Annotated in this window: 53 protein-coding genes (1 of these 53 running past the window's edge); 46 read left to right on the top strand and 7 right to left on the bottom strand. The window is 50.4% G+C overall.

Annotated elements, in window-relative coordinates; translation table 11 throughout:
* Positions 1-823, top strand: an 823-nt coding sequence (locus GT003_RS13005; protein ID WP_161698202.1) for a YhgE/Pip family protein, incomplete at its 5' end; no start/stop codon positions are given.
* 99 nt (positions 824-922) lie between these two features.
* Here GT003_RS13005 and GT003_RS13000 read toward each other — a convergent pair.
* Positions 923-2338, bottom strand: coding sequence for an SGNH/GDSL hydrolase family protein (locus GT003_RS13000; RefSeq protein WP_161698200.1), 1416 nt, complete (start codon positions 2336-2338; stop codon positions 923-925).
* A 155-nt stretch (positions 2339-2493) separates the two neighbouring features.
* Positions 2494-2682 carry a hypothetical protein gene (locus GT003_RS12995; protein WP_161698197.1) on the bottom strand — a complete coding sequence of 63 codons (189 nt, stop codon included), beginning with the start codon at positions 2680-2682 and terminating at the stop codon, positions 2494-2496.
* Positions 2683-2837: 155 nt separating this feature from the next.
* On the opposite strand from GT003_RS12995, the gene gltB reads away from it, so the two are divergent.
* Together gltB and GT003_RS12985 are read left to right on the top strand one after the other, a co-directional pair.
* Positions 2838-7442 carry a glutamate synthase large subunit gene (gltB, locus tag GT003_RS12990; RefSeq protein ID WP_161698195.1) on the top strand — a complete coding sequence of 1535 codons (4605 nt, stop codon included), beginning with the start codon at positions 2838-2840 and terminating at the stop codon, positions 7440-7442.
* Positions 7443-8005: 563 nt separating this feature from the next.
* Positions 8006-8143: a hypothetical protein gene (locus GT003_RS12985; RefSeq protein ID WP_161698192.1), complete on the top strand. Its 138-nt coding sequence runs from the start codon at positions 8006-8008 to the stop codon at positions 8141-8143.
* Positions 8144-8250: 107 nt separating this feature from the next.
* On the opposite strand, the gene GT003_RS12980 is transcribed toward GT003_RS12985, so the two are convergent.
* Positions 8251-8619 carry a helix-turn-helix domain-containing protein gene (locus tag GT003_RS12980; RefSeq protein ID WP_161698189.1) on the bottom strand — a complete coding sequence of 123 codons (369 nt, stop codon included), beginning with the start codon at positions 8617-8619 and terminating at the stop codon, positions 8251-8253.
* Between the two features lie 338 nt (positions 8620-8957).
* Between GT003_RS12980 and GT003_RS12975 the strand changes: the two genes are divergently transcribed.
* The 36 genes from GT003_RS12975 (at position 8958) to GT003_RS12805 (ending at position 45038) form a co-directional block, all read left to right on the top strand.
* Entirely contained in the window at positions 8958-10088 is a 1131-nt protein-coding gene (locus GT003_RS12975; protein ID WP_161698186.1) for an RCC1 domain-containing protein, read from the top strand.
* A gap of 275 nt (positions 10089-10363) precedes the next feature.
* Positions 10364-11113 carry a Wzz/FepE/Etk N-terminal domain-containing protein gene (locus GT003_RS12970; protein ID WP_161698182.1) on the top strand — a complete coding sequence of 250 codons (750 nt, stop codon included), beginning with the start codon at positions 10364-10366 and terminating at the stop codon, positions 11111-11113.
* Positions 11094-11783: a CpsD/CapB family tyrosine-protein kinase gene (locus GT003_RS12965; protein ID WP_161698179.1), complete on the top strand. Its 690-nt coding sequence runs from the start codon at positions 11094-11096 to the stop codon at positions 11781-11783. Before GT003_RS12970 ends, GT003_RS12965 begins: the two co-directional genes overlap by 20 nt.
* Before the next feature lie 233 nt (positions 11784-12016).
* Positions 12017-12919 (top strand): UTP--glucose-1-phosphate uridylyltransferase GalU, encoded by a 903-nt coding sequence (gene galU / locus GT003_RS12960; RefSeq protein WP_161698330.1) that lies wholly within the window; start codon positions 12017-12019, stop codon positions 12917-12919.
* A gap of 10 nt (positions 12920-12929) precedes the next feature.
* The gene (locus tag GT003_RS12955; RefSeq protein ID WP_161698177.1) at positions 12930-13631 is read left to right on the top strand and encodes a sugar transferase; all 702 of its coding nucleotides are present in this window, start codon (positions 12930-12932) and stop codon (positions 13629-13631) included.
* Positions 13632-13660: 29 nt separating this feature from the next.
* A complete protein-coding gene (locus tag GT003_RS12950) occupies positions 13661-14602 on the top strand; it encodes a GDP-L-fucose synthase family protein (protein WP_161698328.1) in 942 nt (313 codons plus the stop codon).
* A gap of 23 nt (positions 14603-14625) precedes the next feature.
* Positions 14626-15615, top strand: coding sequence for a GDP-mannose 4,6-dehydratase (gmd, locus tag GT003_RS12945; RefSeq protein ID WP_161698174.1), 990 nt, complete (start codon positions 14626-14628; stop codon positions 15613-15615).
* Between the two features lie 29 nt (positions 15616-15644).
* Positions 15645-17003 (top strand): hypothetical protein, encoded by a 1359-nt coding sequence (locus GT003_RS12940; RefSeq protein WP_161698171.1) that lies wholly within the window; start codon positions 15645-15647, stop codon positions 17001-17003.
* Between the two features lie 37 nt (positions 17004-17040).
* Entirely contained in the window at positions 17041-18312 is a 1272-nt protein-coding gene (locus GT003_RS12935; RefSeq protein ID WP_161698170.1) for an oligosaccharide flippase family protein, read from the top strand.
* 35 nt (positions 18313-18347) lie between these two features.
* On the top strand, positions 18348-19289 hold the full coding sequence (locus tag GT003_RS12930; protein ID WP_161698168.1) for a glycosyltransferase: 942 nt from the start codon (positions 18348-18350) through the stop codon (positions 19287-19289).
* A gap of 26 nt (positions 19290-19315) precedes the next feature.
* Positions 19316-20293 (top strand): GDP-mannose 4,6-dehydratase, encoded by a 978-nt coding sequence (locus GT003_RS12925; RefSeq protein ID WP_161698166.1) that lies wholly within the window; start codon positions 19316-19318, stop codon positions 20291-20293.
* A 30-nt stretch (positions 20294-20323) separates the two neighbouring features.
* Positions 20324-20866: a hypothetical protein gene (locus GT003_RS12920; RefSeq protein WP_161698164.1), complete on the top strand. Its 543-nt coding sequence runs from the start codon at positions 20324-20326 to the stop codon at positions 20864-20866.
* A complete protein-coding gene (locus GT003_RS12915; protein ID WP_161698162.1) occupies positions 20838-22316 on the top strand; it encodes an oligosaccharide flippase family protein in 1479 nt (492 codons plus the stop codon). The genes GT003_RS12920 and GT003_RS12915 overlap by 29 nt, the downstream gene beginning before the upstream one ends.
* Before the next feature lie 6 nt (positions 22317-22322).
* Positions 22323-23384 carry a glycosyltransferase family 4 protein gene (locus GT003_RS12910; protein ID WP_161698160.1) on the top strand — a complete coding sequence of 354 codons (1062 nt, stop codon included), beginning with the start codon at positions 22323-22325 and terminating at the stop codon, positions 23382-23384.
* Between the two features lie 16 nt (positions 23385-23400).
* The gene (locus GT003_RS12905; protein ID WP_161698158.1) at positions 23401-24636 is read left to right on the top strand and encodes a glycosyltransferase family 4 protein; all 1236 of its coding nucleotides are present in this window, start codon (positions 23401-23403) and stop codon (positions 24634-24636) included.
* Between the two features lie 34 nt (positions 24637-24670).
* Positions 24671-26038 (top strand): sugar phosphate nucleotidyltransferase, encoded by a 1368-nt coding sequence (locus tag GT003_RS12900; RefSeq protein ID WP_161698156.1) that lies wholly within the window; start codon positions 24671-24673, stop codon positions 26036-26038.
* Positions 26039-26062: 24 nt separating this feature from the next.
* On the top strand, positions 26063-27406 hold the full coding sequence (locus GT003_RS12895; RefSeq protein ID WP_161698154.1) for a UDP-glucose dehydrogenase family protein: 1344 nt from the start codon (positions 26063-26065) through the stop codon (positions 27404-27406).
* Positions 27407-27501: 95 nt separating this feature from the next.
* Positions 27502-28743: a sulfotransferase gene (locus GT003_RS12890; RefSeq protein WP_161698152.1), complete on the top strand. Its 1242-nt coding sequence runs from the start codon at positions 27502-27504 to the stop codon at positions 28741-28743.
* On the top strand, positions 28740-30692 hold the full coding sequence (locus GT003_RS12885) for an asparagine synthase-related protein (protein ID WP_161698150.1): 1953 nt from the start codon (positions 28740-28742) through the stop codon (positions 30690-30692). The genes GT003_RS12890 and GT003_RS12885 overlap by 4 nt, the downstream gene beginning before the upstream one ends.
* Positions 30693-30722: 30 nt before the next feature.
* On the top strand, positions 30723-30866 hold the full coding sequence (locus GT003_RS12880) for a paeninodin family lasso peptide (protein ID WP_161698148.1): 144 nt from the start codon (positions 30723-30725) through the stop codon (positions 30864-30866).
* Between the two features lie 107 nt (positions 30867-30973).
* The gene (locus tag GT003_RS12875; RefSeq protein WP_161698146.1) at positions 30974-31906 is read left to right on the top strand and encodes a phosphoenolpyruvate carboxykinase (ATP); all 933 of its coding nucleotides are present in this window, start codon (positions 30974-30976) and stop codon (positions 31904-31906) included.
* Between the two features lie 3 nt (positions 31907-31909).
* Entirely contained in the window at positions 31910-32179 is a 270-nt protein-coding gene (locus GT003_RS12870) for a lasso peptide biosynthesis PqqD family chaperone (RefSeq protein WP_338045982.1), read from the top strand.
* 86 nt (positions 32180-32265) lie between these two features.
* Positions 32266-32697, top strand: a complete 432-nt coding sequence (locus tag GT003_RS12865; protein ID WP_161698323.1) for a lasso peptide biosynthesis B2 protein — start codon at positions 32266-32268, stop codon at positions 32695-32697.
* On the top strand, positions 32694-33884 hold the full coding sequence (locus tag GT003_RS12860) for a nucleotidyltransferase domain-containing protein (RefSeq protein ID WP_161698144.1): 1191 nt from the start codon (positions 32694-32696) through the stop codon (positions 33882-33884). The genes GT003_RS12865 and GT003_RS12860 overlap by 4 nt, the downstream gene beginning before the upstream one ends.
* A 12-nt stretch (positions 33885-33896) precedes the next feature.
* Positions 33897-35705 carry an ABC transporter ATP-binding protein gene (locus GT003_RS12855; protein WP_161698142.1) on the top strand — a complete coding sequence of 603 codons (1809 nt, stop codon included), beginning with the start codon at positions 33897-33899 and terminating at the stop codon, positions 35703-35705.
* A gap of 112 nt (positions 35706-35817) precedes the next feature.
* Entirely contained in the window at positions 35818-37563 is a 1746-nt protein-coding gene (locus GT003_RS12850; RefSeq protein ID WP_161698140.1) for a right-handed parallel beta-helix repeat-containing protein, read from the top strand.
* Positions 37564-37716: 153 nt separating this feature from the next.
* Positions 37717-39057, top strand: a complete 1341-nt coding sequence (locus GT003_RS12845) for a UDP-glucose dehydrogenase family protein (RefSeq protein ID WP_161698138.1) — start codon at positions 37717-37719, stop codon at positions 39055-39057.
* Between the two features lie 48 nt (positions 39058-39105).
* A complete protein-coding gene (locus GT003_RS12840; RefSeq protein WP_161698136.1) occupies positions 39106-40053 on the top strand; it encodes an LCP family glycopolymer transferase in 948 nt (315 codons plus the stop codon).
* A gap of 2 nt (positions 40054-40055) precedes the next feature.
* Positions 40056-40418, top strand: a complete 363-nt coding sequence (locus GT003_RS12835) for a VanZ family protein (protein ID WP_161698134.1) — start codon at positions 40056-40058, stop codon at positions 40416-40418.
* Positions 40336-40530, top strand: coding sequence for a VanZ family protein (locus GT003_RS33135; RefSeq protein WP_170312211.1), 195 nt, complete (start codon positions 40336-40338; stop codon positions 40528-40530). Before GT003_RS12835 ends, GT003_RS33135 begins: the two co-directional genes overlap by 83 nt.
* A gap of 64 nt (positions 40531-40594) precedes the next feature.
* Positions 40595-41086, top strand: coding sequence for a hypothetical protein (locus GT003_RS12830; protein ID WP_161698132.1), 492 nt, complete (start codon positions 40595-40597; stop codon positions 41084-41086).
* 51 nt (positions 41087-41137) lie between these two features.
* Positions 41138-41632, top strand: coding sequence for a DUF1854 domain-containing protein (locus GT003_RS12825; RefSeq protein ID WP_161698130.1), 495 nt, complete (start codon positions 41138-41140; stop codon positions 41630-41632).
* A 100-nt stretch (positions 41633-41732) separates the two neighbouring features.
* Complete coding sequence (locus GT003_RS12820; protein ID WP_161698128.1) at positions 41733-42191, top strand: PilZ domain-containing protein; 459 nt, start codon at positions 41733-41735, stop codon at positions 42189-42191.
* Positions 42192-42950: 759 nt separating this feature from the next.
* Complete coding sequence (locus GT003_RS12815) at positions 42951-43205, top strand: hypothetical protein (RefSeq protein WP_161698126.1); 255 nt, start codon at positions 42951-42953, stop codon at positions 43203-43205.
* A 107-nt stretch (positions 43206-43312) separates the two neighbouring features.
* On the top strand, positions 43313-44248 hold the full coding sequence (locus GT003_RS12810; RefSeq protein ID WP_161698124.1) for an ABC transporter ATP-binding protein: 936 nt from the start codon (positions 43313-43315) through the stop codon (positions 44246-44248).
* Entirely contained in the window at positions 44241-45038 is a 798-nt protein-coding gene (locus tag GT003_RS12805) for an ABC transporter permease (protein WP_161698122.1), read from the top strand. The genes GT003_RS12810 and GT003_RS12805 overlap by 8 nt, the downstream gene beginning before the upstream one ends.
* A gap of 113 nt (positions 45039-45151) precedes the next feature.
* Here GT003_RS12805 and GT003_RS12800 read toward each other — a convergent pair whose 3' ends face one another.
* On the bottom strand, positions 45152-45610 hold the full coding sequence (locus tag GT003_RS12800; RefSeq protein ID WP_239565971.1) for a bactofilin family protein: 459 nt from the start codon (positions 45608-45610) through the stop codon (positions 45152-45154).
* Positions 45611-45746: 136 nt separating this feature from the next.
* Between GT003_RS12800 and cls the strand changes: the two genes are divergently transcribed.
* Entirely contained in the window at positions 45747-47174 is a 1428-nt protein-coding gene (gene cls, locus GT003_RS12795) for a cardiolipin synthase (RefSeq protein ID WP_161698119.1), read from the top strand.
* Between the two features lie 398 nt (positions 47175-47572).
* On the opposite strand, the gene GT003_RS12790 is transcribed toward cls, so the two are convergent.
* Positions 47573-48805, bottom strand: coding sequence for an NAD(P)/FAD-dependent oxidoreductase (locus tag GT003_RS12790; RefSeq protein ID WP_161698117.1), 1233 nt, complete (start codon positions 48803-48805; stop codon positions 47573-47575).
* 88 nt (positions 48806-48893) lie between these two features.
* Positions 48894-49106, bottom strand: coding sequence for a hypothetical protein (locus tag GT003_RS12785; RefSeq protein ID WP_161698115.1), 213 nt, complete (start codon positions 49104-49106; stop codon positions 48894-48896).
* Positions 49107-49389: 283 nt separating this feature from the next.
* Here GT003_RS12785 and GT003_RS12780 point away from each other — a divergent pair, with 283 nt between their 5' ends.
* Complete coding sequence (locus tag GT003_RS12780) at positions 49390-50454, top strand: asparaginase (protein WP_161698113.1); 1065 nt, start codon at positions 49390-49392, stop codon at positions 50452-50454.
* A gap of 209 nt (positions 50455-50663) precedes the next feature.
* The gene (locus GT003_RS12775) at positions 50664-50825 is read left to right on the top strand and encodes a DUF1328 domain-containing protein (RefSeq protein ID WP_161698111.1); all 162 of its coding nucleotides are present in this window, start codon (positions 50664-50666) and stop codon (positions 50823-50825) included.
* Between the two features lie 905 nt (positions 50826-51730).
* On the opposite strand, the gene GT003_RS12770 is transcribed toward GT003_RS12775, so the two are convergent.
* Positions 51731-52588: an AraC family transcriptional regulator gene (locus tag GT003_RS12770; protein ID WP_161698108.1), complete on the bottom strand. Its 858-nt coding sequence runs from the start codon at positions 52586-52588 to the stop codon at positions 51731-51733.
* 190 nt (positions 52589-52778) lie between these two features.
* Here GT003_RS12770 and GT003_RS12765 point away from each other — a divergent pair, with 190 nt between their 5' ends.
* The 4 genes from GT003_RS12765 to GT003_RS12750 all read left to right on the top strand — a co-directional run.
* The gene (locus GT003_RS12765) at positions 52779-53951 is read left to right on the top strand and encodes a galactokinase (protein WP_161698106.1); all 1173 of its coding nucleotides are present in this window, start codon (positions 52779-52781) and stop codon (positions 53949-53951) included.
* 122 nt (positions 53952-54073) lie between these two features.
* Positions 54074-55063, top strand: coding sequence for a UDP-glucose 4-epimerase GalE (gene galE, locus GT003_RS12760; RefSeq protein ID WP_161698104.1), 990 nt, complete (start codon positions 54074-54076; stop codon positions 55061-55063).
* Positions 55064-55189: 126 nt separating this feature from the next.
* Positions 55190-56770, top strand: coding sequence for a UDP-glucose--hexose-1-phosphate uridylyltransferase (locus GT003_RS12755; RefSeq protein WP_161698102.1), 1581 nt, complete (start codon positions 55190-55192; stop codon positions 56768-56770).
* A 185-nt stretch (positions 56771-56955) separates the two neighbouring features.
* Positions 56956-57341, top strand: the 5' portion of a protein-coding gene (locus GT003_RS12750; protein WP_161698100.1) for a hypothetical protein. 76 nt of this gene lie beyond the right edge of the window; 386 of the gene's 462 nt are visible here — the first part of the coding sequence; the start codon lies at positions 56956-56958; its stop codon lies beyond the right edge, outside the window.

The following is a 57341-nucleotide window of genomic DNA, read 5'->3' as shown; positions in this document are numbered from 1 at the left end:
CGGCGCGGCGCAGCTGGCGGGCGGCGCCGGCAAGCTGGCCAGCGGCTCCGCCGAGCTCGCGAGCGGCACGGCCCAGCTCGCCGGCGGCACGGCCGAGCTGTCGGGCAAGCTCGGCGACGCCGCAGCCCAGACCGCGGGCGTCACCGGAACCGACGCCCTCTACGACATGTTCGCGAACCCCGTCCATGTCGAGGAGCACAAGCTGACGAACGTGCCGAACTACGGCACGGGCTTCGCGCCGTACGCCTTATCGCTCGGCCTGTTCGTCGGCGCGCTGCTCTCCACCATGGTCGTGCCGATGCGCGAGACCGGCACGAGGCCGCGCTCCGGCTGGAGCTGGTTCGTCAGCAAGGCGCTGCTTCTCGCAGGCATCGGCATCGTGCAGGCGCTAATCGCCGACGCGATCCTGATCTACGGCATCGGCATGCACGCCAATCATATGGGCGCCTTCATCGGCATGTCCATGCTGACCAGCGTCGCGTTCATGATGATCATTCAATTCCTGGTCACGCTCCTCGACCAGCCGGGCCGATTCGTCGCCGTGATGCTGCTCATCCTGCAGTTGACCGGCAGCGCCGGCACGTACCCGGCGGAGCTCGTGCCCGCTTGGCTGCAGCGCGTCGGCGAATGGCTGCCGATGACGTATACCATTCGGTCGTTCCGTGAAATTCTGACCGGCAACGAGCTGCAGTCAACCGGCAGCAGCGCCGTGTACCTGGCGATCGTAGCGCTCGTATTCGCAGCGCTCACGATGGCCGTATTCCTGGTCATGCATCGCAAGGAACGGAGCAGCAAGTCCGCGCCGGCCGAAATCGTACTTTAATGAAGAAACAAAGGCGGGATTCCAAGGGGCAGCCTAAGCTGCTTCACGGAATCCCGCCTTTTTATTTCTTCATCATCCCGAATCTATACTTTCCTGACCTTACGAATTAACATACACCGTCGCGATCGGTTTCCGATAATCCACCTGATACCCGAGCCCCTTGGATAACGCTGCAAGCGGGAGGTAAGTAAGCGAGCTGCCGTTCGACTGCTGCAGATAAGCCGGCGTCTCGAGCGCAACGCTCTGGCCGTTTACCTTCATCGTGTTCGCGCCGATCGTGAACGCGACCTTCTTGCCGCCGGAGGCGATCGTCGCCGTCCGGGTCTTGTTGTCCCAATTCAGCGTCGCATGCAGCGCGTTCGCTACATCCCGCATCGGCAGGAACGTCGTATTGTTCTTGAGCACCGGATGATTGCCTTTGAGATCCGTGCCGTTCACGACGACGCGCAGGGGGGCGCCGGCAGGCAGGGCAGCGGGATCGCGATAATCGCCCCAGATGCCTTTGGAGAACGCACGGCCCATGACGTCGTAGCCGGATTGCTTCGGATGAATGTCGCCTTTCAAAATGTACGTATAGACAAGTTCATTGTTCTTGAACGGAACCGAGACGTCCACGGTCCGCACGTCATAGCCTTCCTGGGTCAGTTTATCGGCGAGCGCCTCGTCCAAGCCCTTCAGCTTCGTCACGGCCGCGGACAAGATATCGTACTGCTCCTGCGTGATCGCCTTGTTTAACACGGACGGCTTGGGCACCGGCAAATATTGATCCGCGAAAACGACGGTCGCTTTCGGGTTCAAGCCCAGAATCGTGCGCAAGGACGCTTCGAGCTGCGGTACGTAATCCGCCAGCATCGCGTCCATCTTGGCCTGCAGGTCGGCCGCCGACAAGCTGTTCGACTTGATGTCATCGAAGATCGGCGTAAAATCGTTCCCTCCGATCGTCAGCGTGACGAGATCGGCATTTTTCAAATCCGCCGCAAGCGCGGCCGTCTTGGCGACGGTCTCGGAAGCGAGCGGGTACGTCGCCAAATTCGTCTGTACCTCATCCGCGGCGATTCGCGTGCCGTCTGCGGCCGCCTTCAGAAACTTGTTGAGTCCCGGCGTTTTGAGCGCGATGATGCCGTAATTCTTCAGATCCGCGCGTCCGCGGTACAACGCCTGTTCATACACGCGTTCGACATAACCGTATGGAATGGAAGAGACGGTCATGCCGTTCTCGTAGCCGACGGTCAGCGAGTCGCCGACCGCCACGATATGTAAGGGCTCGTTCGCTTCTGCCTTGGGCGCAGCAGGTGCAGCCGCGTACTGACGCGCGGTCGAGGGAATTACAGGCTGGCCAATCGAGCCTGCAAATGCATGGTTCGACGTGGAAATTGATTCCTGAGCAGCAGGCGCAGTGGCCTCGGCCCTATGACTATCCGTCCAAATACTTCCCGTACCTACAGCGGCAATCAGCAGCGCCGCCGTCGTCATTGCTGCTGCCTTGCCCTTGGATTTCCTCGTATTGCTCGTCAAATCGACCACATCCTTTTGGATAATTATGCAGCTTAATGAAAAGAAAAGTACAAAAAGTGCAAATTCAAACTGCTGGTGCAGGGCGTTCCGGTAAAGAAGTCTTATCACTTTTGCTAAAATAATAAATTGATAATTGCTATAGGGTGATGATAAAATCATATAATAACGAAAATCAATCGATCCTGTCCGTTTGTCGCAAGGATGCTGATAAAAACGGCATTTTTACCCAGCCGCTGCTCAGCGTCTTTTTTTGAAGAATGCCATGAAAGCTGGAAGGAAAGGTTTTCATAATCTGCTTTTATTCTACGCCATTCAGGGGAAGAAATGAAGTCGGATTCCTGCAAATAAATCCATTCCTCCATTTTCAGATCGCAAGGTAAGATTTAGCCGCTTGCCCGGATATCCGAAGAGATCCGAGGGCGGGGACTGCCGCCGATGACGGGCGTAGGCCGATTCCGTTGTTTATTCAAAAATTTCTCATAGAAAGGTGACTATCCAAGTGAAAGAGAACCGTTTAGGATTGCCGCCGAAGCAAGGCCTGTATGACCCGCAATATGAGAAAGACGCCTGCGGCATGGGTTTTGTGGCTAACATCAAAGGATACAAATCGCATTCGATCATCCAGCAGGCGCTGACCGTGCTCGAGCAGATGGAGCATCGCGGCGGACAAGGCAGCGAGCCGAACACGGGGGACGGAGCAGGCATCCTGCTTCAAATCCCGCATGCGTTCTTCTCCCGCGAGCTGAAGGGACTCGGCGTCGAACTCCCGGCTAACGGCGACTATGCCGTCGGCATGCTGTTCCTGTCGCAGGACGAGAGCATTCGCAGCAAGCATGAGCGCGAGTTGGAATCGATCATTCGCGAGGAAGGCCAGACGCTGATCGGCTGGCGTACCGTTCCGACGAACGACGAGAAGCTCGGACATTCCGCGAAATCGGTGAAACCGTACGTTCGCCAAGTGTTCATCGGCAGAGATGAATCGCTTCAGGATGAGCTTGCGTTCGAACGCAAGATCTACATCATCCGCAAGCGCGCGGAGCTGGCCATCCGTTATTCCGGCATGGAAGGCGCGGACAGCTTCTATTTCTCCAGCTTTTCGAGCAAGAAAATCGTGTACAAGGGGATGCTGACGACCGAGCAGGTTCGTTCTTTCTACACAGAGTTGAACGACGAAGCGATGGAGACGGCACTGGCCCTCGTCCACTCCCGTTTCTCGACGAATACGTTCCCGAGCTGGGAGCGCGCGCATCCGTACCGCTACCTGATCCACAACGGCGAGATCAACACGCTGCGCGGCAACGTCAACTGGATGCATGCCCGCCAGGCGCTGTTCGCTTCGGAATTGTTCGGCGAAAGTTTGGACAAAATCAAGCCGATCATCAATCCGGACGGATCCGATACGGCGATGTTCGATAACACGCTGGAATTCCTGTACCTCTCGGGACGCTCGCTGCCGCACGCAGCCATGATGATGGTGCCTGAACCGTGGTCCAACCACGAAGGCATGAGCGACGAGAAGAAAGCCTTCTACGAATACCACAGCTGCCTGATGGAGCCGTGGGATGGTCCTGCCGCGATGGCGTTCACCGACGGTACCCAGATCGGCGCGATTCTCGACCGTAACGGCCTTCGTCCCGCACGTTATTATGTAACCAAAGACGACGTCATCATTCTCGGTTCCGAGGCGGGCACGGTCCACGTCGATCCGGAGAATGTCGTATACAAAGACCGCCTGCGTCCGGGCCGCATGCTGCTTGTCGATACCAAAGCAGGCCGCATCGTGTCCGACGAAGAGGTCAAAGCTCAAATCGCGGCGGAGCATCCGTACCGCGAATGGCTTGACGAGCATCTCGTCGGCCTCGACGATCTGCCGGACGCGCCGGAGCTTCCGGAACCGGATCACGATACGGTCGAGCTGCGCCAGCAGGCGTTCGGCTACACGTTCGAGGATCTGCGCAAGGTGCTGGAACCGATGGCGGGCAGCGGCGTAGAGCCGATCGCTTCCATGGGTTACGATGCGCCGCTGGCCATTCTGTCGGAGCGCCCGCAGCGTCTGTTCAATTACTTCAAGCAAATGTTCGCGCAAGTCACGAACCCGCCGATCGATGCGATCCGCGAAGAAATCATCACGGCGACGGGAACGACGCTCGGCCCCGAGCGCAACCTGCTCAATCCGGAACCGGAGAGCGCGCGTCAGATCCGACTGGCATCGCCGGTCCTGTCGAACGAGGAGTTCGCGAAGCTGCGCCACGTGCGCCGTCCGGGCTTCAAGTCGATAACGCTGCCGACGCTGTTCACGGCGGCCGACGGCGTAGAGGGACTGCGTTTCGCTCTGAAGCAAATGTGCGAAGCGGCCGACCGCGTTATCGGCAAGGGCCATAATGTACTGATCCTGTCCGACCGGGGCATCGACCGGGAGAACGCGGCGATTCCGTCGCTGCTCGCCGTATCCGCCCTTCATCATCATCTCATTCGCGAAGGCACGCGTACGAAGGTCAGCATCCTGCTGGAATCCGGCGAGCCGCGCGAGGTGCATCACTTTGCACTGCTGCTCGGCTACGGCGTGAGCGCAGTCAATCCGTACTTGGCATTCGAGACGCTCGACGATATGATCCGCGGCGGCATGCTCAGAGGCGTTACGCACGAGAAGGCCGTGAAGAACTTCATTAAAGCCGCAACGAAAGGCGTCGTGAAGATTTTGTCCAAAATGGGCATCTCCACGATCCAATCGTACCGCGGCGCGCAAATCTTCGAAGCCGTCGGCCTGAACAAGGACGTCGTCGACCAATACTTCACTTGGACGGAGACGCGCATCGGCGGCATCGGCCTCGACGTCATCGCGGATGAAGCGCTGAAGCATCATCACCGTGCGTTCTCCGAACAAGAGGGCCGCGTCAAGGAGCTCGACTCCGGCGGCGAATACCAATGGCGCAAGGACGGCGAAGACCATCTGTTCACGCCGCAGACGATTCATACGCTGCAGATGGCTTCCCGCGCGAACGACTACAAGCTGTACAAGAAATTCTCCGAGCTGGTGCAGGGCGAAGACAAGAAGCATCTGACGCTTCGCTCGCTGCTTGACTTCAATTATTCGGCAGCACCCGTTCCGCTCGACGAAGTCGAGTCGGTCGAGTCCATCGTGAAACGCTTCAAGACGGGCGCCATGTCCTATGGCTCCATCTCCAAAGAAGCGCATGAAGCGCTGGCGATCGCGATGAACCGTATCGGCGGACGCTCCAACACCGGCGAAGGCGGCGAGGATCCGAAGCGCTACATCCCGGATGCCAACGGCGATTCCCGTCGCAGCGCGATCAAGCAGGTCGCTTCCGGACGTTTCGGCGTTACGAGCAACTACTTGGTCAACGCAGACGAGATTCAAATCAAGATGGCGCAAGGCGCGAAGCCGGGAGAAGGCGGCCAGCTGCCAGGACGCAAGGTGTATCCTTGGGTAGCCGAAGTCCGCGGCTCTACGCCGGGCGTAGGTCTCATCTCGCCGCCGCCGCATCACGATATTTATTCGATCGAGGATTTGGCCGAGCTCATTCACGATCTCAAGAACGCCAACCCTCGGGCTCGCATCAACGTAAAGCTGGTATCCGAAGTGGGTGTCGGCACGATCGCGGCAGGCGTTGCCAAAGGCCGCGCGGACGTCATTCTCGTCAGCGGCTATGACGGCGGCACAGGCGCATCGCCGCTCGCATCGCTCCGCCATGCGGGCATGCCTTGGGAGCTTGGCCTCGCGGAGACGCACCAGACGCTTATGCTCAACAACCTGCGCGACCGCGTCGTCGTAGAGACCGACGGCAAAATCATGAACGGCCGCGACCTCGCGATCGCCACGCTGCTCGGCGCCGAAGAATTCGGCTTCTCGACGGCTCCGCTCGTCGTGCTCGGCTGCATCATGATGCGCGTCTGCCAGCTGGATACGTGTCCGGTCGGCGTCGCAACGCAGAATCCGGATCTTCGCAAGAAGTTCATGGGCGATCCGAGCCATGTCGCGAACTACATGCTGTTCGTCGCGCAAGAGTTCCGCGAGTTCATGGCGCTTCTCGGTTTCCGTACCGTGAGCGAAATGGTCGGCCGCGTAGACCGCCTGCAAACCAAAGATCTGATCGATCACTATAAGCTCAAAGGCATCGATCTTCGTCCGCTGCTGCATCAAATGGAGGTACCGCAGGATGCGGCCCGCCACAACACGCAGCAGCAGGATCATAAATTAGAAGAGTCGCTCGACATGCAGCATCTGCTGGCGCTGGCACAACCGGCGATCGAGTCCGGCGAGCAAGTGCGCGCCACGCTGCCGATCACGAACATCAACCGCGTCGTCGGTACGATCGTGGGCAGCGAAGTGACGCGCAAATACGGCGCGGCGGGACTGCCGGAAGATACGATCTCGTTCCGCTTCGTCGGCACGGGCGGCCAGAGCTTCGGCGCGTTCATTCCGAAGGGCATCACGCTTACGCTCGAAGGCGACTCCAATGACTACGTCGGCAAAGGTCTGTCCGGCGGCAAGATCATCGTCGCTCCGTCGCCGAAAGCGACTTTCAAGTCCGAAGAGAACGTCATTATCGGGAATACCGCGTTCTACGGCGGAACGAACGGCGAGGCTTACATCAGCGGTATCGCGGGTGAACGCTTCGCAGTACGGAACTCCGGCGTCAAGATCGTCGTCGAAGGCGTCGGCGACCACGGCTGCGAGTATATGACAGGCGGACGCGTCGCGATTCTCGGCGGAACGGGCCGCAACTTTGCGGCAGGCATGTCCGGCGGCGTCGCGTACGTCCTGGACGAAGCCGGCGACTTCTACAAGCACTGCAACATCGAGATGGTGCTGCTGGAGCGCGTCGAAGAAGCACGCGACCTCGAAGAGCTGCACGGCATGATCAAGCGCCACGTGGAATACACGGGCAGCGCGATCGGCGACCGCCTGTTGTCGGATTGGGAGACGTCCAAGACGAAGTTCGTCAAGGTCATCCCGAAAGACTACAAGCGCATGCTTGAGCAGATCGAACACATGGAACAATCCGGCCTCGAAGGCGAAGCAGCACTGCTTGCTGCATTCGAAGCGAATATGAAAGAGCTGGCCCGCGTAGGCGGGAACTAAGCGACTATACGAAACCGGTCATGGACTTGTCCATGGCCGGTTTTTTTTGTCAAATCTGTCGAAGGAATGAGTCCTTAAAAGTGCAACGCAATGGATAACGGTGTTCATGGCCATTTTTTTGTTAGATAAATTTTGGAAATTGGGCTTGTATGACGACCCTATGAATATGATGAAGGTATCGAAGGATGTAGGGTTGCTCAGCGGGTTGTATTCGTCTTCGTTGGAACATCATCAGACGGGTTAGAACAATATGAGGAACGCAGGCTGATGTGAAGGCATGCTTAATTCTATTTGAAGACGTATCTGGACAAATAGTGGGTTCGAACGGCTATAAATGGCTGCTCGAATATATTTAACGGGGTTATAGAACAATGATCGACAAAAAAACAAAAAACATGTGACTATTGTCCCCTACCCTTCGACATCATTTTTGGAAAGGACTGGATATAATGGTTATAGAAAGTGTTAGACAAGTATGAGAAAAGATAGAGATGGTAAAGGGAGCGGTTCAATTGGCGGAGCTACAGATGAGGAACAGTATGTGGAGGGGTAGGAGCCGGAGTATGACGAAGAGACGCGATCAAGGTAATGAGGGAAATACTGCTGCTTCAACTGCCGTAGAATTGGATGTCCTTGAAATTCTCGAACAGTTGGGGATTGATCGTGCGGAATGGCCGGACCTGCCGAACTTGAACAAGTAAGAGAAATAAGTCTTCTGAACAAGCAATTGAAATTATACATACATGCAAAGCTGCAGTCCATAAGAAAAACCATAGACGGCTAAGCCGACTATGGTTTTATTTTTTCGTTATTTCATGTTACGAGCCGCGCGCACGAATGCGATGAAGTTGCGCGACTCCTCGGGAGATAGTTTGACGCCATCTATAGTCAATTCGAATTTGCTTAGAATCTCTTCCTCAGACAGCTCCAGCTGATCCACGAACTCGCGAACCGGCTCATCCAAGGTGACATGAGGGACGGCGGTTCGCCCGACGAGATAATCGACGGAAACATGAAACAAGTCGGCGAACTTCGACAGAGTCTCGGTATCCGGTTCGCGGCGGTTTTTCTCGTAATGAGATAGAGCAGCGCGAGAAATACCAAGCAGACCGGCGGTTTGTTCCTGCGTCCAGCCCCGATCTTCCCTCAGTTTGAAAATGATGTTTCCTATGTTCATATTTCTCCTCCTAACTAGCTATAACTCCATCTTATAACGAAACGCTTTCAAATGCATTCATTGCTACGAAATGTTACAGAGTGCTGTGAGCTTAGATCGTCTATTGAAAAATTTCATTATTTGTTCGGATATAAACCCGCTTATAGATACAATATGTATCTGGTGGATATTATTATTCATTGACCAATTTGGCTGGGGTTATACGCGTTCAATACGTATCGCCGTTAATTTTTATGGATACGGGCCGGCATCTTAAAAAAGGGCTTAATATTGATGAACCTCTAAAACTAGCCTCGAATATAGCTACAAGAGCTGTTAGTTTATGAGGAGGAATTAGGTTGGCGGTTAATAATCCATTACGTTCATTTTCTGATCAAGGCGTTGGGGGAAGCTTCGGAATGCTGCTTTATCCGAATGGAACGGTATGGACCAGCGGTCATAATGAAGCAGGACAGCTTGGCGACGGAACGAAACAAAATCGTTCCGTATTTAAATCAGTAGCCGATGTCACGGATATCGTTGCCGTTAGTTCAGGGGTCACATTCGCGATCGTTTTGAAGAAGGATGGAACGGTATGGGGATGGGGGGACAATAGTTCGGGCCAGTTGGGCGACGGGACATTAGTAACCAGAACCAGGCCTGTCAAAGTGAAAGAACTATCCAATGTTATCGCCATCAGCAGCAGCAACGCGCATTCGCTCGCACTATTAGCGGATGGAACCGTATGGGGATGGGGGAATAACGGTTCAGGCGAAATCGGGGACGGTACGACCGTTAGGAGAACTGCACCCGTGAAAGTTGCCGGGTTAACGGACGTAATATCCATCAAATGCGGTAACTACCATTCCGTGGCATTGAAAGCGGATCGGACGGTTTGGTCTTGGGGCGGGAATGGGACCAATCAGCAGGGGGACGGATCGAAGGGCAGCAGATTGCTCCCCAAGCAGGTTGCCGGGTTATCCGGAATCGTTTCATTAAAAGCAGGTATTTCACATACGGTTGCACTGAAAGACGATGGGACGATATGGACGTGGGGCGATAATACCTCGGGGCAATTGGGAGACGGGACCTATACGAAACGCACCAAGGTTGTGAAAGTACCGGGATTAACCGGCTTCACAGCCGTAGGGGCAGGAGGTTACTGTTCATTTGCGCTAAGAAACGATGGAACGGTATGGGCGTGGGGGAATAATAATACCGGTCAATTGGGTATCAATACGGCAGGCCAAGGCGTTCTGGACGAAATTAATAGTCACGCGGCGCCAATCAAAGAAACGCCTAGTCCGACTAAGACATTGATTACCGACGTTGTTGCCATCTCGACGGAAGCGAACCACTCATTTGCATTGAAAAGCGATCATAGCGTATGGGCATGGGGTAAAAACAACTATGGTCAACTAGGCGACGGCACCTTAATCGTGAAGCTGATGCCCGTATACGTGTTTACTACTCCGCAGGAATATAGCTAAATTGAAGCAAGGAATAGAAGGCATGGTCGGTAGAGCCAACCATGCCTTTTTGGATGCCTGGTTTTCTACCGATCCGAATGATCGACAGAATGAAAGCGCTATACTTTTAACGCCGTTAAGTTAAAGGAAAGTAATTGTGATTTTTGAAACAAAATGTCGCAATTTTAAGCCGAAACGGTATTGACATGTTACTAAACGTATCGTAAAGTAGGGATGTAATCAGATACAGTTTGTATCATTCTTCATTTGAAACTGGAGCAGTAGGAGGAAAGAAAGTGGAACTAAAACAATATTTTCTTATGATTTGGAAGAAGAGCTGGTTAATAGCGGTGGTGGTCATTATTGCTTGTACCCTCACTTATATTAAAAGTCATTACTATACGACTCCCATCTATCGTGCGGATGCGAAGCTCATTGTAAATCAACGGATGGTTGATAAAGAAAACCTGAATTTAAGCTCCATTCAAATGAATCTCATGCTGATTAACTCCTACAAGGAGATTATTAAATCGGCCGCCATTATGAACAAGGTTGTTGAGAAGTACCCGGATATTAAAGTAAGCCCGCGGGCGCTTGCCGCTAGAATCTCCGTCAGTTCCGCCAATCAATCGCAAGTCATGAATTTAACCTACGTTGATACTTCCTTCGATCGAGCTTCCAAAACGGTAAATGCGATATCGACCGTGTTCAAGGATGAGATCACCTCGATCATGCAAGTAGACAATGTCACGATTCTAAGCGAATCCACTCCCGAGGATTTCTCGGGTCCGATTAATGTGAGCTCTACGATGGATATGCTCATTAGTTTTATGGTTTCGTTCATGTTGTCCGTCGGCTTAATCTTCTTGATCGATTATTTGGATCATACGTTCAAATCCGAAACCGAAGTGAAAGAGACGCTCGATCTTCCGATTCTGGCTATCGTAACCAAAATCAAAAAGAAGGATATGCGACTGCGTAAAACACGGGCATCATCGAAAAAGCAAAAGGTGGGGGAAGAAACATATGCGACGATCAACAGTTGAGAACAACCTGGTTACGCTGCAGAATCCTAAGTCGCCCATATCCGAGGTTTATCGCACGCTTCGAACGAATCTGCAGCTCTCCTCAATCGATTCCCCGATGAAAATCATGATGGTCACATCCGCTCAGCGGCGAGAAGGGAAAACGACCACGGTCAGCAATCTGGCGATTGCGTATGCGCAAGAAGGCAAGAAGGTCCTTCTGATCGATACGGATCTCCGTGAACCTTCTCTTCATGCGGTATTCAATATGTCGAATCGAAATGGGTTAACGAGTATTCTTTCCAATCAAGTGGAGTGGAGAGAGATATTCAAAGAATCGGTTACGGATAATCTCACTGTGTTGACATCGGGGCCGATCCCGCCTAATCCATCTGAGCTGCTAAGCAGCAGAAGGATGCAGGAGTTATTGGAGGAGTTGAAGGAAGAGTTTGATATCATCCTGTTCGATACTCCGCCGATTCTGGTCGTAACGGATGGTTTGGTCGTAAGCAACTATTGCGACGGAGTCATTCTGGTAGTCGTATCAGGCAAAGTAGATAAGGAACTGGTCGTAAAGGCGAAAGCAAACTTGGAGCATGTGAATGCCCGCATCGCAGGCGTTGTTTTGAATAAAATGAATGCCAAGTACGGCAAGCGTTCAACAAACTATTATTACGGCGCAAGAGAATAGAGGCTGTTTTAACGTTTAGGTGATGTCTACTGTACCTTTACCATCGTAGGCACTCGATCATGCTGTGGGTCATTTGACCTTAGACATTATTGTCGATGGTGTGGTGTGAGGACGGGTTGAATGCCCACTCTAAAAATACGAGCTATCGATTACTCTTCAAAGGGAAATCGATAGCTCGTACTTTTAGCTTTTACAGAAGATAGATAGAAAATAGAAGGATAGGGTGAGTGAAAATGAAAAAAGTGCGTAAAGCCATTATCCCAGCTGCAGGCCTTGGTACGCGATTCTTACCCGCAACGAAGGCGATGCCCAAAGAAATGCTGCCGATCGTCGACAAACCAACGATTCAGTACATCGTCGAAGAAGCTATTGCGTCAGGGATCGAGGACATCATCATCGTCACCGGCAAAGGCAAACGAGCGATCGAAGATCATTTCGACATCGCGTTCGAGCTGGAGCAGAACTTGTTCGAGAAAGGGAAATTATCGCTCCTGCATGAAGTGCAAAAATCTTCCAACGTCGATATTCACTACATTAGACAAAAAGAAGCTAAAGGTTTAGGACACGCTGTTTGGTGCGCTAGAAATTTCATCGGCAACGAGCCATTTGCGGTCTTGCTGGGCGATGACATCGTACTCTCCGACGTTCCTTGCACGGAGCAGCTCATGCAGCAGTATGAAGCAACGGGCCATTCGGTTCTAGGTGTCCAAGCCGTATCCTATGAACAGACCGAACGATATGGAATCGTAGATCCGATCGATATCGATCGGCTTGATAGCAAGCTGTATCAGGTGAACCGAGTCGTCGAGAAACCTAAACTTGGGACGGCGCCTTCTAACCTGGCAATTATGGGACGTTATGTCCTGACGCCCGAGATCTTCGATTTCTTGGAAAAGCAGGAGAGAGGCGCCGGTGGAGAGATTCAGTTAACGGATGCGATTCAACGGCTGAACGAATCCCAAAGCGTGTATGCGTACGCCTTTGAGGGGACTCGTTACGATGTGGGCGAGAAGCTGGGATTCATTACGACTACGCTTGATTTTGCTATGCGCAACATTGAACTTAGAGCTCCGCTGCTGATTGCCCTGGAAGAAATAATCGCACGCGAACATCAGAATAACCTTTTCCGGAAATGAGGTGCAAACGATGATACCTAATCCGCAAAGTCAAGACACTGACGTTGCTATACAGGGAGGTCACTCGCTGTATACGAGTTATAGTTTAACCAGAACGTACAGAAGGCCCTATTACTTAATGACAAAACGTGCACTCGACATCATATTGTCCGTAATCGGTATGATCTGTTTGACGCCTCTCTACATAGTTGTAGCTATCATGATCAAATTGGAAGACCCCAAAGGAGCGGTGTTTTTTCGCCAATCCAGGGTAGGGCTAAATGAAAAACTGTTTGATATGTATAAATTCCGTTCGATGGTAAGCAATGCGGAAGACCTGCTGACTGACTTGCTCGATAAGAATGAGGTCAGCGGTGCCATGTTCAAGATGAAGGAAGACCCGAGAATTACGAAAATAGGCAAGTTTATTAGGAAAACCAGTATTGATGAGCTCCCTCAGCTATGGAACGTGATCCGTGGCGATATGTCGCTGGTTGGCCCAAGACCTGCTCTTCAACGTGAAGTGGCGGAATACAACACCATCGATAAGCTGCGGTTGAAGGTAAAGCCCGGCTGTACGGGACTGTGGCAAGTAAGCGGCAGAAACGATTTGGGATTCGAGCAAATGGTCGAGCTGGACTTGAAATACATTAAAGATCGAAGTATCGCTTATGATCTTAAAATCATACTTCGTACGGTAAAAGTTTTATTCGGAGCTAAGGATGCGTTTTAATGATGATTTTCGAGGATAGAGGTGCTTCTATGCATAGCAATTCCAGTATATATGTAGCCGGCCATCGAGGTCTTGTCGGATCGGCGATCGTAAGAGCGTTGGAAAGCAAAGGGTACACGAATTTGCTCTTGAGAACCAGCTCGGAGCTGGATCTAAGAAATCAGGAAGCTGTCAATGATTTCTTTAAGAACCACGCTATTGAGTATGTATTCCTGGCTGCGGCAAAGGTTGGTGGTATCGTAGCCAATAATAATTATCCTGCTGAATACATTCGGGATAATCTGTTGATTCAGACGAATATCATTGATGCCGCCTATCGTACAGGCGTCGAGAAGCTGCTGTTTCTAGGTTCTACCTGCATTTATCCGAAATTCGCGCCGCAGCCGCTTAAAGAAGAGTATCTGCTTACTGGATCGTTGGAGCCGACCAATGAGCCGTATGCCATTGCTAAGATTGCCGGCATTAACATGTGCCAATCCTATAACCGGCAATACAATACCAAATATATTTCGGTTATGCCTACGAACCTCTATGGTCCCAATGATAACTATGACCTCACCACTTCCCATGTGCTCCCGGCGCTCATTCGAAAATTCCATGAGGCCAAGAAGAACGGTCAGCCGGTAGTTGAGGTATGGGGGACCGGACAGCCTAGAAGAGAATTTCTGCATGCAGATGATTTAGCGGATGCTTGTCTCTATTTGATGTTGAATTACGAGGGCAGCGAGATCGTCAATATCGGGGTCGGTGACGATATTCCAATCAGCGAACTAGCGGAACTAATCAAGACCATTGTTGGATTCGAGGGAGATATCGTCTATAACACGTCCGTTCCCGACGGAACGCCGAGGAAATTAGTCGATGTAACCAAGATCAACGGTTTAGGTTGGAAAGCCCGGATTGCCTTGGAGGATGGCCTTCGATCCGTATATGGCATGTTTCTGGAGAACGAGTTAATCGCAAAAAAATAGAGATCATAGTGGAGGAACTGTCTATGAAAACCGCATTAATTACGGGTGTAACCGGTCAAGACGGATCGTATTTAGCCGAGCTGCTGCTCGACAAAGGGTATAAAGTATTCGGCCTTCGCAGACGAACGAGCACGCCGAATTACGAGAATGTCATTCGAATCAAAGACAAAATTCATTGGCTGTCCGGCGATCTGAATGATCTGGCCTCGTTAATCGAAGCCGTTCGGATCTCGAATCCAGATGAGGTTTATAACCTGGCAGCTCAATCTTTCGTGGCTGCTTCCTGGCCGCAGCCCATCGCAACGGCCCAGATGACGGCACTTGCGGTTACGAATATGCTTGAAGCGGTTCGGATTGTAAAGCCGGACGCGCGTTTCTATCAAGCATCGAGCAGCGAGATGTTCGGCAAAGTCGTTGAAACTCCCCAGAAAGAAACGACCCCCTTTTATCCTCGCAGTCCATATGGCGTTGCCAAAGTATACGGCCATTGGATTACGGTAAACTACCGCGAAAGCTTTAATATGTTTGCCTGCTCCGGTATTCTGTTCAACCATGAATCGCCTAGACGGGGCCTGGAATTCGTGACGCGCAAAGTAACCGATGCTGTCGCAAGAATCAAGCTGGGCGTACAGAACGAGATTCGAATGGGGAATTTGGATGCTTTACGCGACTGGGGTTTTGCCGGCGACTACGTCAAAGCCATGTGGCTGATGCTTCAGCAGGATGAGCCCGACGACTTCGTCATCTCGACGGGCGAAATGCACTCCGTAAGAGAGCTTCTCGAGGTTGCATTCTCCTATGTGAATTTGAATTACAAGGACTATGTCGTCATCGATTCGCAGTTCGTTAGGCCGGCTGAGGTTGAACTGCTGCTCGGAGACTGTACCAAAGCAAAAGAAACGCTTGGCTGGAAGCTCGACGTCGACTTCAAACAGCTGATCCATATGATGGTGGATGAAGATCTCAAGCGAGTCAAGTCAGAAATGCGCTATTACGAGCTGATGGGCATTTAATAGCGAACGACACGGAGCAGGAGCTGCCTATGAATCTCCTTATGTATATTGCGGCGTTTTTATTCCCGCTGGATAACTTCCCTCATATGTTCGGAGGGGCTTACAAGCCGCTATCTTTAATATTCATTGCCATCTATCTGGCAATGAATATTAAGGTTGTGTTCACGATCAAGTATCGGGCGCTTGAGATATGGATTGCCGTCATCATCGCATCCGCATTGTTAATATCGGCATTCCAGAATTTGAAGTATCATTATCGATTCACTGGTTGGGAAGATGCCGTTTCTTCGCTTGTTGCGGGCATCGTCATTTATTTGGCCTTTAAAGTATTCGTGCATCAAAACAAGCATGATGAATCCTACATCATGCTTTTTAAATGGATCATTCGCGGATACAGCGTGGCCATCTTCGTAGGTTTGCTGCAGCTTGTCTATATTTACGGTTCAAGCAGTGACGGCCTGGCAGCAGTCATTAAACTTTTCGTGACTCGTGATCCGTTTATAGGCAATCACCGCGTACACTTTTCCTTTTCGGAACCTTCTTTCATTGGCTTGCACACGAACCTGCTTCTGTTCCCGGCTTATATTATTTTGAAAAACAAGAACCGTCTTTCGAAATTCGAAAAGCTGATCGTCTTCTCGTTCGTTCCGCTGACGATTTTCTCGCTTTCAGTTCGGTACTTCCTGGATCTGGTCATCTTTTATGTCATCTATACGTTTGCAACGACGCAGGTTAGAGAGATTTGGTCGGTGGGCATTAAGATGATTCTTACTGCTGCGGTATTTGCATCCTTAATCTATATGGTTTTCGTTCAGAATGTGTTCAAAATTGATTCCGACCACTATTCCCGCATTTCGCATATCTTTGAGAATCCGGAAAATATCGCCACAGATGACTCGTTCGCCATAAGATTTACCTATTCGGTAATCGGTGTTTCGTCATTCTTAGATAAACCCGTCTTGGGGTATGGAATGGGGAATTACAACTATGGCTATGTGAATCATCTGGATAAGATACCGGTAAATCAGTATAAACCAGGAAAAGAATTATATGAAGCCTCTGAAAGTACGAGTCTCTCCCAGTACAACATGTATACGAGGCTCTTATCTGAATTAGGAATGATGGGAATATTCATCCTACTGTCATTTGTAATCTTTATCCGATCGTTTAAAGGCAGGAATTACTCGAAAATGATGGCTGCGTTACTAGGCTGCGCATTACTTCAGTTTGATTCTTTCGCATTTATACAAATGTATTTTTGGATAGCCTTCATGCAAAGCGGGTTTATTTCACAATTCAAAGTAGTTAAGACTGCAGCATTATCCGAGGCTTTGGTTAAAGAGGAAAAATATCCCCTTAGTCTAGAGAAGAAGGTGCGATATGAATAGTAACATCAAGAATACTAAGAAGTGAGTGGATAGATGCATGAAATTAATTATAAACTTGTTGAAAAAAAAACATATTGCATCTTCCACAACTGTTCTAGGAACCAACGTACTTTCTGGGATCAGTACCTTTACTTCTTTAACTCTAGCAGCAAAAATGCTCACTATAGATCAATTTGGAAGTGTAATCTTTTTGCTTGCCGTTATAACAATCGCATCGCAGATTGTTGATTTTGGCATGGATATTAATATTATAAGAAGCCCAGAGTCAGAAATTAATCGTTCTTTTTTTAATGCAACGATTGTAAAAGTAACAACTTTTGTTCTCTTAATACCTATTTCCTTTCTGGTGAAATGGTTTATCTTTAATCAAAGCTTAACCGACGTGGAATTACTTATTATCGTTGTAGGTTCCTTATTGGTAGGAATAAACAATATGCTTTTAGCGAAATATCAAAGCTCAGAATTGTATGTAAAATACGCGGCATCTAAATTAAGTGTTACGCTATTTAGATTCGCAATCGTATTAATCGGATTTATATTACATTCCAGTTACATGTTTATCGTAATAGGGTATTTTATTTTGCCTTATGTTTCATCTTTGATAAGGACAATTATATATTGTTCTCAGTTTAGAATTGGAGGGATAAAACTAGAAGCAGCCTATATGAAGCAGCAATTAATTTTCGGGTTTTGGGTAATGCTTTCTACATTATCATCAAATCTAATCCTTAATGTAGATACTTTATTTGTAAAGTACTATATCGACTTAAAGCAAGTTGCTATTTATGGAGTCGCTACGTTGATCATAAGTCCCATTAGTTTATTGATGTCTTCATTATCCACTGTTTTATTGCCACAATCCAAAAATATATCTTCTAATTTCGAGGATATTATCTACTTTATTAAAAAGTCTCTTTATATTTCAATTCCAATATGTATTATTGCTTATTTAGTGCTAACTGAAAGTATTCCAATTGTTATTGAATATATCTATGGTGACGCATTTAAATTAGCAGGGAACATCTCGCAAATATTAATTATTGGGTATCTATTCAGCATTATCGCAACGCCAACATATATTATCTCCTACACCATAAATAAACCTCAATTGATGACAATCTCTGATGTAGCTCGATTAGTAGTTTGTATTTTACTTAATATCATATTTATACCGATTATGGGTATTAGGGGTGCTGCAATTGCTTCAATGTTAACTAGAATAGTTGGTGGAGTGCTTACCGTTCTGCTTATTATGACCAGCATAAAGCGGACAAAATATAAGCTCAGTCATGAGCAAATCATAAGTTGATTATGCTGGATTTTATCGTTTAGAAGGTGACTTGTGTGAATGAATTGGTTTCAGTAATTATGACTACATATAATGAGAAATTAGAATGGATAGAAGAGTCTTTAAATTCATTATTAGCACAATCGTACCGCAACATAGAGATAATTATTGTTGTAGATAGACCTGATGATGCGAACATTATAGCGTTGCTGCATAACTACCAGAGGAATTATCCACATATAACGGTTATAGTGAATGAAAAAAATATTGGGCTTGCACGTAGCCTCAATAAGGCATTTAAATTCTCATCGGGAGTATTTCTTGCACGAATGGATGCTGACGACATTTCAAAACCTACTCGGATTGAAAAGCAAATCCAAACCCTTTATGAGCATCCGGAAATCCAATTAGTATCAAGCAACTGTGAGTATATTGATGAGAACGGAGAAATTATTGGGCAACAAAATATAGGCAGCAAGAGCGAGGATCAAATAAGGAGAGGGCTGAAGTATATAAATTTTCTTATACACCCTTCTTGGTTAATGCGTCGGGAAGTGTATGAACAACTCAATGGATATAGAGAGTTTGAATGCAGCCAAGATTATGATTTTTTATTAAGAATGATTAGTCATAATTTTAAAATTGCACTAAGTGAACAAAGGCTTATTAAATATAGACAAAGGAGAAACAGCTTATCGTCATCCAGGGGGTTTAAGCAGTATCTTATTTCAAAATACATAAAAAAACTTCATCTAGAGAGAGAAAAAACAGGAAATGACTCATTCAGTTTGGAATCCCTTAATCTTTATTTAGCAGGTAATCAGATATCGGTGAACGATGAAACATTTAATAACTCCCTGTATAAATTTATTGCTTTGCGTGACGCAAGTAGTAAAATCCTCAAAGTAAAAGGGATATTACGATGTTTATTTTTTTCAGTATATAGCCGAGACTTATTAATTAATTCGCTGTTATTTAAAATTGTAGTGAAAATATAGAGAAATGATTGGATGGGTGATATGAGATGAAAACAATACTGGTTACAGGCGGAGCAGGCTTTATTGGATCTCACTTATGTGACTATCTGCTAAAAAACAATTACCGGGTTATTAATGTAGACAATTTCAATGATTTTTATGACCCCAGTATAAAAAGAAATAACGTAAGTAATCATCTGAAGAATCCCAACTATATCTTGCTAGAAGGCGATATTCGTAATTACCCATTTATGGAAGACTGTTATAGCACTTATACTATCGATGCAGTAGTTCACTTAGCTGCAATGGCAGGCGTAAGGCCTTCAATCGCTGACCCTTTGCTTTATGAGGATGTTAACGTTAGAGGGACAATGCACTTACTGGAACTCAACCGAAAATATGAAATCAAAAAATTTGTTTGTGCCTCCTCCTCGTCTGTATATGGTAATAATGAAAAAACTCCATTTTCCGAAAGTGACCCAGTTGATTATTGTATATCCCCGTATGCTTCCACAAAGAAATCCTGTGAAATAATAAGCCATGTATACCATCACCTTTATGATATAGATGTTGCAATGCTGAGATTTTTTACTGTGTATGGACCGAGGCAGCGCCCCGATCTGGCAATTCATAAATTTACGCACATGATGAGAGAAGGAGAGGAAGTTCCGTTTTATGGGGATGGTTCGACTAGAAGGGATTATACATACATAGACGATATTATAGATGGAACTTACAAAGCGTTAAGTTACATCATGGATAACTCTAGTGTTTATGAAATATTCAATCTTGGTGAGTCCCAAACCATATCGTTAGCAGAGATGGTGAAAACTATTGAGAATCAATTGGGCGTAAAAGCAAGAATAAAACAATTACCTATGCAACAAGGTGATGTAGAACAGACCTTTGCAGATATTTCAAAAGCAAAGCAATTAATTGGATATAATCCTCAGACTAAATTTGAGGCAGGGATAGAAAAGTTTATTAGATGGTACGATTACGAAAAACAATCGATACTTTATTAGAGATTTGAGAGGTATATGGAGGACGAGTTAATGGAGTTTCGTCTATTTATACATGTAATTAGACAAGATTATTATTGTAGATTTCAAGTGAGTCCTACAATGCTGAAGATGATAAAAGCGTATTCGCTTGATTTAAACTTCAGAGTTGTCGTCAGGTTTCGTTTGCAACAATTATTCTTTGGTTTAAAAATTGCAAGGAAAATTGGTTTCTTGATAGCACTAAAGATTAGAAATGGAAGTATTAAGAAATATGGAATTGAAATTGGAATGAATTCAAAAATAGGTACAGGTCTTAATATTCATCATGTGAATGGGATTGTAATTGGAGATTTTGCGCGAATTGGAAGAAATTTCAATGTCTATCAACATGTAACTGTTGGCAGCAAAGATAAAGAATATCCACAAATCGGTGATAATGTTAGAGTGTTTCCAGGAACGATAATTCTCGGGGGGATAACCATTGGGAACAATGTAACTATTGGTGCAAACTCGGTAGTCATGAAAAACGTTGAGAGTAACCTCACAGTAGCAGGCACTCCTGCTGTTGAAATTAAAAAAAGAAATAAGGGCTAACATGGAAACAAAAAATTTGTTAAAAACTTTTACTGGGTTTGCGGTAGGTCCAATTGGTGCTGCTGGAATTAATTTCCTAACTATCCCTATCACTACATGGTTTCTTTCTCCACATGAATTTGGTAAAACGTCATTTTTTTTACTGTTGCAGACTCTTGCTGCTGCAGTTATTTTTTTTGGTATGGATCAGTCGTATGCAAGGGAATTTAATAACTATCAGAATAAGCGCAAATTGCTTTTTAATTGTTTAGTTATTCCGATTATATTATCAATAGCTTTCTTGATTTTACTTATTATTTTTGCTCATCCAGTGATTAATCTAATTACGAAAGAACAAAGCAGCATGGTTTTAGTTTTATTTGCTATTTATCTTCCGTTCCTGGCTATTGAACGTTTTTTACTGTTAAGCATTCGAATGGAGGAAAAAGGATTTTCCTTTTCAATATTCAGCATATTATCTAAATTGTTTGCGTTAATATTTATTATTGTTTTGCTAATGGTTTGGGAGAAGAGTTATTTAGCAATCATTACTGCAACTGTTATGGGACAGATATTAGTAGACATCATTTTAATCATTTACTGCAGAAAAAGTATTGAAATAAAATGGTCCAATCTAGACAAAGAACTTCTTCTAAAATTAATTCGGTTTGGTGCGCCATTTATTCCAAGTTCTCTTATTTTGTGGTGTCTGGGATCCACGGATCGATTAATGTTGGAGAAATTTAGCTCTTATAACGAACTGGGGTTTTATTTGGCAGCGCTAAAAGTTGTGGGCGTCTTCACTATTTTCCAAAACATTTTTTCGACTTTTTGGATTCCGATTGCTTATAAGTGGGAACAAGCGACGGTAGATACCAAAGTATTTAATAAAATTAGCCATTATTTAAGTTTCATAATGTCTTTTGTTTTTGTGTTTATACTGCTCTTCAAGGAATTATTTGTCCTTCTTCTATCGGAACGCTACCATGATTCAGTCTATCTCATTCCTTTTTTGCTCTTTACTCCAATCATGCTTACTTTAGGGGAAACAACAGGACTTGGTATTGCTTTTTCTCGAAAAACTTATCTCAACATTTGGATTTCTATGGCCGTAGCAAGTGTCAATTTCGCATTAAACTTCATTTTAATACACTATATGAGTGCGGTTGGGGCTTCAATTGCAACGGGTGGTTCTTACATTCTGTACTTCTGGATAAGAACTATTGTATCTCGAAGCCTTTGGTTTAAATTCGATCTTAAATATTTTTTAATTATAACTGTAATATTAATTACAGCAGCTGGACTTAATATAACCGTGAGAAACAACAGCATACTTTTTATTAATGTATCACTTCTAATAATAATTGTTTATGTTAACCGTCAAACCGTTCGAGAAATACTGCTGAAACTTCAAGAGATCACAAATCGCTTGCTTTTTCAAAAACGGTCTACTTCAAAAGAATCAGGGTGATAAACGATGAAAAAAGTATGTTTGATTGGTCAATTCCCGCCACCAGTACACGGGCTCTCCAAAGCTTTAGATACCATTATCAAGTCTGGATATATGAACAACAAATATGAGCTTGAACATATTAATATTAAAGATAACAAGAAGTTTGTTGGTCATCTTACCCAACTTAATCGTTCCGATGCGGATATCTACTATTTCACGATCTCACATTCGAAGTTCGGGAACTTACGCGACATGATTATATTATGGGCGCTGCTCAAGAAGAAGAAGCGGGTTATTATCCACTATCATGGGGGCCGGTACAAAGAACTCTACCAGAGCTTAAATATTTTGCAAAAGCAGATCAATCGAAAGTTAATCGATCAGACTGATATCGTAATTGTATTAGGTAATAGTCTCAAAGGATTATTCTCGGACGTCATTGATGCCGGGAAAATCCGCATATGCGAGAATTATATTGAGGATGAGGCTCTCCTAGATAATTTCGAATTCGAAATTAAAATCAATCGCCTTTACCAGGGTGATATGGAAGTGCTCTATCTCAGTAATTTCATCAAAAGCAAAGGTTATCAAGATGTTCTTCAAGCTGCGAATCGGTTGAAGAACGCTAATGTGAGGTTCCATTTTGCCGGCAAATTCTTCGAGGAGCAAGACAAAGAGGAGTTCATGGATTATGTGAAGCAGCATGGTTTAGAGAACAACGTTCTGTATCACGGGGTTGTGATGGGCGAAGACAAGAAGAAGCTGTTTGAACGCTGCAATATCTTTGTTTTGCCGACCTATTACCCCAATGAAGGGCAGCCGATCTCAATCATTGAAGCCATGGGAAACGGGTTGTCGATCATAACGACGAACCATGCGGGTATTCCGGATATCGTTTCCTCGCGGAACGGTTATATCATCGATAAGCAGGCTCCGGATCAGATCGCCTCGGCGATTCAGGAGCTGATGAATAATCGCGAATATCTCGTTCAACACGCCAACGAAAACAGGCTGACAACGTTAATGAAGTTTAAAGAGATTGATTATATCAAGAGACTGGAGTCCATCATGGACGAGGTTTCATAAAGAAAGAGGAACCTGCATGAAGCCGAACATTGTCTTTGTCATTAACTATTTTTATCCCGATTACGCTTCTACGGGTCAATTGCTTACGGAGCTTTGTTTGCATCTTCAAGATGACTTTACGATAACCGTCATCGCCGCGCAGCCAGGATATAATACAGAAAGAGATGCGGATTCGAAGCGATTCACGTCGGATCGATTAGAACATATTAAAATTTTGCGTATCAAATTACCCGAAGTGAATAAACGTAGTTTAATGAGTAGGTTGCGTTATACGGCAACCTATTTTTTTTATGCCAACTTCCTTCTTTTGAAACAGAAGAACGTGAATTATATCTACACTATTTCACAGCCTCCAATCTTGGGAGGGTTGATCGGATCGATCGGCAAGCTCTTTAAGAGAGCCAAGCATATTTATAACATCCAAGATTTCAACCCCGAACAAGCCGAAGCCGTCGGATTCATGAAGAGCAAGACGGTTTTAAAAGCAGCTAAATGGCTGGATACCCTCAACTGCAAATATGCCGATCACATTATTACTGTCGGTCAAGATATGCAGGAAACGCTCTTGAACCGCTTCGCCAACAAGAATGTGACCCCGAATACGGTCATTAACAATTGGACGGACGAGAAAGAAATTATCCCGCTCACCAAGAAGGACATTCATGTAAAACAGTTCCTTGCGCGCAATGGACTTACCGGGAAGTTCATCGTCATGTATTCCGGCAACATGGGTCTCTATTACGATCTGGAGAACTTAATCAAGATCACCGATCGCTTCGCAGCCTGCAAAGATCTTGTGTTCGTCTTCATCGGCGAAGGAGCCGTGAAGAAGCAGATGCAGCAGTTTGTTGAAGAAAATGAACTGAAGCAGGTGCTGTTCTTACCGTATCAACCTAAAGAAGAATTGAAATACTCGCTGAACGCAGCGGATGTTCATCTGGTGGTTAACCAAAAGGGGATCAAAGGGGTCTCCGTACCGAGTAAAGTTTATGGCATTATGGCGGCCGGCAAACCGATCATGGGGGTTCTCGAGAGCGGAAGCGAAGCACATCGCTTGATCGTGGAAAGCCGCTCTGGAGTCGTAACGGAACCGAGGAATTATGAAGAAGTTGTCGAGCAGATTCGGTATTTATACGAATTGAATCATAGCGAACTCATCGAGTTCGGAAATCGCGGCAGGACCTACTTGGAGAAGCATCTGAGAAGAGATCTCTCACTGGAGAAATACCGGCAGTTGCTGCTATCGATTTAACTAAATATAGAGAACGAATACAGGAGGAATGGGTATGAAACTTGTACTGTTGTCTGGAGGATCCGGTAAGCGATTATGGCCGTTGTCCAATGATTCTCGTTCTAAGCAATTTCTTAAGGTGCTTGAAGACCAAGATCAACGAATGGTGTCTATGGTCCAACGCGTATGGGGACAAATTAATGCATGCGGATTTAGTCAGTCGAGTTATATTGCCACTAGCAAGTCCCAGACTGAGATCATGCGAAGTCAAATCGGAATGGACGTACCTCTAATTATTGAACCGGAACGCAGAGATACATTCCCGGCCATCGCGTTAGCGGCAACGTACTTATACACCTACATGGCTATTGGTCTGGATGAAGTCATGGCCATCCTGCCGGTTGATCCCTACGTGGAGAATCGCTTCTTCGACAGGGTGAATAGCTTGGAGGAAGTCCTGCTTGAATCGGAAGCGAACATTGCGCTTATAGGCGTCAAACCCACTTATCCCTCATCGAAGTATGGGTATATCATATCGAATAAGCATAACGATACGGCTGCTTATCGCAAAGTTCAGAGATTCCAAGAGAAACCAACCGAGGCGTATGCGGAAGAATTAATCCGATTGGATGCGCTTTGGAATTGCGGCGTGTTCGCATTCAAAATCGGTTATATCATTCAGATGTTGGAAGAGAAAGGGCTGCCCATCCAATACGAGGAATTAGCCAAACAATATCATACGCTTCCGGAGATCAGCTTTGATTACGAGGTGCTTGAGAAGGAAGACAACATCGTTGTTGTTCCGTATGACGGCTACTGGAAAGATCTCGGTACGTGGAACACGCTCACGGAGGAAATGAAGAATCCTCAGATCGGGAAGGGCGCAATTAGCGAAGATTGCGTCAATACCCATCTTATTAATGAAATCGATATCCCAGTATCGATACTGGGGTTATCCAATATTGTAGTGGCCGTAAGTCCTGACGGGATTCTTGTGACGGACAAGAGCGCCAGTCCGCGAATAAAAGATTTTATATCTTACAATCAGAGGCCGATGTTCGAGGAGCGGCAATGGGGCTGGGTCCGGATATTAGATGATCAACAGTATGATGACGGCCGTACCGTGCTAACGAAGCGAGTTGGCGTGAAGGAAGGCAAAAACTTGAGTTACCTATTGAACTCGGACCGCGACGAAGTATGGACGATCGTGAATGGCGAGGGAGAATTTATTCAAAACGGCAATTATATGATGGTGAAGCCCGGTAACGTCCTGCATATTCCTATGAAAACGATGCATGGCGTCCGTGCCGTTACGGATTTGGAAGTCATCATCGTGCAGAGCGGCCTGCAGAATGATACGAATCGTATCGTTGAATTATATAGCACTTGGGATGAAGTTGCCCACTATTGCGTCAAAATCTAAAACTATTCAAAGAGGTGAAATAACTTGAAAATAACCGTCATCGGAACAGGTTATGTAGGTCTTGTCTCGGGCGTCTGTTTCTCGGAGCTCGGCAATGACGTCACGTGCGTGGACCATATCGAAAAGAAGATTGAGATGCTAAGAAACGGTGAAGTACCGATTTATGAACCGGGGCTGAAGGAGCTCATTCAAAAAAATACGGAAGCCGGCCGGTTAGTATTCACGACGGACCTGACCGAGCCTATTCAAAAAGCCGAGATGGTCATTCTTGCGGTAGGTACGCCATCATTGCCGAATGGAGAGGCGAACCTGAGTTATATCATGGCCGCAGCCAAAGAGGTTGCCCAGGCCATCAATAAGAATAATATGGTTATCGTTACGAAGAGTACGGTGCCTGTCGGTACAAATGAAAAGATTAATAACCTCATCATGGAACATACGAACTTCACGTTCTCGATTGCATCCGTGCCCGAATTCCTAAGAGAAGGATCGGCAATCAAAGACACGCTGCATCCCGACAGGATTATCATCGGTACGGAAAGCGAAATCGCAAAGCGCAAGCTAACGGAGCTTCATCGTCCATTAACGGATCAGATTATTATCACGGATGTAAGAAGCGCCGAGATGATCAAGTATGCCTCGAACGCGTTTCTAGCAACCAAAATTTCGTTTATAAATGAAATTGCCAATATCTGCGAAAAAGTCGGCGCGGATGTCACGAAAGTGGCGGAGGGCATGGGATACGACCGGCGAATCGGATCCTCTTTCTTGAAGGCCGGAATCGGTTACGGCGGTTCCTGTTTTCCAAAGGACACCCAGGCCTTGATACAGATTGCCGGCCATGTTGACTATGATTTTAAGCTGCTGAAATCAGTCGTTGAAGTGAATAATGACCAACGATTTAATATCATTCGTAAATTGGAGTCCATACTGGGCAATTTGCAAGGAAAGACCATTGCGATATGGGGGCTTTCATTTAAACCGGAAACGGATGATGTTAGAGATTCTCCTGCGTTCGATATTATCCATTCTTTGCTAGATCGACACGCAAAGGTTCGAGCTTATGATCCAATCGCCGTAAAGAATTTCCGGAGCCAGTTGAATCGCAATGAAGTACATTATTGCAGCTCGGCGGAAGAGGCAGCTCTTCAGGCAGATGCATTATGCGTGCTGACGGAATGGAACGAGTTTAGTGAAATTCCGTTACTTGAGATTCAAGAATGGCTCAAAAGACCTATTTTGATCGACGGACGAAACATCTACACCGAAGAAGAGCTGCTGGATACGGAATTGATGTACTATTCGGTCGGTCGGCCCAATATGAATAAAGGCGTTCGCGAAGAAGTGCCTCTTTTATTCTTAAAATAATTAAAAGAAAATAGATACAAATCGGCGCACTTGTGATACAATTGATACAGAACGTATCGGATAGTAGTTCATATGAACTAGGGGGCAGGCGCAGGATGATTCAAGCAAATGGCGAGAACTTAATCTTCCTGCTCAGTACCCCTCGCAGCGGGAGCTCGTTGGCGACAATAATGCTTCAGAAGCATAGCAAAATCTTTGCCTCGCAAGAGATGTGGTTCTTAATGAGCTTGTATGATTTGCGTCTGAAAAAGGAGCCGCCTTATGGAGGCTCATCGATCATCCATCAATTCTTTAATGGGATCGTCCCGGAAGACACGTATCGGAATGCCTGCAGGGCTTTTGCGCTGCAAGTCTATAACGGGTTACTCCACAGCAGCAGCGGCGCGGAGCTCCTACTGGATAAATCACCTCGCTATTATTACATTTTGGAATTTCTTGATTCGCTCTTTCCCCAGTCCAAACGCATTTGGCTGAAACGTAATCCACTGGCCGTTGCTGCTTCCTATAAGAAACTTAATGCAGAGAGATTCGGCGGACGCTTTAATCTCAAGGATGCATTCCTACAACCCGCATTCAATAATAAAGTAAATGACTTAACGGTGGGATTGTTTCGATACTATGATTACTTTGCTCATCCTCATCCCAACACCCACCATCTCAGCTATGAAACGATGGTTGCGCGACCGCAAGAAGAATTAACTCATTTATGCCGGTTTCTTGGGATCAGTTATGAGCAAGGCCTGGAAAGCTACGGAGACGTTAAGGGGACGGATAAAGGCAAACTATACTTTAGCATGGGCGTCGGCGATCCGAACGTAGCCGATCACAACCAACCTCATCTAGATTCGATAGCCAGCTGGAGAGAGACATTGAGCAAAGAAGAAATGGCGGTTTACTGCCGTTCGATCGGGGCCAAGTTATTCCGGGATATGGGCTATGCGGATGAATTGGAAGAAGCCGAACGAATGACCGGCCTTCGCTTCGATGATGAGCCTGATCAGGAGATGATGCTTTATCGAACGAGCCAAATCAAAGATATAGCGGGAATGAAATGGACCAATCACTACCACATTCGTTCGAATGAAAGCCTGAGCGACAGCCCTCAAGAGGATACGACAAAGCCGGTCACTTCCGTTCAGTCCGAGGTATTGCAGCTCCAAATGACGCTGCAAGCCGTCGAACAGCGGTTGGAGAAGAGCTACCAGAGGCATGAACAAGCGGCTAAAGAACTCCAGCAGCTGAGGCGGAAGGTGCGCCGGGTTAAATCCATGATCCCGTTCGGCGATAAGCTGTCGCACTTGGTGACGAACTATTTTAGAAGGCGGGAGCAGATATGAGCGCAATCTGCGGCATGTTATACGCTGGCAATCAAGAGGCAGATGACTCCGCTGGTGCAGGAATGATGGATGCGCTTCATATTTACCCCAGTGATCGCGCGGACAGTTTGATCGAGGGTCCTCTCTACCTAGGCTGCCATCATCAATGGGTAACATCCGAGTCTATTCAAGACCGTCTTCCGAGATACGATCGACTTCATCGGTTAGCCATAACCGCGGATGCCATTATCGATAATCGGGAAGAGCTCTTCAGCCGGCTGGCAGTCGAACCGTCCGTTCGAAGAGAGATGCCGGACAGCGAGTTAATTCTTCTTGCTTACAGAAAATGGGGGAGAGAAGCGCCGCGGTATCTTCTGGGGGATTATACCTTCGTCATATGGGATGAAAGCCGGCAGGAGCTTTTTGGAGCGAGAGATTTGTTCGGCAATCGGACGCTTTACTATCACGTGAATCAAGATCGACTTGCGTTCTGTACCGCTATTAATCCTTTGTTTAGCTTGGGAGATGTCAAGAAAGAGCTGAACGAGAAATGGCTTTCCGAGTTTCTCGCCATCCCTCTGATGGTCGAATCTCCGGAACTTGCCGCAACCGTGTATGCGAATATTGAGCAGCTCCCTCCAGCTCATTGTTTTACTTTTCATGGAGGCCAGCTTAAGATGTGGCAGTTCGATTCGGTCGGCAAAGGCGCTGCGCTCAACTTAAAGTCTGACGAGGAATACGAAGAGGCGTTACGGGATGTATTTAACCAAGCCATTCGATCATCGCTTCGGACGTTCAAGAAGACTGGCGCTACGTTAAGCGGAGGGCTCGACTCCGGGTCCATTGCAAGCTTTGCTTCCGCGCAGTTAAGAAACGAGAACAAGGTTCTTCATACATATAGTTATGTCCCTGCGAAAGATTTTGTGGACTGGACAGATCGAACGCGAATCGCCAATGAGAGTCCGTTCATTGAAGCGACCGTTCAACATGCAGGCAACATCCACTCGCAGTATCTGGACTTCACGGGCCAAAGCTCGTTTACGGATGTCGATGAATGGCTTGGTCTCCTGGAGATGCCGTACAAGTACTTCGAGAATTCATTTTGGCTTCGGGGCATCTACGAGCAAGCTTCCAAGGACGGCGTAGGCGTGCTGCTGAGCGGTTCAAGAGGCAATCAAACGATTTCTTGGGGACCGGCCCTGCAATATTTCTCGAAGCTCATTCATAATTTCCGGTTTATTCGATTCTATCGTGAGCTGCAGGTGTTCAGCCGCCAGCGAGGCATTAGGAGAAAGCATCTTCTTCCACAAATCGGGAGGCAGGCACTCCCTTATGTGAACGAAGTTTCGATCGTCAACGACGACATGACGTTACCTCGCTTAATAAGTCCTGATTTTGCAAGAAAAACCAAAGTATTCGATAGACTTCAAGAACATGATTTCGCGCTCAGCGGCTCACTAAGACATGATGCGATGGAGGCACGAAGCAATCAGCTGCATAGCCTTATCATCGCGAATTTGAGAGGAACCAAGGGAACGAAACTCTCTCTCAAATATGGAATATGGGATCGCGATCCGACGTGTGACCCCAGAGTCGTAAGGTTCTGCCTATCCGTTCCGCTCGAACAATCCGTAAGGGACGGCTATGACAGGGCACTCATCAGGAGAGCTACCAAAGGATATCTCCCTGATAAGGTTCGGCTGAACCAACAAATCCGAGGCGTCCAGGCAGCGGATTGGATACACCGCATGAAACCTCACTGGCATGCATTTACCGAAGAAGTCGAACAGTTATGCAGCGATGGGATTGTCCATTCCTATATGGATGTGGCCAAGATCAAAGCTGCGCTGACTAAAGTCGGTTCAACTCCGAAAGACGAGCAGGCATTTAATCTGGATACCAGGATCTTAATGCGCAGCGTTATCGTCTACCGTTTCTTGAAGCAAGTCATGAATGAATGTAAAGGATGAATAGGTCTCTACTTGAGAGGAGGTGATATCATGGCACAAGCGAAAAAAGCATGGCAGCAACCGGTTCTGGAAACATTGGAAGTTCGTCAAACTTTGGAAGGCAAAGGCGTTAAATATGTTGACCAAGTTACTCCAGACGACAAAGACATCACTGATACGCCTCCGGTTTCCTAGTACATTTACTTAGATTACCCATGCAATAGACTTGGCCCTTATACAATAGTCTATGTATAAGGGCCATTCTATTCGTACCGGCGACACTCTCATAAAAGGAGAGAGCTATGACTCAGACGACGATAGATACCTATTACGAGGCATTTGGTTTGAAGCTGACAAGCGAATTCGTTCTACCGGAGACTATTCGGTGCCAAGAGCAGAATCATCGGGCTGACGTTGAGATCAGCAGGGCGGATCTGTCAGCGGATTGGGCACGCGCCGACGTCTATCAGCGGTTTTATGCTGCGCATGAGGATGGCATACTATTCCACGTGCCTGACCTAGCTGTATTCAGTATCCAAAGCGGATGCAGGATTATCGTTTCACCGGTTCAAGGAGCGGATGAACGCAGCATTCGCATGTATCTGCTTGGAACCTGCATGGGTGTCATATTAATGCAAAGAGGGTTTCTTACGCTGCACGGGAGTACGGTCGTTATCGATGGTTTGGCTTATGCATTCGTAGGTCATTCGGGGGTTGGCAAATCGACATTGGCGGCCGCTTTCGCTATCAAGGGATATTCGCTTATGACCGACGATGTCATTGCGGTGGCTTCAAGAAATGGCATGGCTCCTGCCGTGACGCCGGGCTACCCGCAGCAGAAACTCTGGCAGGAAAGCCTTCATGCGCTCGGCATGCAATCGGATGATTATGCCCCTCTCTACGGCACGGATAGCAAGCTTGCTGTTCCGATCGCCAACAATTATTGTTCGGTCGAAGTCCCCTTGGGCGGCGTGTTTGAATTGCTTCCTGTGCAGGAGAAATCGTTGACGATCACACAAGTTAGAGGGCTATCTTGTTTTCCGCTCCTGCTGAATCACACGTATCGTAACTTGTTGATTCCGCTGCTAAAGAAGGAGCAAGCTCATTTTACGGCTTCTACCCATGTAATCAGTCACTGCCCGATTCATCAGGTCAAACGGCCGTTTACGGGTTGCGATGCTCTTTATTTGGCTGACAACATCGTTCAATCGATTAGAAAAGAGAAGGTGGGTTAAGCGGTGGCCAATCAATTGTTCGTAAGGCAGCAGGGGAATCTGGTTAGCGAGATGGATGGGGACATCGTCATGATGAACATCCAGCAAGGCAAATATTATAATCTGGGCCAAGTAGGCGGGGTGATTTGGGATTTATTGCAGAACCCGAGTACCGTGGAAGAACTAACAGATGCCCTGCTTAACGAGTTTGAGATCACGCCTGAAGAGTGCGAGAGTCAGGTGATTGCGTTTCTGGAGCAGCTCATGAAGGAGCAATTAATTCAATCTGCGTAGTCGTCTTCCTTCGGACGAACTTTAACGGAAAGGGCTGTCTGGCCTTGTGGAAGATAGTGAAAACCTTTTTTCGAGCGGAACCGAAGATGCGTTTACTGCTGATTGAAGCCTTCTTTTACATCGGATGGGCAAGCATTCTTAAAGCGTTACCCTTCCGAAGAATTGCTCCTGCGCTAGGGCAGCAGCAGGTGGAAACCTCATTCGGGCCTAACGGTGCAAGAGAAACGGAGCTCATCAAGATTGCTCGCGCGCTTCATATGGTGAGCCGGCATACCTGGTGGCCGAGTCAATGTCTAGTTATGGCGATTGCCGGCATGAAGATGCTGGGCCGCAGAAAGATTGAATCGACGCTCTATATGGGCACGGCAAAGGGAGCTTCCGGCATGAAAGCTCATGCATGGCTCAGAAGCGGCCGTCTCTATTTAACGGGAGCGGATGAGATGAAACATTATACCGTGGTCGCCATGTTTGGCAAGACGTTTGAGCTGGAAGCCACGCAGAAGGAGCAAGTAAGATGATCCAGACCTCAATTCTCAAGGTCCCGCCTTTCTCAAGCGAATTGAATCTCCTTCTATCCTTTAACCGAATCGAATACAATGCAGCTGCACGTCAAGCCTTGCAAGAACTCACGGACGTACCGGGTCTGAACTGGACTGAATTCGTTCATCTAGTGAAGCATCATCGGGCATACCCGACCGTATACGCGAATATAAGCAAACTCCAATTATCGACGATTCCAGCTGAGGTTGTCCAAGCTCTCCGCTCTGAATATAACGACAATACGTTTCAAATGCTCCTTTTCACTGCCGAGATGGTCGAGGTATCCAAATGCTTCGAGGAGAATCATATCCGCTCGTTAGTGCTGAAGGGGCCGGTAGTGGCACAGCGCTTATACGGGGATATCAATCGAAGAACCTGCAAAGATCTCGATATTCTGGTTCCGTATCAACAGATCGAGCAAGCGGAGAAGCTGCTGCTGGCAAGGGGTTACGTGCCGGATGACGATGAGGATCAAATCCTCAATGACCGGGAATGGACGATCCACCATTTGGCGTATACCCATCCGATCACACGCATCCAGGTCGAGCTGCATTGGCGTTTGAATTCCGATCGAAGGACCGAGCCTTCATTTGACGAATTATGGGAACGGAGAAATACAAGCGACATTAACAACAGTCCCGTAGCTTTTCTTGGTGACGAAGATCTATTTTTATTTTTGATTTTGCATGGAGCCAGACATGGATGGTTTCGAATCCGATGGCTGATCGATATAGACCGGCTGCTTCAAATAGAGCTGAATTGGAATCATGCGCATCAATTGTTAAAGAAGCATGGTGCGTTACAGATTGCCGGTCAAGCCATTATACTGGCGAATCAATTGCTGGGAACGCCGATAACCGACGAATTGATCCCACTGGCGCAAGGGAACCGTCCGCGGAAACTTGCCGAGAAAGCGACGGTTTTTATTCGGGAGTGCATCACGCTTTCCCCGGTTCCGCGTGAATTGGATTTGTATTATCGTCGCTATTTATTTCAACTGTGCACGATGAATCAAAAGATGCTGTTCATCATTAGTCTGCTCTATCCGAACAAAAGAGATGTCGAAACCTTACCGCTGCCCAAAAGGCTATACGCGTTATATTTTCCGCTGCGCCCCATATTGTGGTTTTGGCGGCGAGTGAAGCAGCAAGCAGCTTCGTCATAAGGGGGGACTACGATGGTACAGATAGGTTTTTACCTAAAAAAAATGCAAACGTATGCCGGGCGTTCATTCTATCTGTATCTAGTTGGCATGGTGGCGATCAGCTTCTTAGAGAGCATCAGCATCTATATGATTATACCGATGCTGAGCTTGATCGGCATATTTAAGCTGCAAACGGGTGCAATTCCTTTGCTCGAGCCCCTAACGGACGTTCTTCATCGGCTGCCGGTATCGGGAGCGCTTCCTATTATTCTGTTTCTGTACTTGTTTCTAATCGTCGGGCAGTCGCTGCTGCAGAAGGCTCAAACCGTCTCGGGCACGAAGCTGCATCAAGGCTTTATTAAACATCTACGGACAGATATCTACAAAACGTTATTGCAGGCTGATTGGAGCTTCTTCTTGCGCAAGAGGCGATCGGATATCAGTCATCTTCTAACCTCTGAACTGGCTAGGGTCAGTCAAGGCACGATATTGACGCTGAGGCTGATGACATCGCTGCTGTTTACCGTGATTCAAATCGTGTTCGCATGCTGGGTTTCCATGAAATTGACGCTTCTTGTTCTCGCAGCGGGCCTGGCATTGTCATTATTCGCCAGAAAGTTTATTCGCCAGGCAAGCGCACTGGGCGATGCGACGACAGAACTCTCGCAGAGTTATTTCTCCGGGATTACGGAGCACTTCAACGGCATCAAGGATATCAAGAGCAATCAGCTTGAACAAGCGCATTACACGTGGTTTCAACAATTATGCACGAAGATGGAAGATAACCAAATCCGGTTTTCCAGCATGCAGACGACCAGCCAAGCTTATTATAAAATCGCATCTGCCTTTATGATCGTACTATGTATCTATCTATCGATTTCGGTCCTCCATGTCGGCGCGGGGCAATTAATGCTTGTCGTCGTTATATTTAGTCGGTTATGGCCAAGGTTTACGGATATTCAATCCAGCCTGGAACAAATCATGTCTTCTCTTCCGGCTTTCAAGAGCGTGTTGAATCTGCAAAAGGAATGCGAGGAAGCTTATGAGGCCGGAATCGTCGAAAGCAAGGATAACGTCAACGTCGATTTGACTGATTCTCGCAGCATTGAATGTCGTAACGTTTCCTTTCGCTATCATTCAGATGCCCAGGCTCCTTATGTGCTTCGCGATATCAGCTTGCAGATTCCCGCGAAGAGCATGACTGCAATCGTTGGAAAATCCGGTGCGGGTAAAAGCACCTTAATCGATATGTTAATCGGACTTATTCAGCCATTGCAAGGTGAAGTGGTTGTTGATGGCGTAGCGTTAACGGACTCCAATCGGACAAGTATGAGAAGAGACGTGAGTTACGTCTCGCAAGACCCGTTCTTGTTCCATACTAGTATCAGAGAAAACCTGCTGCTGGTCAAAGCCGACGCGAAGACGGAGGAATTATGGGAAGCGCTGGCTTTTGCGGTTGCGGATGAATTCGTCAGAAAGCTTCCGCAAGGTCTGGATACCATTATCGGCGACCGCGGCATTCGCCTATCCGGCGGTGAACGTCAACGTATCGTGTTGGCCAGAGCGATTCTCCGCAAACCTGCCATATTGGTTCTTGATGAAGCGACAAGCGCGCTGGATAACGAGAATGAGTCCCGAATTCAGCAAGCATTGGATCAACTGAAGGAGAAAATGACGTTGATCGTTATCGCTCATCGCCTATCGACGATCCGTAATGCGGATCAAGTCATCGTGCTGGATCGAGGAAGTATCATTCAACGGGGGGCCTACCAGCAGCTAGCTAGAGAAGCGAAAGGTACGTTCAGTGAATTATTGGCTTTTCAGTCGGGAGCGAATGCATAGCCTCGCGTGATCAGGAAAACAAAACTTCTCAGAGAGGTGCTTGTGAAAAAGTGTACAACGCCTGCGAATGGCAGGCCTGTTACTAAAGCGTATTGGATAGGGAGTGTAAGCGGTGAAGAAAGGAATTTATATCGTCTGCATTATCGTTATCGTAACGCTCACAGTTGCGATAGCTGTGACGGCAAACTCTGTCGGAGACAATGAAGCCATGGAGTTGAATGCACGAAGTACGGAAAAGTATGCGCAAGAGAACGTTAGGACCTATTTGAAGGATACGCCAGATGATCCCGAGAAGGTGATCAATGTCGTCAGCAAGGAATTCGGGGCTGTAGGCGATGGAAAGAAAGATGATTCCAAAGCGATCCAGAAAGCGATGGACAAAGCCAAAAAGCTCGGCGGAGGCATTGTATTCTTCCCTCGCGGCACCTATCGAACGACTCTAAATATCAATCTCTACTCCAATACCAGCATTTCTGGCAAAGATGCCGCGGTCATAAAAGACGATTCCAAAAAGGATTATTCCGTGTTCGTTATTGGCACCAATCAGCACGACGTCGTCATCGAAGGCTTGGCGATTACCAATAAACGTAAAGTCAGCGGAATCGGAATCGACTTTAGCACTGGCGCTTCAAACGTATGGATTCAGGGAAATAAATTCAGCGGACAAAGCAATCAATCGATTAACATGAATGCACTGCGCATCAAACACGTACAGATTAGCGACAATCAATTCAATAAGGTGAGCTACGGGATTCTTACCAATAAACAAGCCAAAGACTTAACGGACGTACGGGTGCTTAACAATCAATTCATTGATATTTATTCAGACGGAATCGAACTGAATCACCCTGGTACGGTAAATGAAGCCGGAGAAAATTTCGTTATTTCCGGAAATTTTATATCGGTTCCCAAAGGAGTAGGAACATCCAAAGGAGCTGGCTTCGGTATCGGCATCGCCGGCGCTTCCAATATTACGATCATCGGCAATATTATCGATAAGGCCAGATACGAGGCGATTCATATCGAGGATGAGGCCAACCATATTCTGATTACCGGGAATATTATTAACAGCGTCCAGAATGACCCGGATGTCGGATTAAACTCGGGGATTTATATCATCGACGGCGACTTTATTACCATCTCCAATAATACCGTTAAGCAGGCCGACGATTACGGCATTCACTTGGAGTATGCGACCGACAAGCAGGCGAGCAATGTAATCATCACCGGCAATACGTTAACTGGGAATAAGAAAGGCGGCATGCGAGTTTCAAGCTTCCGCGAAGATTCGAATATTATCGTATCGCAAAATATCGTCACGGATAACTTCGGAGACGGCATGCGGGTAGATGGGGAAATCGGGAATCTGAAGCTGACGGACAATATCTTCGACAATAATAAAGGTTATGGCATCTACGTGATGCGTTCAGGGCCGGGCTGGTTTATATCGGGCAATTCCTTTACGGGCAACGAGCAGGGGAACATTGGAATAAGCGATTCCGTAAAGACGCCCGTTCCTATACGAACGCAAACCGTAGTGATCAAGTCGCAGACGAGCGCCATCGTGGATGAAGGATACGAGACGCCGCTTGAGAATGTTTTTTCACTTGGCTCCGGAGCCGACGGCGTGCTGTACGTATCGGTCAAGCAAGGGAAAATCAGCCGAACGGAAATGTATAAGATTAATTGGGATGGAGCATCACTGACCCAATCAAACCTGGCTGCTGACGCGGACGGCGACTTGGCGATTAAACCGCCGCTCATGAACGGCAGCCAATTGCAGTTGCAGGCCGTAGGGGAGAAAGACGGGAACATTGATATGGAAGTGCATTACGAGGGAATGATCATGCTCAAATAAACAGAAGAGCATGTGTACCAAAGTAAGGGAAATCTATGTCTTTCATGATACAATATGTATCAGAATTCGACCTTTACTTAGGTGCGAGGGCGATCGACTAAAGGGCGTACCGGCGTACGGACAGGACCAGATCTTTGGAAGGGAGCGTAGAGAATGAGGATCGCCGTAATTGGATGCGGCTTTGTCGGACTGGTAACGGGCGCGAGCTATGCGGCACTGTCCCATGAGGTCATTTGCGTAGACAAGGATGAAAGGAAGATTGCGAGGCTGCTTCAAGGTGAGATTCCCATCCATGAACCGGTGCTTCAAGAGCTAGTCATCAGGAATATGCAGACTGGAACGCTCTCTTTTACGACCCATCTAGAGATGGCCGTCCGGATGTCGGAGATCATCATTCTTGCCGTCGGTACGCCGTCTTTGGCGGATGGCGAGACGAACCTGAGTGACATGGAGCAGGCAGTCGGCGATATCGCCCTGTGCATGAATGGTCCCAAGACGATAATCACGAAAACCACGGTTCCGGTCGGTACCAACCATAAGCTGCAGTCTATGCTGTCGTCGCTTACGGATGAAGTCTCTATCGTGGTTTCGATGCCGGAGTTTTTGCGCGAGGGGTCGGCAATTCGCGACATGCTTTATCCGGATCGTATAGTCATTGGAACGGACCGCCCAGAATCGGTGGAAGACATTATTGACCTTCATCGTCCCTTGACGAGCAACATCATCATCACCGACATTCGCAGTGCCGAGATGATGAAGTACGCTTCGAATGCCTTCCTAGCAACGAAGATCTCCTTCATTAACGAAATCGCTAATGTCTGCGAGAAGGTCGGAGCCGATGTGACCCAAGTAGCGGAGGGCATGGGCTATGATCATCGGATCGGCCCTTCATGCCTCCAAGCCGGAATCGGTTATGGCGGATCCTGCTTTACGAATGACACGCAGGCGCTCATTCAAATCGCAGGCAGCGTGAACTATGAATCCAAATTGCTGAAGTCCGTTATAGACGTTAACCGCGAGCAGCGCCGCATTATCGTCCAAAAGCTTGTACAGCTGTTCGGCCAGCTGCAAGGTCGAACGATCGCCGTTTGGGGTCTTGCCTTTAAGCCGAATACGGATGAAATTTGGAATTCGCCTGCCATCGATGTCATACGGGAACTGATTGCGTTGGGGGCCGCCGTCCGAGCTTGCGATCCATTAGCGCTTCCTAACTTCCGTAAGCACTACGACCATGAACGGGTTGTATGGTGCAAGGATGCGTTGGATGCGGCCTGCGAAGCCGAGGCGATCTGCTTGCTGACGGATTGGCCGGAGTTTGGCGGCTATGATTTGGCAAGGCTTCAGCAGGTCATGAAGCAGCCGGTTCTCATCGATGGACGCAATATGTATAAGTCATCGCAGTTGGACCGATCGGATTTTATATACTTCTCGATTGGTCGCCCTGCGCTTAACCGCGGTTTGGATCAAGCTAAGCAAGGGAACGTTCACAGCTGAGCCGCTAAGCTCGTTTAACCAAAGCGAAGAGATAAGGAGTCCTGCAACATGAAGCGTCCATGGAAGCGCGCTTTGATCTGGTCGGGTTCGGCTGCCGCGGTTGTCCTGTTGGCGGCGGGCGGCATGGTTTGGTTTCTATATCATTCTGCGGCGAAGACCGCCTCCGAAATGTACGAGGACATCCCGGTAAAGCCCGTCTATGTCAGTAAGGATCCGTTGGTAACCAAGAAGCCCGAGACGGCGATTCAGATGAAAAATGCGGAGCCGTTCAACGTTCTTGTTCTGGGCGTAGACCAGCGGGAGCATGACAGCGGCCGTTCCGATACGATGATCGTCGTGACGGTCAACCCCGCCAAGAAATCCATGCTCATGTTCAATATTCCGCGCGACTCGCGAACGGAAATCGTCGGCCATGGAACGGTGGATAAGATTAATCATGCTTACGCATTCGGCGGAGTGAAGATGGCGATCGATACGGTCGAGAATTTCATTGATTATCCCATCGATTATTACGTCAAGGTCAATATGGAGGGCTTCGCGCGACTCATCGACATGGTCGGCGGAGTAGAAGTCGACAATCCTTTTGCATTCGACTATGACGGCGTTCACTTCGAACAGGGGCATCTCGCTCTGAACGGCACGAATGCCTTGCTCTATTCCCGCATGCGGTACGACGACCCGAAGGGCGACTTGGGCCGCAACACGAGGCAGCGCGACATCCTTCAGGAAGTCATGAAGCACGCGCTCAGCTTGTCATCGATTACGCACATCAACGCATTGCTCGGCGAGCTGGGGGACAGCGTGAAGACGAATGTTACCTTCGATGAGATGAAAACGTTCGTGAAGGATTACCGTCCGAGCATCGGCAAGGTCGATACGGTCGAGATTCAGGGGACGGGACAAATCATCGATAAAATCTGGTACTACAACGTCTCGGATCAAGAGCGGCTTCGCATTCACGATATGATCAAGGACCATCTTCAAACGGGGTCGTAATCATGAGGGGACGGTTCAGAAAGGGACTCCCGTTCTTGGCGTTGGCAGCTTGGGTGGCGCTAATTTTCGTCTTCTCCTCGCAAACCTACCAGAAGCAAACCATTCAACCTACGCTGAATCGTTCGTTGACGTTTCAAAAGGCGGAGGAGGTGCTGCCGAAGGTGGAATTCAATTACAACCATACAACCTATTCGTCCCGCGTCAATCCGTACAGCGTCATCGAGTTCATGTTTCGCAAGGCCGCGCATCTCTTCGTCTACGCCATGCTGGCTATTGACGGCCATGTGGGCTGGCCGCCGAAGAACGCTTGCTCGAACGCTGCCTTTCTCGCTGCTAGCGGTCACGCTGATTGCCGCGCTCGATGAATTCAATCAGCGGCGGATACCTGGGCGGACGGCCAATCCGGAGGACGTTCTTGTCGACATTCGGCGGCTGCATCGGTTTTCTCGTCTATGCCGCCATCCGTTATCTCTATAAACGGTCTAAATCCCGGACTCGTCTCATAAAGTGAACTACTTTACGGGACAAGGAGTGAACGGGGATGGCTGTAAGACGCAACCGGGGCAACGGCACCGTTCTCAAGCTGATGCTGGTGGCATTCGTCGTCATCGTCATTTGGATGACATGGCGAAACACGGCATCCAAGCTGATGGGGAACGACGACGAGAAGCAGGCGAGAGCAGCGGTCGAGCAATTCTATGCGTACGAGCAGGCGGGAGACTTCGGCAGTTCATGGACGTTATTCCATCCGCTCATGCAGGAGCGCTTCGAGAAGGCCGGTTACATTCAGAAGCGCGCGCAAATTATGCTGCAGGATTTCGGCGTGAAGACGTTCGATGTCAAGATAGGGCCGCCCAAGCGGCTGCCGCAGTGGAAGATGAGCCGGGAAGCGCAGCCGATCGCGAATGTGTACGAAATAGCGGTGACCGAGTCGTTTCAATCGCCGTATGGCAATTTCGATATTCATCAGGCCTGCTTCGCGGCCAAGGTGGACGGGAAGTGGAGATTGCTCTGGTCATACCAGCAAGAATAATGGAATCAAAACCGCAGATGATCGACAAAACGCTCGAGGCAGGGTGACGCGATGAGTAACTTAATCTATTTGAAGCGAAAGGTAAACCGATTCCAAATGTCCTTTCGGAGAGAACCGGGCTTGGTTTTCGATATGAACGGCTTGCGGTATGAACGCGTGAAGCTGGTACGCACCTACCATAACTCGCTGCCGGATCAGTATATTTCCGTCCGCAGCGAAGAAGGCGAGGAGCTGATGCTAATCAGCAGCTTAACGAAGCTCGACGACATCAGCAGCCAGATCGTTCAGGAGGAGCTGAAGCTGCTGCATCTCATTCCGGTTATTGAACGAATCTCTTCGATCCGCAGGCAGCAATCCATATGGACGTGGAATGTGCAGACGGATCTCGGACAGACGACGTTCATGACGGAGAACGCCCATGATCATATTCATTCGGTTGCGCCGTGCCGCTGGGTCATAACCGATCTGGATGGGCGCCGGTATCTGCTGGCGGACTCGGAGAACCTGGACGCGGCAAGCCGCAACCAGTGGAACCGGATTATCTAAGGCAGTTTCATTCGTTATGCCTATGATGTTACGATTCGTATCATCCAGAGTGGTAAGCCGAGCAGGGAACAAACATTTCAATGGTAAAGGCGGGCAGCGGATGGAGAGGAAGCTTAACAAAGTCAGGCGAAACGTAGTGCGTATTCGGATATGGGGCGGAGTCAAGGCCGATGTTGCTATTTCGGAAATAAACGGCATGGCGGTGGACACCAAGTCCGCTTCCGTCCTGATTCAGGATATCAGCCCCGAGGGCATGCAGTTCCTTACCTACCTTCGTTTTCCCGTCAGCCAAGACTATAGAATTCGAATAAACCTTTCCTTCGGAGAGTGGCAGTTCAGTCTGGCAGGCCATGTCAATTGGCGCCGTTTGGACGAGAATCAATACCTCCACGGCTGCGAGTTCACGCCGGATCCCGGAATCCGCCGCGCGCTGTCCGCCGCGCTGAAGGAGAAGCTGCGCCTCATGATTCCGGAGCAGCAGCGAATCTACGAGCTGTATCGGCGGGTGCTTGATGCATCGCAGGAGACTGCGGCTTCGGTGATCGATAAGAGGCAATAGCGGATTGATCGATCGACAGATTCAACTGAGAAATATTATCATTTTCAATCTTTAGGCCATGCAGGAGACCAAACCTGATGTAGTGGTTGCCAGCAATTGGCCGTCTGGAGCCGATCAAGCGGCATTGAAACAAATCGCTCCAACGTTTTATATCCCCTGGTAGGAGAAAGACTGGCGTGAGCATCAGCTGCCGGTAGGCCAATTCTTGGATGACGCATGCGGAGCACTCGGCACGGTATAGTTTTTGAGTGATAGTGATTATCAATATCAGGAAGAATCATTGAACTATGTCGGTCATCTAACAGAAAACTTCATCTCGTCTTTATGCTGATCGTACTATCGCTGACTTTGTTCGGCTGCGGCTATGCAAACAATGACACGGCAGCATCAGTTTCTGCGTCTTCTTCGAATATCGATTCTTCGTCGACTCCCGCCGATACGTCTTCCAATACCGCGGCCGTCAGTGCGACGGATCAAGCGGCGCTTCGTGTCGTAGAGGACGATCTGCTCCATAAATTCGATGTCCCTGCCGATGCGCAGCGAGTGTCGCCCCTATCAGTTTGAAATATCATTAACTGTAAGCGCATACAAGACAAAAAACGAGTCTTTCTTCATCATTCTCCAACGAACTGTATTGACAGGTGGCGACATTTGTCATATTCTATGTTTGTGATACAAAACGTAACATTATTATTCATACTTTGCTACAGATGGTATATACATAGAAAGTACGCGTTACATCGACAAGGGGGGCTCAATATGACGAACAAGAATCAATTTTATTGCGTAAGCTGCGGGAAAATGATGGACAATTACGAAGCGGACAAGTTGTTCATGACGGGATTTTATCGAATCGTGTATCCGCTCGGCTGCTGCAAAAGCTGCACGATCAAGTTAACGGAGTCGAGTCAGCCGGGCGTAAGCGGCTTGAACCCAGAGGCAGTGCCGCATTACGGGGAGTTCGGCGTTGTCGGCACGGAATTCGTGAAGGATCGTCCGCTGGTCTTCAACTGATTCCATGCGGAGCTGCCTAACCTTCCAATCGCTTCCTGCATCCGGTATACTTATGGGGACGATACGCGGCAAAGCGTAATAAGACCGCGGATACAGGGGGTACGGAAATGGCATATGTGACCGTTTCGGACGAGCAGCCGATTGTAAGGCTTCAGCAAGTCACGAAGGTGATCGGCAGACGAACGATCATAGACGGATTAACGCTGGACATTCCGCCAGCGGAAGTACTGGGCTTCCTGGGGCCGAACGGTTCCGGGAAGACGACGACGATCCGCATGATGGTGGGATTGATGCGCATGACGAAGGGCGACGTGCTGATCGGGGGCCACAGCGTCCGCGACGAGTACGAGAAGGCCATCCGGCATGTCGGCGCGATCGTCGAGAATCCGGAGATGTATAAGTACATGACCGGCTTTCAGAACCTGCTCCACTTCTCGCGGATGGTACCGGGCATCACGACGCAGCGGATCGACGAGGTCGTCCAACTCGTCGGGCTGAAGGAACGCATTCACGATAAAGTGAAGACGTACTCGCTTGGCATGCGGCAGCGTCTGGGCGTGGCGCAGGCGATCATGCACAAGCCTTCGCTGCTCATTCTGGACGAGCCGACGAACGGCCTCGATCCGGCGGGCATTCGCGAGCTGCGCGACTATCTGCGCAAGCTGGCCAAGGAAGAGGGCATCGCCGTCTTCGTCTCGAGCCATCTCTTGAGCGAGATGGAGCTGATGTGCGACCGGGTCGCCATCATTCAGGCCGGCAAGCTCATCGACGTGCGCATTATTCAATCCGCCGCGCAACTGGCGGATACGACCGGATCCGTGCTGTTCGAGGTGGACCGGCCGGATGACGCCGTGGCGCTGCTGGCGAAGCACGAAGCGGCCCGAATGGATGAAGGGGCGCTCGTGCGGGCGGACCGGGAGACCGTTGCGCGCATCAATGCGGAGCTTGTCGGAGCGGGCATACAAGTGTACGGCATTCGCGTCCTGAACAAATCGCTTGAGGATCAGTTCCTCGAGATGACGGGAGGGAGTCCGCTTGTATAATTTTCTGCAGCTGGTCCGTAACGAGAATATGAAGATTTACCGGCGCATCGGCACCTGGATCATGTTCGCCATTATTCTGGTGATCGTCGTCGTGGTAAGCATCCTGTCAAAGGTATTCGACGATAACGGGACAGGCTCCTTATGGAGCGTCATGAACAATATCGAATCGTTCACGTATCTGCTGATCACGATCTTCACGGTGGTGGTATCGGCGGAGAGCGTGGCGGGCGAGTTTTCCTCGGGCACGATTAAGCTTCTGCTGATCCGGCCGTGGAGCCGCTCCAAGATCCTGCTGTCCAAGTACATCGCGCTGCTCCAATTCGCGCTGACGCTGTCGATCGTCATGCTGATCAGCTCGTTCGTATTGAACCTCGTCCTGTTCGGATACGGCGATGCCAAGACGGCGAACGAAGCGCTCGGCGTAGCGAACAATTCGGGGCCTTTCAGCTACATGCTGCAGGTCTATGTGCTGGATTATATCGGACTGATCATGATCGTGACGCTCAGCTTCATGCTCTCGACGCTGTTTCGCAGCGGGGGACTGGCGATCGGGCTGTCGATGTTCATCTATTTCTTCGGCATCATCGCGAGCGGCCTGCTCAGCATGCTGGACTATGCATGGGTCGATTACCTGCTGTTCCTGCATCTGAATTTGAAACAGTACCTGGGCAGCGAGGAGATTACCCATAATCTGACGATGGGCTTCTCGTTAAGCGTGCTGGTCGGCTACTATCTCCTGTTCGTCGCCATCACCTGGTACGTCTTCAATCGGCGCGATGTCGCGACCTAGACGGCGGGTATAAGCACTCCTAATGAGTGTATGAATATAGGTAGGAAAAACAAATGAAAAAGGGGAGCGCCCGCCGTCATTCTGACCGGCTGGCGCTCCCCTTTTTCGTTCGTTTAACCGGCTTGCCGGGATTTCTCCTTGCCGGCGTTTTCTTTAGCCTGTGAATGCGAATGCTGCGACGAATCGCCCTCCTGCGCAGGGCGAGACTGGGGCTCCGTCTGGCGTTCCATGCGACAATTGCCGTTATAGACCCCTCCGTCCTGAATCAGAATCGTGGGCGCCAGCACGTTGCCGTGCAGTTGGCGGGAAGCCGTGATCGTCAGGCGCCCCTTCACGTCGATGTCGCCATATACCTTGCCCGCGACCGTCAGATCGTTCGCGAGGATGCCCGCGCGCGCGGTGCCGTGCTCGCCGACGATCACGTCGCCTTTGCACGCGATCTCGCCCCGAAATTCTCCTTCGATCCGAATGGCGCCATCGCTCACCAGCTTGCCTTCCACATGCGTCCCCTGTCCGATGGACGTCTCGGCGAAGTCGGTTTTTCTGAATTCCTTGAACATCCGTCGATTCATCCTCCTTCCCCGGTGGTAACGTGCTAATAGTTATTATTCTTGCAAGCTTAGAAACATGCCTTATCGGTGCATACGTCCCGTTGCGAGAGCGAAAGCTAGAAAGATGAACACAGCGCGGGTGAAGAGGGGGAACACGATGATTTGGGCACTGATTATACTCGTGGTATTTATTTTTCAAATTGCGACGATTCTCGTATTGGAATTCCGTCATCCTTCCAAAACCGTCGCCTGGCTGCTGATCCTGTTCGTGCTGCCCATTATCGGATTTGTCTTCTATTACTTCCTGGCGCAAGAATACCGCAGGCGGAGGACGCTGCGCAGACGGGGCGTCGTGGCGGAGACCGATATGCTGCAGGCGATCATGCGCTGTCAGCTTGTCAATCGGCTGGAGGACATGCAGGGCAAGGAGTTTCTCCATCAAGAGCGGCTGTTCCATATGCTGCAGGGCATGGCCTTCTCGCCGATTACGAGCTGCAACGAGACGGAGGTGCTGACGAACGGGGAGGCGACCTACGCGTCGATCCTGGAAGCGATCGAAGGGGCTCGGCATCACGTGCATGTGGACTATTACACGATTCGGGACGACGGCATCGGACGCAAGTTTAGGGATGCGCTCATCCGCAAGGCGCGGGAAGGAGTAGAGGTGCGCGTCATCTATGACGGTCTCGGCAGCCTGGAGCTGTCTTCCGGTTACATTCGCGAGCTGGAAGATGCCGGAATCGAGACGAAGTGCTTCCTGCAGGCGAAGGTGGCCTTCTTCAACAAACGGATGAATTTTCGCAATCACCGCAAAATCATCGTGGTCGACGGGCTGACCGGCTTCGTCGGGGGCATCAATATCGGCGACGAGTATCTCGGCGGCAATCCGAAGCTGGGCTTCTGGCGCGATACGCATTTGCGCGTGAAGGGGGATGCGGTGTACTTCCTGCAGGAATTTTTCATGCAGGATTGGTGGTTCACCTCCAAGACACGGCTGACGGGTCCGAATTACATGCCGGCGCATCATTGCGTCGGCCGGGAGCAGGTCCAGATCGTGGCGAGCGGCCCGAACAACAAGGAAGCCGCCATTCTGGAGTGCGTCTTCGCCGCCGTTGCCGTGGCGAAGTCGCGCATCTACATCACGACGCCATACTTCATCCCGGATCCCAGCGTGCTGATGGCGCTGCGTACGGCTGCCTTGAGCGGGGTCGACGTCAGAATCATCATTCCGTATGTTGCCGATACGAAGCTCGTCTTGTTCGCCTCGCTCTCCTACGTGGAAGAGATGCTGGCGGCCGGCGTTCGGGTTTACCGCTATCACAAAGGTTTCGTTCATGCCAAAGTCATGATCGTGGACGAGCTCCTCGCTTCGGTCGGAACGGCGAATATGGATATGCGAAGCTTTTTCAGCAATTTCGAGATCAATGCCCTGTTGTTCGACGCCAAGGCGATCAAGCGGCTGGAAGACGACTTCATGACGGACTTGAAAGACTGCGAGGAAATGAACCGATCGGAGTTTCAAATGCGCCCCGCTTGGCAGAAGGCGGGCGAGGTTGCCGCAAGAATGCTTTCGCCGCTCCTATGAGGAACAGGGTTGATGAAGACGGCGGGAATGTATGATGGTGCAGCGATTCGTGCCCGAATCAGCTAACCGACGAAGCTGCCGTTCGGCAGCTTTTCGATAGTTGTGCCGCTCCTGGAAGGGAGCGGCATTTTTTGTTGGCTATAATTTTACTCTGGCGTTGGAGGCGGCATGGCGGTTGCGAGGGCTGAAGCGGGCTTGAACGAAGAAAGCGCGGCAGCTGTATTCGGATGGCTGGCGTCCGATGCCGCGGAGAGCTCGGGCTGATGGAACAGACAGAGCAAAGCAGACAGGGAGCAGAAGCAGAGACAGAGCAGACAGAGCAGACAGAGCAAAAGGAGCAAAAACAGAGCAGACAGAGCAGACAGAGACAGCGCAGAGACAGCGCAGACGGGGACTGCCTACGCGTTCTGAAGCGATGGACGGCCTAGTCCGATAATAGGTGCGATGGGGTTGCTGCGGCCTTGGATGATGTCGCGGAGCAGCGAGGCGCCCACCATGCTGTAGACGGTTCCGTTGCCCCCATAGCCAAGGCAGTAGTAGACATGCGGCCACTTGGGATCTTCCCCGATGAAAGGCAGATTATCGCGCGATACCGCAAAGGTCGCATTCCACTCATAGGCGGGTTCTGCCTGGAAGGAAGGAAACAGCTCATGGACGCGACCGGCCAATTTGTGCGCGATTTTGTCCCGTGCGTCGCGGCTCGTCAGCGGCTGCCCGCCGATCTCGTCGTAACCGCCGGCAATGACGCGATCGTCCGCGGTCAATCGCGTGTAGAAATAGGGACGGGCGGTTTCCCAAATCAAGAAGCGCCGATGCCAAGGGGATACGTCGGGCTGGGGAGCCGTGACGATCACGCTCGTTCGGTTCATTTCCGATTTGATGAGCTGTCCGCGCAGTTCTTCCGGTTCGTAGCCGATGGCATAGATGACGTGCTTGGCATGAACGTCCGCGCCGGTAGCGGTTTTCAGAATATGGCCGCCCGCCTCGTCGCCGAGATGGTCGGTGATATCCGATTGTTCATGCACCATGAGGCCGAACCGGTTCGCGCCTTCCTCGACGACGGCATGAACGAACTGATACGGATTGACCTCCGCATCGCCGTGCGTGACGATCGCGCCTGGTCTCTTGAACGGAAAATGAGCCTGTATTCGTTCGGGCTCCCAGTATTCGACGTCGAAGCCATTCGTTCGCAGGGCATCGTATTCCTGCTTCAGCTTCGGTACATCCTGTTCCGAGCTCGCGACATACAAGCTGCTATTGCGCATGAAACCGGTATCCGCGGGCAGCGACGCAGTAATGGCCTCCAGCTCTTGTATCGCGTCCGCGCATGCCTTGTAGAACGCAACCGCATCGCGTTCGCCGATTTGATCGATCAGATCCGTCAGCATGATATCATTGCAGAACTGCAGCAGGCCCGTATTGGCCAGCGAGCTGCCGCCGGCGACGCGATCACGCTCTAGAATAATCGTTCGCAGCCCATGACGGGCGAGGTAGTAGCCGGTGATGGCCCCCGACATGCCTCCTCCGACGATAGCGACATCCGCATGCACCGTTTCTGCAAGCGCGGGGTATGTCTTCGGACTCGGCAGCGTTTCCTGCCAGTATAAGCGTCCTTCGTGTAGATCCTTCATTGCATCGAACCTCCCGCGGTTATTATGTCCAATCGGGCACAGAAAAAAGAGGGGCAAGTGGATCCCCTCTTCCTCATCGATGCGCGATCTATTCTTGAATGGGATCCGGAACGAGGCCCTCTTCCTGCAGCTGGCTGTTCGTCTTCATGTCTTTCATATCGTGGCCGAGACGTTTCAAATCCTGCATATCCTGGACCATCGAGCCGTTCTTCGCATTTTCGAGCGGTTCGGTCTTGCGGCCTGCCTGCCCGGCTGACGAGGCCTGCGGCTGCCCGTCCTTCAACGGATTCACTTCTGTCATCGTCGTCCACTCCTTTACCTATTGGCTTATGAATTACTACACGCGCGGGAGAGGGTTTGAAACAGAAGATGCTATATCGTGATGATGGCCTATGCGCGCCAAGCGCACCGGGTCTGCTCATTCTGGCTAGAATGCGGTTTTTTTGCAGGCAGAAGGAAATAGCCAACGCGCCATCGGGCGAATAGGCTGGTAAGGAATGAGGGATGGTAGGAGAAAGGCTGGTATTCGTGGTAAAATAGGGTTTTGACAGGTTTAGCAGCTTTGGGAAACGGCAGGGGATCGCATGATGACTAACGAAAATCCAACAGCGGCGGACGTGCTTGGCGTGCCGCTTGTGATAACGACGCGCGGCGGCGTGATCGAGAACGTTCATGGGGGCCATGCCGCGGTCGTCTCGGCCGACGGGACGATTCTGGCGGAAGCAGGCGACGCGGCCGTCTGGACGTACATGCGTTCGACGGCGAAGCCGGTTCAGGCGCTGCCGTCCATTCTTGGCGGCGTGCCGGAAGCGTTTGGTTTGGGCGAGGACGCGATCGCGCTGATGTGCGCGTCCCATCAAGGGACCCCCGCGCATATGGAGACGCTGGAGCGGATGCTGGAGCTTACCGGCGTGCACGAGGAGCAGCTCGTCTTCCGGCCGCAGCTGCCCGCGCAGGCGGAGGCGCATGACGAGGTCGTCCGCGGCGGCGGCGGTCCGCGCAAGCTGTACCACGTCTGCGCGGGCAAACATATCGGCATGCTCGCGCTGTGCAAGCTGCGCGGCTGGCCGATGGATACGTACGCGGAGCGGGAGCACCCGCTGCAGCAGGAGCTGCTGCGGACGGTCGCCGCGCTCGCGGAGATGGAGCCGGAAGCCGTCGGCTGCGCGATCGACGGCTGCGGCTTGCCCGTGTTCGCGCTGCCGTTATGGCGGCTGGCGCTTGTGTACGCGCGCCTCGGCGCGCTGGACGCTTCGCCCGCCGCGGCATCGCCGGCGGGCAGCGCCATGGCTGCGGCGGCGGGGCGCATCGCCGCCGCCATGCACGGCCACCCGGCCCTGGTCGAGGGGCCGGGCCGGCTGGCAAGCGTGATGCTTGGCGACGGAAACGTCGTCGCCAAGAGCGGCGCGCAGGGCGTCTTCGTCTTCGCCCTGCGCAAGGAAGGCATCGCCGGCGTCGTCAAGCTCGCCGACGGCGGCGAATCGCCCTGGCCGGAGGCGGTCTGCTCCATCCTGGAGCAGCTGGGACTCGGCCAGGAACTTATTGCCAGCATCCGGCGGCAGATCCCGCCGGATATCGTCAACGACGCCGGCCAGGTCGTCGGCCGGCGCGAGGCCTGCCTGCAGCTGCGGCGGAATACGCGCCGCTAGCGGGCTCGGCTGTCTTATAGCCTCCGATCGGAGATGCATGCGCGCATCCCGTTCGGTGGCTTTTTGCGTTCCGGCGGCTTGCGGATTTTCCGTGCGAAGATGCGGCGCTTTCGGAACAACCGCGTTTCAACCCGGTCGCAGACGGTGTATAAGCCAAGTAAGCAAGTGCAGCAACAACCAAAAACGAGAAACCGAAAGGGTGATGGGTGATGTTGGGATACGCAGTTTTGTTCTTGATCGTAGCATTGGTAGCTGGGGTGCTGGGCTTCTTCACATTGGCATCGGCCGCTGCAGGTATCGCGAAAATTTTGTTCGTCGTGTTCTTGGTTCTGTTCATTCTGTCCTTCTTCTTCGGCAGAAGACGAGTGTAACGACGACCACGAATCTGGCCTGATTGGCAGTATCCTGCTGCCGCAAAGAATGTGCGCATGATCGGAAGCGATATGCTGCTGATCGATGTCGCAACGGCTGTACTCTTTAAACCTTCGGAGACGTTCAGTCGCTCCTTAGGCGCTGCGAATAACCCCGCCCGTCCAATCGGATGAGCGGGGTTATTTGCGTGCGGGCGTGTAGTGGAAGGCTTGCTGTTGCTTGCATTTATATAGAGCGTTCATGTAACTCGGCGTATGACCAGAGATTTTGAAGCCGTGCAGCTTTAAAATGTTAAAGGTTATGGATGGAATCATATGCGTCACTGAATGGATCAGGGATGATGGGGTGCGGCGCTTCATTTAATAGGCGAAATTCATGCGAGAGTGAAAGTTGTACAATATACATAAAAGCAGTGCTGATTTGAACGATTCGCTCGGTAAAGTTGTAGGCAATATATAAAACTCAGGTGAGATCGGTTAGAAACCTGAATAAGCCATATTTTTTGTACTTTGTACGCAAAACCATGATGTATAGGGCAATAATAAGAGGGATTTTTGTAGAATGTGCAAAATAGGTCTTACTCCCGTCCTGTACGGATTTAACTTACATACGTTCAACGCCTTGCGATCAGCGAATTGCTGCGTCAAAGGTATCCCGCGCCTGACGCGCCCGCCGCCCCAGCGTGCTCGCGCGTGCCGCGCACCGGGCGTCCGCCAGATCGAAGCGTTCTCGAGCATCTCGCGCACCGGGCGTCCGCCAGATCGAAGCGTTCTCGCGCATCTCGCGCATCGACAGCGTCCAAACGGTCTCGTGCACCGCCTGACGCTCTCAGCGCCGTCGCACCTCGCGCCCAGCGGTCCTTGCGTGCCTATCGGTCCCGCGCGCTCTCTTGCCACCGCCGCGCCTACAACGCCTTCATCGCTTCCCGGTAAGCCGTAGGCGACTGGCCGTAGAACCGGCGGAACTGCTTCGAGAAGTACAGCGGGTCTTGAAATCCGACCGAGGCCGCGATCTGCTCGATGGTGAGCTCCTGACGCTCGCGCAGCAATAGATGCGCCTTGTCGATACGGAGCTTCAGCAGGAAAGTGACCGGGGTGATGCCCGTTTGCCGCTTGAACAATCGGGACAGATAGGCGCGGTTGTAGCCCAGCGTATCCGCCATGTTTTCGATGGAGACCGGCTCGGCGAACTGGGTGGACAAGTAGCGCAGCACCTGCTGCGTCAGCGCTTCGCCTTCGTCGCCCCGCTGCTGCGAGTCGGCGTCCGAAGCCGTAAGCGCCGAAGCGTATTCCGCGAATAACAGCTGCAGATAGCCCGTCGCCCGCAGATGCGCCGGACGGCCGCCTTGCCGGAAGTTGCGCAGCATTTGATGATACAGGACCGGGATGCGGGGATTCCGTCCAGTATCGATGACCGGCGACGCGGGGTCGAGCCCGGCATCCGCGGCCAGGGCGGCAGCCGTTCCGCCCTCGAAGGCGATCCAGCGGTAACGCCAAGGATCGTCCTCGCTGGATTCGTAACTGACGAGCTGATCGGGGTGAATGAGAAACGTATGGCCGGCGCGCAGCTCATGCCGCTGCCCCGCGCACGCGTAGGCGCCGGAGCCGGACAGCACATGATGCATCAGATAGAAGTCGGATACTTTGGGTCCGATCAGATGTCCGGGCTTCGTCTGGCTCTCCCCGGCGAACAGGACATATAAATCGCCATGCTCATTCGGCACGGGATTGGACAGGACCGTATAGGTCGGACGCAGCGCCATATTCAGGAAACTCCTTTGTTTACAATTCATTCATCTCACGCACATTGTATCATACGGACCTCGAGACATTCGACATGAGGTCACAAAATTCCATCTCGAACTCACATCAAGCCATTTCGCGCAAACTTGCCTTCGGCTATACTGAATTTAGCAAGAAGCAATTACATTCCTTGGAAAGTGGTGCGGCATAATGGCGAACCTGCAAGAACTGACACAACGATTTCTGAACGTATATGGCGATTCCTCCGAACGAATTTCTATTTTTCATGCGCCCGGCCGCGTCAACCTGATCGGCGAGCATACGGACTATAATGGCGGCTACGTCTTCCCGGCAGCCCTGACGTTCGGCACGACGCTGCTTATCCGCAAGCGCGAAGACAACCAGCTGGGTCTGGCGTCCACGAACTTCGCGGAGCATAAGCATCTGCCGATTTCCCCGATCGTCTACGACGAAGCAGATGACTGGATGAACTATCCGAAAGGCATCGTGAGCGAGCTGCTTCATCGCGGCGTCGTCTTCGGCGGCGGCTACGACCTGCTGTTCCATGGCGAAATCCCGAACGGCGCGGGCCTCTCGTCCTCCGCTTCCATTGAAGTCGTGACCGCTTACGCCCTGCTGTCGATGGAAGGACGCGAGACGGATACGGTCCAGATCGCCCTGATGTCGCAGAAATCCGAAAATGAATTCAACGGCGTGCAATGCGGCATCATGGACCAGTTCGCCGTGGCGAACGGCAAGAAGGACCACGCGATCCTGCTGATGTGCGACACGCTTGAATACGACCTGGTGCCGTTCAATTCCGGCGACTACCAGCTCGTCATCGGCAACACGAACAAACGCCGCGGCTTGGTCGACTCCAAATATAACGAGCGCCGCAGCCAGTGCGAGCAGGCCGTGCAGGATCTGAAGGCGGCATTTCCGAACCTGACGCTGCTGGGCCAATTGTCCCTGGAGGACTTCAACGCGAACAAACATCTCATCCAAGACGACGTCGTGCGCGACCGCGCGCAGCATGTCGTGGAAGAAATCGACCGCGTGCTACAGTCCATGAAGGTGCTGCAAACGAATGATCTTGCCGCTTTCGGTCAACTGATGAACGCATCCCATGATTCGCTTCGCGATCTTTACGAAGTAACCGGCGCGGAATTGGATGCCATGGTGGCGGCGGCGCGGACGGTAGACGGCGTGCTCGGCTCCCGCATGACGGGCGCGGGCTTCGGCGGCTGCACGGTATCGCTGGTGCACAAGGACAGCATCGAGACGTTCAAGTCGGAAGTCGGACGCCGGTATTCGGAAGCAACGGGCTTGGTCGCGGACTTCTACGTCTGCACGATCGGCAACGGCGTGGAACGCCTCGCCTGATAAGGCCGCGGCCGGCTGCGGGGCGGAGCAGCGTCAACGGCGCCGCCCTGCAGCCCGGGAAGTTCTTGCCGTCATGCTCATAGGTATCATTCGGTTTTGAATAATGAAGGGAGAGAATCATAATGGCAGTATTGGTAACTGGAGGCGCGGGCTATATCGGCTCGCATGCGGTCGCTGCGCTGATCGAGCGGGGCGAGGAGATCGTGATCGTCGATAATCTGCAGCAAGGTCATAAGGATGCGGTGCTTGGAGGCAAATTGTACGTCGGCGATCTGCGCGACGGCGATTTCCTGGATAAGGTGTTCGGAGAGAACGACATCGACGCCGTCATTCATTTCGCCGCGAATTCGCTGGTCGGGGAGAGCATGAAGGATCCCGGCAAATATTATCACAACAACGTGTACGGCACGCTTTGCCTGCTGGAGAAGATGAACGCGCACGGCGTGAAACGAATCGTCTTCTCTTCCACGGCCGCCACGTACGGCGAGCCCGAGAACATCCCGATCCACGAGGATGACCGGACGCTGCCGACGAATACGTACGGCGAAACGAAGCTGGCGATGGAGAAAATGATGAAATGGTACGACGTCGCATACGGCGTCAAATACGTCTCGCTCCGCTACTTCAACGCCGCAGGCGCGCATGCAAGCGGCCGGATCGGCGAGGACCATAATCCGGAGACGCATCTCGTGCCGCTCGTGCTGCAGACGGCGCTCGGCCAGCGTGCGCACATCTCGGTCTTCGGCGAAGACTACGCGACGGAAGACGGCACTTGCATTCGCGACTACATTCATGTCAGCGATTTGGCGGACGCGCATATCCTGGCAGTGGACCGGCTGCGCAGAGGCGGAGACAGCGCCGTCTACAACCTTGGCAACGGCACCGGCTTCTCCGTGAAGCAAGTCATCGATATCGCCCGTCAAGTGACGGGACGCGACATTCCGGCCGTTATGGAAGCGCGCCGCGCCGGCGATCCGGCCGTGCTGGTCGCTTCGTCGGACCGCGCCCGGCAAGAGCTGGGCTGGAATCCGACCCGCAACAAGCTGGAGGATATCATCGGCAGCGCGTGGGCTTGGCATCAGGCGAATCCGAGCGGCTATAACAAAGCCTAACGAAGCGCGCAGTTCCGAGATAGCATCGAGTCGAGACAAGGATTAGGATTTTTTGCAGGAGAATCCGCTTCGGAAGCAGCGACTGCGGAAGCGATAGCGCATCCGCAGCAAGAAGGAGATTTTAAGATGACGGAACAACAGACAATACCCGGCACGAACGACGTGCTTTTACTCATCGAACGATTAGTGCAATTCGCGGCGCAGCGCGGCATGATCGAGCCGCCGCTGGATGTGTACTACTCGCGCAACGCCCTGATCGACTTGTTCGGCATGACCGAAGCTTATGCCGGAGAGGTGCCGGAAGAGCGGCTGGAAAGCCCGGTATCGCTGCTAGAGCCGCTGCTGGATTACGGCGCTTCCATCGGCCTGATTCCGGATAATACGACGACGTACCGGGATCTGCTGGACGCGCGCATTATGGGCATGCTCATGCCGCGTCCGGCCGAAGCCGCCGCGAATTTCCGCCGCACGGCGGAGCGCGAAGGGATCATGAAGGCGACGGACGACTTCTATCGTCTCAGTATCGATTCCAACTACATCCGCATGGACCGCATCGCGAAGAACCAATATTGGGAGCAGCCGACGGAGTACGGCCCTCTCGAGATCACGGTCAACCTCTCCAAACCGGAGAAGGATCCGAAGGAAATCGCGCTGCTGAAGACGATGGCGCCGAGCAATTATCCCAAATGCCTGCTTTGCGCGGATAACGTCGGCTACGCCGGACGCGCGGATCATCCCGGCCGTCAGAACCTGCGCGTCGTGCCGCTTACGCTGCTCGGCGAAGCGTGGTACTTCCAATACTCGCCTTACGTGTACTACAACGAGCACAGCATCGTGTTCCACGGCAAGCATGTGCCGATGAGAATTACGCATGACACCTTCGCGCGGCTGCTCGATTTCGTCGACGCGTTCCCGCACTATTTCATCGGTTCCAACGCGGATTTGCCGATCGTCGGCGGCTCCATTCTGAACCATGACCACTTTCAGGCGGGACGCCATGTGTTTCCGATGGAGACGGCAGCTGCCGAGAAGTCGTTCGTCCAGGCGTCCGACAGCGGATTGACGTTCAGCATCGTCGCATGGCCGATGAGCGTCGTGCGCGTGAACGGCAACGACAAAGCGAAGGTATTGAAGGCTGCCGGGGAAATCCTCGATGCCTGGCGGGCCTACAGCGATCCGGCGGCCGGTATTTTCGCCTTCACGGACAAGGACCGGGAGCGGGTGCCGCATAACACGATCACGCCGATTGCCCGCCTGCGCGACAACGGCGAATACGAGCTGGACCTCGTGCTTCGGAATAACCGCACGAGCGAGGAGCATCCGGACGGTATCTTCCATCCGCATGCACATCTGCACCATATCAAGAAAGAAAACATCGGCTTGATCGAAGTTATGGGATTGGCCGTTCTGCCTGGCCGCCTCAAAACCGAGCTCGAGGAGATCGCGGCGCTGCTGACGGGCGAGACGGCGGTCGACGCGGCCTCCCTTCGCGGCGGCTCACTTGGCAAGCATGCCGGCTGGATCGAATCGATGATCGCGGAGCATGGCACCCGGCTATCGGCCGAACAAGCGCAAGCGCTGCTGCAGGGCGAGGTCGGAAGCAAATTCCTCGACGTGCTGAAGGATGCCGGCGTCTACAAGAGGACGGAGGAGGGCCAAGCGGCATTTGCAAGGTTCCTGACGTCGCTCGGACTCGACGAGAAATAATGTTGCGATTCAAGGTTGTTTCGAAGCCAAGCGGCTTCGAACGGCCTTTTTTTATTTTTGTGCATAAAATTATGCGAACATGGCAAAATAACTGGAATATTTTTATATTAAAAAAAGGGAATTTGGAGGTTGTGGCGAAAATAAATTGCAGAAGTGTATTTTTCAGATCCGGGGGGACCTAATCAATGCCGCAGCCAATCTTACCGATCGATGACTTTCTTGCCCTATCGACCGACGAACAAGTGGAGAAACTCAAGCAGTGGAAGATGGACTACACGCTCAAAGATATCCGGGACGCGTGGGGTTTCAAGCATTCCGCTCAATATTACATGCTGCTGAAGAAGCTCCGTATTTACGAGCGCGTCGTGAACAAATCCGATAAATTTTCGCCGGAGCAGCTCCTCGCTTCGCGCAATGCCGCGGAAGCCTATTCGTCCGCGCCGTACGCGGCGACCGGCCGCTCCGTACCGGAAGATCAGTTCGGCTACGAGCTGAACGTGACGCTCAGCGGACCGGAACTGGCCGAGAAGCTGGAGCGCCTCGCTTATTTCCTCAAAGGCGAGAACAAGAC

The sequence above is a fragment of the Paenibacillus sacheonensis genome, from assembly GCF_009909195.1.
In the GTDB taxonomy this organism is placed as follows: Bacteria; Bacillota; Bacilli; order Paenibacillales; family Paenibacillaceae; genus Paenibacillus_Z; species Paenibacillus_Z sacheonensis.
Note: the sequence above shows the minus strand (reverse complement) of the source record. Positions and strands in the feature narration are given on the sequence as shown.

Excerpts from the sequence above, each read along its gene's own strand:
- GT003_RS12985 (WP_161698192.1), top strand. The coding sequence starts at position 8,006 with ATGACGAAGAGACGCGATCAAGGTAATGAGGGAAATACTGCTGCTTCA.
- GT003_RS12980 (WP_161698189.1), bottom strand. The coding sequence starts at position 8,619 with ATGAACATAGGAAACATCATTTTCAAACTGAGGGAAGATCGGGGCTGG.
- GT003_RS12965 (WP_161698179.1), top strand. The coding sequence starts at position 11,094 with ATGCGACGATCAACAGTTGAGAACAACCTGGTTACGCTGCAGAATCCT.
- galU (WP_161698330.1), top strand. The coding sequence starts at position 12,017 with ATGAAAAAAGTGCGTAAAGCCATTATCCCAGCTGCAGGCCTTGGTACG.
- GT003_RS12955 (WP_161698177.1), top strand. The coding sequence starts at position 12,930 with ATGATACCTAATCCGCAAAGTCAAGACACTGACGTTGCTATACAGGGA.
- GT003_RS12950 (WP_161698328.1), top strand. The coding sequence starts at position 13,661 with ATGCATAGCAATTCCAGTATATATGTAGCCGGCCATCGAGGTCTTGTC.
- gmd (WP_161698174.1), top strand. The coding sequence starts at position 14,626 with ATGAAAACCGCATTAATTACGGGTGTAACCGGTCAAGACGGATCGTAT.
- GT003_RS12940 (WP_161698171.1), top strand. The coding sequence starts at position 15,645 with ATGAATCTCCTTATGTATATTGCGGCGTTTTTATTCCCGCTGGATAAC.
- GT003_RS12935 (WP_161698170.1), top strand. The coding sequence starts at position 17,041 with ATGAAATTAATTATAAACTTGTTGAAAAAAAAACATATTGCATCTTCC.
- GT003_RS12925 (WP_161698166.1), top strand. The coding sequence starts at position 19,316 with ATGAAAACAATACTGGTTACAGGCGGAGCAGGCTTTATTGGATCTCAC.
- GT003_RS12920 (WP_161698164.1), top strand. The coding sequence starts at position 20,324 with ATGGAGTTTCGTCTATTTATACATGTAATTAGACAAGATTATTATTGT.
- GT003_RS12910 (WP_161698160.1), top strand. The coding sequence starts at position 22,323 with ATGAAAAAAGTATGTTTGATTGGTCAATTCCCGCCACCAGTACACGGG.
- GT003_RS12905 (WP_161698158.1), top strand. The coding sequence starts at position 23,401 with ATGAAGCCGAACATTGTCTTTGTCATTAACTATTTTTATCCCGATTAC.
- GT003_RS12900 (WP_161698156.1), top strand. The coding sequence starts at position 24,671 with ATGAAACTTGTACTGTTGTCTGGAGGATCCGGTAAGCGATTATGGCCG.
- GT003_RS12890 (WP_161698152.1), top strand. The coding sequence starts at position 27,502 with ATGATTCAAGCAAATGGCGAGAACTTAATCTTCCTGCTCAGTACCCCT.
- GT003_RS12885 (WP_161698150.1), top strand. The coding sequence starts at position 28,740 with ATGAGCGCAATCTGCGGCATGTTATACGCTGGCAATCAAGAGGCAGAT.
- GT003_RS12880 (WP_161698148.1), top strand. The coding sequence starts at position 30,723 with ATGGCACAAGCGAAAAAAGCATGGCAGCAACCGGTTCTGGAAACATTG.
- GT003_RS12875 (WP_161698146.1), top strand. The coding sequence starts at position 30,974 with ATGACTCAGACGACGATAGATACCTATTACGAGGCATTTGGTTTGAAG.
- GT003_RS12865 (WP_161698323.1), top strand. The coding sequence starts at position 32,266 with ATGCGTTTACTGCTGATTGAAGCCTTCTTTTACATCGGATGGGCAAGC.
- GT003_RS12860 (WP_161698144.1), top strand. The coding sequence starts at position 32,694 with ATGATCCAGACCTCAATTCTCAAGGTCCCGCCTTTCTCAAGCGAATTG.
- GT003_RS12855 (WP_161698142.1), top strand. The coding sequence starts at position 33,897 with ATGGTACAGATAGGTTTTTACCTAAAAAAAATGCAAACGTATGCCGGG.
- GT003_RS12845 (WP_161698138.1), top strand. The coding sequence starts at position 37,717 with ATGAGGATCGCCGTAATTGGATGCGGCTTTGTCGGACTGGTAACGGGC.
- GT003_RS12840 (WP_161698136.1), top strand. The coding sequence starts at position 39,106 with ATGAAGCGTCCATGGAAGCGCGCTTTGATCTGGTCGGGTTCGGCTGCC.
- GT003_RS12835 (WP_161698134.1), top strand. The coding sequence starts at position 40,056 with ATGAGGGGACGGTTCAGAAAGGGACTCCCGTTCTTGGCGTTGGCAGCT.
- GT003_RS33135 (WP_170312211.1), top strand. The coding sequence starts at position 40,336 with ATGTGGGCTGGCCGCCGAAGAACGCTTGCTCGAACGCTGCCTTTCTCG.
- GT003_RS12830 (WP_161698132.1), top strand. The coding sequence starts at position 40,595 with ATGGCTGTAAGACGCAACCGGGGCAACGGCACCGTTCTCAAGCTGATG.
- GT003_RS12825 (WP_161698130.1), top strand. The coding sequence starts at position 41,138 with ATGAGTAACTTAATCTATTTGAAGCGAAAGGTAAACCGATTCCAAATG.
- GT003_RS12820 (WP_161698128.1), top strand. The coding sequence starts at position 41,733 with ATGGAGAGGAAGCTTAACAAAGTCAGGCGAAACGTAGTGCGTATTCGG.
- GT003_RS12815 (WP_161698126.1), top strand. The coding sequence starts at position 42,951 with ATGACGAACAAGAATCAATTTTATTGCGTAAGCTGCGGGAAAATGATG.
- GT003_RS12810 (WP_161698124.1), top strand. The coding sequence starts at position 43,313 with ATGGCATATGTGACCGTTTCGGACGAGCAGCCGATTGTAAGGCTTCAG.
- GT003_RS12800 (WP_239565971.1), bottom strand. The coding sequence starts at position 45,610 with ATGAATCGACGGATGTTCAAGGAATTCAGAAAAACCGACTTCGCCGAG.
- cls (WP_161698119.1), top strand. The coding sequence starts at position 45,747 with ATGATTTGGGCACTGATTATACTCGTGGTATTTATTTTTCAAATTGCG.
- GT003_RS12790 (WP_161698117.1), bottom strand. The coding sequence starts at position 48,805 with ATGAAGGATCTACACGAAGGACGCTTATACTGGCAGGAAACGCTGCCG.
- GT003_RS12785 (WP_161698115.1), bottom strand. The coding sequence starts at position 49,106 with ATGACAGAAGTGAATCCGTTGAAGGACGGGCAGCCGCAGGCCTCGTCA.
- GT003_RS12780 (WP_161698113.1), top strand. The coding sequence starts at position 49,390 with ATGATGACTAACGAAAATCCAACAGCGGCGGACGTGCTTGGCGTGCCG.
- GT003_RS12775 (WP_161698111.1), top strand. The coding sequence starts at position 50,664 with ATGTTGGGATACGCAGTTTTGTTCTTGATCGTAGCATTGGTAGCTGGG.
- GT003_RS12770 (WP_161698108.1), bottom strand. The coding sequence starts at position 52,588 with ATGGCGCTGCGTCCGACCTATACGGTCCTGTCCAATCCCGTGCCGAAT.
- GT003_RS12765 (WP_161698106.1), top strand. The coding sequence starts at position 52,779 with ATGGCGAACCTGCAAGAACTGACACAACGATTTCTGAACGTATATGGC.
- galE (WP_161698104.1), top strand. The coding sequence starts at position 54,074 with ATGGCAGTATTGGTAACTGGAGGCGCGGGCTATATCGGCTCGCATGCG.
- GT003_RS12755 (WP_161698102.1), top strand. The coding sequence starts at position 55,190 with ATGACGGAACAACAGACAATACCCGGCACGAACGACGTGCTTTTACTC.